Below are 57,671 nucleotides of genomic sequence, written 5' to 3'. Positions count from 1 at the left end.
AGCACATGCGCATCTAGCGGATCCGTCGCCGCGAGAACAGCGAGATCAGGACCGGCAGCGTGATGAGGATGACCACCGGCGCCAGCATCATGCCGGTGACCACGACGATCGCGAGCGGCTTCTGCACCTGCGAGCCGATGCCGGTCGACACCGCGGCCGGCATCAGGCCGATGCCGGCGACGACGCAGGTCATCAGCACCGGCCGAAGCTGCAATTCGCCGGTGCGGATGACCGCCTCGATGCGGTCGACGCCCTCGTCGATCAGCTGGTTGAACTGCGACAGGATGATGATGCCGTCCATCACGGCGATCCCGAACAGCGCGATGAAGCCGATCGCGGCCGACACGCTGAACGGAATGCCCGACAACACGAGGCCGACGACGCCGCCGAAGATCGCCATCGGGATCACGCTCATCGCCAGCAGCGTGTCGACCATCGAGCCGAAATTGAACCACAAGAGCACGCCGATCAGAGCGAGGCTGATCGGCACCACGATCGACAACCGTTTGATTGCGTCCTGCAGATTGCCGAACTCGCCGACCCACTCGACGCGTGAGCCCGGCGGCAACTGCACCTGCTCGGCGACCTTCTGCTGCGCCTCCTGGATCGCACTGCCGAGATCGCGCTCGCGCACCGAGAACTTGATCGGCAGATAGCGCTCCTGCTGCTCGCGATAGATATAGGCCGCGCCCGAGACCAGCTTGATGGTCGCGACCTCGCTCAGCGGAATCTGGGTGATGCCGTTCGGCCCCTGCGCGCCGATGCGCAAATTCTCGATCGCCTCCGCACTCTTGCGATATTCCGGCGCCAGACGGACGATGATCGGGAAATGCCGGTCGCTGCCCGGCTCGTAGAGATCTCCCGCAGTGTCACCGCCGATCGCGACCTTGATGGTGGCGTTGATGTCGCCGGGCGCCAGCCCATAGCGTGCAGCCTTGGCGCGGTCGATGTCGATCTGGACCGTCGGCTGTCCGAGCGAGGTGAACACCGCAAGGTCGGTGACGCCCTGCACGGTGGACAGGACCTGCTTGATCTTGTTGGCGGTGTCCGTCAGCGCCTGCAGATCATTGCCGTAGAGCTTGATCGAGTTCTCGCCCTTCACGCCGGAGACGGCTTCCGAGACGTTGTCCTGCAGATATTGCGAGAAGTTGAACTCGACACCGGGAAAGCGGTCGTCGAGCTGCTTCAGCAGCTCCGCAGTGAGCTGGTCCTTGTCCTTGGTGCCGGGCCAGTCCTTGACCGGCTTCAGCGGCGCGAAGAACTCGGCATTGAAGAAGCCCGCGGCATCGGTGCCGTCGTCGGGACGGCCGTGCTGCGAGACCACCGCATCGACCTCGGGCCGCGCGCGGATGATCTTGCGCATCTCGTTGACGTAGGCGTTACCTTCCTGCAGCGAGATCGTCGGCGGCAGGGTCGCACGGATCCAGAGATTGCCCTCCTCCAGCTTGGGCAGGAATTCCAGGCCCAGCAGTCGGCCAACCACCACCGTCAGCAATACGAGGCCGATCGCGCCGGTCATCACCAGGTTGCGATTGCCGACAGCCCAGCGCAGCACCGGCGAATAGATCGCGTGCAGCAGTCGCATCAGGCGCGTCTCGGTCTCCTCGACATGCGCCGGAAGGATGATCGCACTGAGCGCGGGCGTGACCGTGAAGGTCGCGAGCAGACCGCCGGCGAGCGCATAGGCGTAGGTGCGCGCCATCGGCCCGAAGATGTTGCCCTCGACGCCGCTGAGCGTGAACAGCGGCAGAAACGCGGCGATGATGATGGCTGCGGCAAAGAAGATCGAGCGCGACACGTCCGCCGCGGCCGACAGGATCGCGTGGCTCTTCATGCCCATCATCGTTTCCGGTGAGATGTGGCTCTCCTCGGCTGCCGATAGCGGCGTGGTCTGCGTCAGCCGGCGGAAGATCGCCTCGACCATGATCACGGTGGCATCGACGATCAGGCCGAAATCGATTGCACCGACCGACAGCAGGTTGGCGGACTCGCCGCGCAGCACCAGGATGATGACGGCAAAGAACAGCGCGAACGGAATGGTGGCGCCGACGATCAGCGCGCTGCGCAGATTGCCCAGGAAAATCCACTGCAGCAGCACGATCAGGCCGATGCCGACGACCATGTTGTGCAGCACGGTGTGGGTCGTGGTGTCGATCAGGTCCTTGCGGTCGTAGATGCGCTCGATACGCACGCCCGGCGGCAGGATCGTCGAATTGTTGATCTGATCGACCAGTTGCTCGACGCGGGCGATCGTCGGCGAGCTCTGCTCGCCGCGCCGCATCAGCACGATGCCCTGGACGATGTCGTCATCGTTGTTCAGGCCGGCGATGCCGAGCCGCGGCTTCTCCGCCACCGTGACGTTGGCGACGTCCTTCACCAGCACCGGGTTGCCGCCGCTCTGCGACACCATGGTGTTGGCGAGGTCGTCCATCGAGCGGATCAGGCCGACACCGCGCACGACCGCCGACTGCGTGCCGATCTCGACCGTGTTGCCGCCGACGTTGATGTTGGAGTTGCCGACCGCCTGCAAGAGCTGCGGCAGGGTCAGGCCGTTCGCGACGAGCTTGTTGAAGTCGACCTGGATCTCATAGGTCTTGGTCTTGCCGCCCCAGCCGGTGACGTCGATGACGCCAGGCACCGCGCGGAAGCGGCGCTGTAGCACCCAGTCCTGCAAGGTCTTGAGGTCGAGCACGCTGTAGCCCGGCGGACCGCGCAAGCGATAGCGATAGATTTCGCCGACCGCGCTGAGCGGTGAGATCTGCGGCGTGACGTTGCCCGGCAGCGGCGACAGTTGCGACAGGCGATTCAGCACCTGCTGCAAGGCTTCATCGTAGGTGTAGTCGAACGAGAACTGCAGCTTGACGTCGGACAGGCCATACAGCGAGATCGTGCGGATGTTGCGCAGGTTCTTGATGCCCGCGACCTGGGTCTCGATCGGGATCGTGATGTAGCGCTCGATCTCCTCGGCCGAGAGGCCTGGGCTCTGCGTCACGATGTCGACCATCGGCGGGGTCGGATCTGGATAGGCCTCGATGTTGAGCTGGCGGAATGCGATCAGACCTCCGATCAGGACGGCGACGAACATTCCGACCATCAGGAAGCGCCGCTGAACGGCGATGGCGACGAGACGGTCCATTCAGATCGGCACTTTCAGGAAGACAGGCAGGAGAAGCGCATGTCAGCTGCCCGAGGCTGCGCGATCGATGAACAGGCTGCCCTTGGTGACGATCTGCTCGCCGGCGCTCAGATTGCTTTCGACCGCGACCTGATCGCCATTGATCAAACCGGTCTTGATCTTGCGCAGCTCGATCGACTTGTCGGGGCGGGCGACCCAGACGCGGACTTGGTTGCCTTCGTAGATCAGCGCCTGCCGCGGCACCGCGACCGCGGGCTGTTCGCCTGGCGAATAGATCGTCACGTTGGCGAACATCTCCGGCTTCAGCAGGCCATCCTTGTTGTCGATGGTGGCGCGGACCAGGAGCCGCCGTGTCGCCGGGTCGATCGATGCGGCGACGTAGTTGATGCTGGCCTTGAGCGGCCGGCCGGGCAGCGCCAGCACGTTGACGAGAATCTCCTCGCCGACGTTCACCAGCGCCGCATCGCTCTCGCGGACGAAGGCCGTCAGCCAGACGGTGGAGAGATCACCGATCACGAATACCGGGTCGCTCGCACCGGAATTGACATATTGTCCAGGGCCGACCTTGCGCTGCACGACCGTGCCGGCGATCGGCGAGTAGATGGTGATCTCGCGATCGATCACGCCCTTGCTCTGGAAATCGGTGATCGCGGCCTCGGTGAAGCCGAGGATGCGCAGCTTGTTGCGCGCGGCCTCCAGCGCCGTTTGTGACGACCGCATGTCATTCTGAGCCTGAACGGAGGTCGCCTCCGCCTGCTGGAAATCCTTCAGCGGGATCGCCCGGCCTTCGAACAGGTCCTTGGCGCGCTTGTACTGGATGTCGGCGAGGTCGAGGGCAGACTTCGCCTTGTTCATCGCGGTGATGGCGGCGATGAAATCGTTCTGCGCCTGCACGGTGTCGGCGGCCTCGATCACGAACAGCGGCTGGCCCTGGCGCACGGTTTCGCCGGGACGGGCGAGCAGCTTGGTGACACGGCCGGCATAGGGCGAGAAAACCGGTGTCGAACGATCCTCGTCGACGGCAACCTTGCCCTCGGTAATATGCTCGGCACGAAATATCTTCTCGCACACCGGCTCGATCGTCAGCGTCGACCATTCCGCCGCCGATGGCGTGAAGCTGGTGCCGTTGCGTTTGGACTGGCTGGAGAGCTCGATATTGTCCTTCGCAGCCGTTCCCGACCGGAACTGCATGTAGCCATAGCCGCCCGCGCCGGCCATCGCCAGGGCAGCAAGGCCGATCAGCAGCCGCTTGGTGCTGAGCATCTGCGGAGATGGGTTCATGTCAGACGCCATGGCTGGTCAGATCGGCTCGCTTTATCGGTCGACGATTCCGGCTCTGGCGGTCTCATCGTTGCGCTAATAGTGCGGAACTGGAGCTTTAAACAACCTAAAAATCGCCCAACCCGCCTCTGTTTTGCTTTAAAAATTTGAAAGTTGAACGACAGCCGTTCAGCCTGCATTCAGCTGGTTCCGGGCAATCGCGGTTTCACCGCGACGCACCATGGACGCATCGAGCGCGCGGCGGATCGCCGTGACGGTGTTGCCAGTCTGTAGGCCAACCTCCGCGGGTACGCACCTACTCCAGCCTGACGCCCATGCTCCGGATTTGCGTTCCAGCTCGGACGGGCTCGCAACGTTGCGCGTGTCCGCAAAAATCGGGTCATGGTTTCCATGGCCCTGCGATGGGTGATGGTCCATCGTGCGATCATCCGTTGCAGCTTCGATCCGTTGACTGTGACACGCACATGAAGACGTCGTCTCGCGGCGCGGATGCGCCCGAGTCTTGCCGATCGTTTCACCCTCTCGTGAAGAGGGCGCAGGGAAGGCCAGGCGCCGGCTGACGCCTGCGGCCCGCCTGCGAGAAAAAATGCAGGCGGCAGGTACCACAGGTGCAGCCGAGAACGCCCGGCCTTCCCTGCGCGATGGTTTTCACGTTTACTGCGTACTCTCCCCGGTGTCCGGCTTTTAGCCACCGTCGCCGGCGGGATCATCACCCGCGGACTTGGCGCCAGCATCGGGGCGCCAGGACCATACGCCTTCACGTCCGCAAGCCTGCCGTTCGTCCGCGTGCACAACGCACGCTGCGGCACAAACACAGCCATCGCTCCCCGCCCCGCGTGTCGTGACGATCGCGCGCAACGCCCCTTCTTCGATGGAGCGGGATGGCCGCAATGAAACACATTTTCTGAAAAAAAGAAAGAAAAATCTTTGATGGTCGCGCAACGAGGCCACCACCATCTCGAACATGGACCCCAACATGTTCGACAGGTGCAGCTCATGCGGCTGGCCTCAAGGCCGCGTGCTCAAAGGTGAGATTCGTCCCTGGTTGAGCAGAAGACGAACTGGCGGGCAGGATGGCTTTGGCACCGTCACGACCTCTTGGATGCCTGACCGCCACTCATCAAGAACGATCACGTGCAATTTGCCCTCCACACATGCCGAAGCTCCCAGGGCCTTGATCAGCTGCGGGAGGTCTTCCGGGTGGACGTTCGCGTCCAGCTCGACCGGTACCGGCATTGCACGCAATACATCCTTGGGCGGATTAGCAGCCCAAGCAAACACGACGACAGCGACCGCAATCAGTGGCGTCATCACGTAGGTCATCCGCACCAGTCTGTCGAACAGGAGCCGCCTGAGCTCGGAGTTGGCGGTCAGGCTGATCAAGCGTCGGGATTCTTTCAGCGCACGCCAATCGTTTGGAGAGAGTGCGGAACCGTCGCGGTTGCGGGGCGCGCGCAAATATTCGCACAATTCCTCCAGGCTGTTTACCGACAAACCTTTCAGAAAAGGTCTGGCCCTGAGTTCGATCCTCTCCTTCCAGCTGCTCGGTATGCCCCTGCTGTCGGCGAAGTCCTGCAGCGTGAGACTCGGCGGCGCGATGACCTTGATGGCAAAACCGAACAGGACCCCAAGCCCGATGAAGCCGACCGCGATGGCGGAAACGGCAATCACCAGCCGTACCCCGAAACCGAAAGCCCCCAAGGAAGAGAGCGACGTTCCGACCACGACACCAGCTGCCGCGACGGCGATCCCGCTCACGATCCACTTCGCTGTTTCCCGCAATGAGACGCCCGCTGCATCGACCTGCTTTTCCTGGGCGTCCGCGAGTTCGGCGATGGCCTCGAAACCGATCGGATCCTCCTGCGCTGGCGGCCGACTCGTCATGTGCAGCCCTCAGGTTCAGACGATGTGGATATGGGCGTCGACACCGTGACCGCGGAGAGCGGTCTCGGCATCAGCTTTCAGTGCTGCGTCCTTGTGATCCTTGGCTTCAACCGTAAGCACGAAGTGTGGGGCTGCTTCGCCGAAGCTCTTCATAGTCCGGGACAGCTCGGCAATCTTCGGGACGTGGGCGTGCAGCGTCCCGATGTTATCGAAACTCTTGAAGACTCTCGTCTGAATATCCGGCGACAGGATCTGTTGGAGCATTTCGTCGGTCAGGCGACGCGGGATATAGGATGGCGCAGCAAGTGCGTCGGAGCTCATTGCACCCGAGAATACGAAGGGGGCAATACCGATGCCGGAAGCGGCTGCGACAACGCAGCGATTCGCAAGATCGAGCTTGTATGTCCCACCCTTCGGGACCGTGAACTGATCGTGTTCATCTAATTTGTACCGCTCGTGGGCGGCTGGGTCAGGTACCGGCGACGCGGATCGTTTGGGGGTCTCGGTCATGGTGGGTTGCCTTCTTGCCGGAATGTTCTGGAACGAACTCTCCAACAACTTAAAGTTTTGTTTATTGATTTGGATCAACCGACGAACTGAGATGAGCGCGCGCAGCGCGCCTCGCGAAGAACCGTGGAGCTCTCCGGGAAATTGATAGGCTTGAAGTCGGATGAGATCGTTGTTGCGAATCGCAATGCTTCAGCCGGTTCGACGGACCAATCCAACGACGCTGTCCTCGGAACAGGGCAGCAGCACCGGTGTCACGTGGCCATGGCGGCTGTATTGCATAGCAATGACCTCAATGAAAATCGCGCGAGCGCGGCAGGATGCGGACGTTGCGGGGGTGGCTGACGCGCTGGGAGGGAGTGTCGAGGTGATCGCGGCGGTCGTCGTTGAGCGGCTCGGCGGGCATCGGGCCGTGCGGCACGGCACCGAGACGATCGTTCGACAACAAGGCGAGATCGGCGCTGCGGTCGACCAGGCGCTCGGCGACGAGATGCACGACCTTCTCGGGGCTGCTCTGGATGCGGCCTTCGACCAGCACGAGGCGCGCGCCCATCACCTCCTTGCGGAAGGTCTCCATCACCTTCGGCCACACCACGATGTTGGCGATGCCGGTCTCGTCCTCCAGGGTCATGAACACGACGCCCTTGGCGCTGCCCGGTCGCTGTCGCACCAGCACCACGCCGGCGCAACGGACGCGGCGGCGGTCGTTGGCGTGGTTGACGTCGCGGCAGGCCAGCACGCGCTCGGCGGCGAAGCGCTGGCGCAGGAACTCCATCGGGTGGCCCTTCAACGACAGGCGGATGGTTTGATAGTCCGCGACCACGTGCTCGGGCAGCGGCATCTCCGGCAGCGGCTTGGCGCCCTCGTCCGGCTGCTCGCGGGCGATCGCGGCCTCGAACAGCGGCAGCGGCACATCGTCGGGCAGCCGGCGCACGGCCCAGAGCGCGGCACGACGGTCGAGCCCCAGCGAGCGGAACGCATCGGCATCGGCCAGCAGCAGCAGCGCGCGCTTGGGCAGAGCGGTGTCGCGGGCGAAGTCTTCCAGCGAGGTGAAGGGCCCGCGGGCGCGCGCCTTGATGATGCGGTCGGCCCAGTCGTCGTCCTGGAGAAAGATGCCGGCCTGTCCCTCGCTGTCATTCCTGGGCAACGCGACAGCGTCGAGCGCTCGAAACGTATCAACGGCTTGTGAGTAAAGAACGCCTCCTTCCGCAGCGTCATTCCGGGGCGCCCGGAGGGCGAGCCCGGAATCTCGAGATTCCGGGTTCGATGCCCCGGTCAAAACAGCTTCGCTGTTTTGACTCGTCGCATCGCCCCGGAATGACGGTGGGGAGAGAGCTTGCGCATCATCCTGCAATGACAATGCGGAAGCGACTTGTGCCTCGCTCCGCATCGCCTCCGACAATCGCTTGATCCGCTCCTCGTCGCGGTCGATCCAGCGGAAACCGTCGATCTGGCGGAAGCCAAGGCGGACGGCGCAGTATTTGCTACCCATTTCCTCCAGCGTGTTGTCGGCGAAGCTGTGGGACACGTCGATGTTCCGGATCTCGACGCCATTCTTGCGGGCGTCGCCGACGATCTGCGCCGGCGCGTAGAAGCCCATCGGCTGCGAGTTGAGCAATGCGCAGCAGAACGCGTCGGGATGGAAGCATTTCAGCCAGGACGAGACATAGACGAGCTGGGCGAAGCTCGCGGCATGGCTTTCCGGAAAGCCGTAGGAGCCAAAACCCTTGATCTGGTCGAAGCAGCTCTTGGCAAAGGCCGGATCGTAGCCGCGCGCGATCATGTTGCCGACCATCTTCTCCTCGTAGGAGCCGATGGTGCCGACGTTGCGGAACGTCGCCATCGCGCGGCGCAGGCCGTTGGCTTCCTCCGACGAGAACTTTGCGGCCTCGATCGCGATCCGCATCGCCTGCTCCTGGAACAGCGGCACGCCGAGCGTCTTGTGCAGCACCTTGTAAAGCTCGTCTTTCGGGCCGTTTGCCGGCGATGGATAGCTGACCTTTTCGAGACCGTTCCGGCGCCGCAGATACGGATGGACCATGTCGCCCTGGATTGGTCCGGGCCGGACGATCGCGACCTCGATGACGAGGTCGTAGAAGGTGCGCGGCTTCAGCCGCGGCAACATGTTCATCTGCGCCCGGCTCTCGACCTGGAACACGCCGAGCGACTCGCCCCGCTGCAGCATTTGGTAGACTTCGTTGTCATCCTCCGACCGGATATCGGAAAGCACGTATCGCTGGCCCTTGTGATCGGCGATCAGGTCGAAGCATTTGCGGATGCAGGTCAGCATGCCCAGCGCCAGCACGTCGACCTTCATCATGGACAACGCATCGACGTCGTCCTTGTCCCATTCGATGAAGGTGCGATCGTCCATCGCGGCATTGCCGATCGGCACGTAGCTGTCGAGCCGGTCCTGGGTCAGCACGTAGCCGCCGACATGCTGTGACAGGTGCCGCGGAAAGGTGATCAGCTCCGATGCCAGCTCCACGGCGCGGCGGATCATCGGATTGGTTGGATCGAGCCCGGCCTGGCGCACCTGCATGTCGGAGAGGCCGTCGCCCCAGCTGCCCCACACGGTGTCGGCGAGCACGGCGGTAACGTCCTCGGTCAGTCCGAGCGCCTTGCCGACGTCGCGGATGGCGCTGCGCGGGCGATAATGGATGACGGTGGCGATGATCGCCGCGCGGTGCCGGCCGTAGCGGCGATAGACATATTGCATCACCTCCTCGCGTCGCGAATGCTCGAAATCGACGTCGATGTCGGGCGGCTCCAGCCGCTCCTTGGAGATGAAGCGCTCGAACAGCAGATCGATCTTGGTCGGATCGACCGAGGTGATGCCGAGCACGTAGCACACGGCCGAGTTCGCCGCTGAGCCGCGGCCCTGGCACAGGATGCCCTGGCTGCGGGCGTAGCGGACGATGTCGTGAACCGTGAGGAAATAATGCGCGTAGTTGAGCTCGGCGATCAGCGCCAGCTCCTTGTCGAGGACTGCGCGCAGGCGGTCGTCGAGATCATCACCGAAATAGGTTTTGGCGCCGGCCCAAGTCAGGTCCTGCAGATGCCCCTGCGCGGTCTTGCCCGGCGGCACCGGCTCGTCGGGGTACTGGTATTTGAGCTGGTCGAGCGAGAAGACGATGCGGTCGGTGAAGCGGATGGTCTCGGCAATCGCACCGGGATGATCGCGGAACAGCCGCGCCATCTCGTGTCCCGGCTTGAGGTGGCGCTCGGCATTGACTTGGAGCCTTCGGCCGATGGCCTCGATCGAGGCTTTCTCGCGGATGCAGGTCAGCACGTCCTGCAGCATCCGCTGCTGGGGATGATGATACAGCACGTCATTGGTGGCGATCAGCGGCACCTTGACCGATGCGGCGAGACGCGCCAGCCGCGCCAGCCGGCGGCGGTCGTCGCCACGATAGAGCAGGCTGCCGGCGAGCCACACGCCTTCGGCGCGGCTGTCCTTCAGCCGCGTCAGGACTTCGCTGATGACAGCCTCGTCGAAGCGATGCGGCGGCATCAGCACCAGGAGCTGCCCCTCGATGAAATCAAACAGATCCTCGAAGGTCAGGCGGCAGTCGCCCTTGGCGACCTTGTCGAGATCGCTGCCGCGCTTGCCGCGGGTGAGCAGCTGGCACAGCCGGCCGTAAGCCGCACGGTCGCGCGGATAGACGAGGATATCCGGCGTGCCGCAGGTGAAGACGAGACGTGCACCGTATAATAATTTAGGCTTGTAGCTCAGTCTGTCATTGTTCAGCTCGCTATAGGCGCGCACGATGCCGGCCAGCGTGTTGTGGTCGGCGATGCCGATGGCGGTGAGACCATATTCGGCGGCCTGGTGCACATAGTCCTGCGGATGCGAGCCGCCTTGCAGGAAGGAGAAATTGGTGGTGACGCCGATCTCGGCATAGGGGATGGGAGTCATGGCGCGGCTGCGGAGGCTGCGTTGACGATGCTGCGTTGCCCGCTCCCTGCAGATGATGAGCTCCAACAAGTCGCCTTGCACAAGTGCCCACCCTCCCCTGGAGGGGGAGGGTCGACGCGCGCACAGCGCGCGGCGGGGTGGGGTGAGCCCAACAATCGGTCGTCCTGACGTCGACACGTCAGGGATGTGGGCGTCTCGACTCCGGCGAAAATCGGCACCGTGCACGCTGATGGTCTGTCACCCCACCCCGGCTCGCATGCGCGCATGCGAGCCGACCCTCCCCCTCCAGGGGAGGGTGAGCAGCGAGATCGCCGCGAGAGATGTGCGATCCCGGCCCTCATGCGAACAGGCCGTGCATGTACCAGGCGGGCTGTACGGGCAGGCCCTCCTGCTGATCGAGCTCGCGGTCATACAACCCGTCGCGGTAGAGCCAGAAGCGCAGGCCGTGCTCGTCCTCGACGCGGAAATAGTCGCGCGTCAGCCCCTGCCCGCCCGGCCGCCACCATTCCATGGCGATGCGCTCCGGGCCTTCGGCGCGCACCACCGCATGCGTGGCACGGCGCCAGACGAAGCGCGCGGGCGGGCCGTCCGGCACCCCGGCGATCACTTGGATCGCCTCCGGCTGCGCGAACAGCCGCAACGGGCGCAGCGGCGGCTCGCCTTCGCTGCGCTCCGGCCAATCGGCCACCGTGGCGACGGCGAGATGCTGCTGCGCCTGTAACGGCAGCTCCGCCCGCTCCGGGATGTGGGTGTCGACCGGCAGATGCACGACCACACGCTTGCCGCCGATGCGCGCGGCGATGCGGTCGATCAGCGCCGACAGCTCGTCATTGTCGTGGACATGGGCGTCGAGATCGCGCTGCTGCTGCACCACGATCTCGCTGCGGCTCGCCGACAGCCGGATCATGTCGAAGCCGAAGCCGGGATCGAGCGGATCATTCAAGGCGTCGAGCCGCTCGCGGAACAGACGGTCGATGATTGCGGCCTCGGTGACCGGCTGGCCGGTGTCGACCGCGATGACGCGCACTAGGCCGTCGGTGCGGAAGAAGCAGGCCTCGAGCCGCCGCGCGCCCTTGCCCTGCTGCACCATCGCCCTCACCAGCATCGCGGCGAGGCTGGAGAGGCTGGCCGCGATCACGGTGTCGGTCGCGACCGGCTCGGCAAAACGCTTGTCGACGATGTAGTCCGGCGGGACTTTGCGCGGGCTGATCGGCGCATCGGCCTCGCCCAGCGCCTGGGCCAGCACGCGGGTGAAGGCGACACCGAACCGCGCCGTGATCTCGTTGCGGCCGCGCGACGCGACGTCGCCGATCATCTTCAAGCCGGCGCGGCGCAGGCCGAGCGTGATCGCTTCGCTGCCGCCAAGGGCTGCCACCGGCAGCGGCGCCACCGCGGCCGCCTCCTCGCCGTCAGGCACGATGCGGCCATGCACCTGCCGGTTCAGCGTGCGCGCACACACGGCGTTGGAGGCGATCGCTGCCGACACGGTGAGACCGTGCGCGGTCAGCGCATCGCAGAGCGACCGCATCAGTTTGGCTTCGCCGCCGAAGAGATGCACGCAGCCGGTGATGTCGAGCGAAAGCCCATGCGGCGGATCCAGCGCGACCAGCGGCGTGAAGCGGTCGCACCAGTCGGCGATGCCTTCGAGCATCTTGGCGTCAGCCGCGAGGTCGGCCTCGTGGACGACGAGGTCGGGACAGACCGCGCGGGCGTTCGCCAGCGGCTGGCCGAGGCTGACGCCATGGCACGCCGCCGCCTCGTCCAGCGCATGGATCAAGAGCGCATTGGCGTCCTTGATGACGACGACCTGCGGCAGGTCGTCACGCCGATCGGCGGAGCAGTTTCGCTTGATCCGATCGATGGGCAGGCGCGGCAGCCACAGGCTGAGGATCCGCCGCCGGTTCGCTGAAACGGCACGCATCGGGGGTCCACTCCATGATCCATCGTCCGGTCTGGCCGTGACGATTGCGAATGAGCTCGGCGTCGAGACGCGGCGCGCCCCAGGCCATCCAGGGCGCCGAGGGCAGCGACGGCGCGGTGCGGACGATCCAGCGCGTCTCGGCGGTCGAAGGTTCGGGTGTGGCTGCAATGCGCAACACGAGCGCGGTCACGCCGGACTCCTGCGCGGCCAGGGTCAGCTTGCGGCTGGCGACGAGATCGAGCTTTTGCGTCTCGCCCCACACCTCCAGCATCACCCCGCCCAGCGCATCGCAGGCGAGCGCATCGGCCGCGGTGCGCAAGCCGTGATCGAGATCGGGCGCCCGCACGATCACGATGCGGCGCGGGTCGAGGCCAAGCTCGGCGAGCCCGCTCATCGACAGCGCGCCCATCTCGCGCTCGGCGAAATCCTGCCGGATCCAGATCAGCGGCCGGCGCGCCGCGACGCGCGCCGCGAGCCCGCACAGGAAGCCGGTCGCGGCCGTCGCCTGACGGCCGGTCTCGGCGAACACCTCATGCAGCGCGCCAGTGGCCAGGCCGCCCTGCAGCACGGCGTCGGCCTCGTCATGGCCGAGCGCGACCCGGCGCAGGTCATGTGCGCCATCTCCCGCCTCGAGACGGGCAATGCGGCCGCGCAGACGCGCGAGCGTATCCATGCGTGCGCCGGTCATCCGTCGCCGCTCCTCTTCCATCCATCGTGCGGGCGCTGCCGTTGTTGCAGTTGAACCCACGACGGCCCTCTTTGTTCATGATACGTTCTAATATAAAGCTAACGCCTTCGAGAGAGTCAATCGGGATTGCCCCGGATGTGATTCAGCGAATGGAATCAAAGGGATTCAAAGGTATGGAGCTGCTCCGCAAGCTGGAGATCCTGGCCGATGCCGCCAAGTACGACGCCTCCTGCGCCTCCAGCGGTACCGAGATGCGGGATTCCCGCGACGGCAAGGGTCTCGGCTCGACCGCGCCCGGCATGGGCATCTGCCACTCCTATGCGCCGGACGGCCGCTGCATCTCGCTGCTCAAGGTTCTACTGACCAATGCCTGCAACTACGACTGCCTGTATTGCGTCAACCGCGCCTCCTCCAACGTGCCGCGCGCGCGCTTCACGGTCGACGAGGTGGTGAAGCTCACCATCGATTTCTACCGCCGCAACTACATCGAGGGTCTGTTCCTGTCGTCCGGCATCATCCGCAGCCCGGACTACACCATGGAGCAGGTCGTGAGCGTCGCGCGCAAATTGCGCGAGGAGCATTGCTTCCGCGGCTACATTCATCTGAAGACGATTCCGGAGGCTGACGAGGCGCTGATCGCCGAGGCCGGCCGCTATGCCGACCGGCTCAGCATCAACATCGAGACGCCGCTGGAGACGAGCCTGACGCAGCTCGCGCCGGAGAAGGACCAGCGCGCGATCCGCCGCACCATGGGCCGGCTCCGGCTCAAGCTCGACGAGACCGCGGAAGCCAAGAAGACGGTGCGCCGGGCGAAGCCGCCGCGCTTCGCGCCGGCCGGCCAGAGCACGCAGATGATCGTCGGCGCCGACGAGGCCAACGACCGCGTCATCCTGTCGACCTCGGCCAATCTCTACGGCGCCTACAAGCTCAAGCGCGTCTATTACTCCGCCTTCAGCCCGATCCCCGATGCCAGCCGCGCGCTGCCGCTGCAGGCGCCGCCCTTGGTGCGCGAGCACCGGCTGTACCAGGCCGACTGGCTGATGCGCTTCTACGGCTTCGACGCCGATGAAATCGTCGAGGAGAGCGAGGGCATGCTGCCGCTCGACATCGACCCCAAGCTCGCCTGGGCGCTGCGCCACCGCGACCGCTTTCCGCTCGACATCAACACAGCAAGCCGCGAGGAGCTGTTGCGCGTGCCCGGCTTCGGCACCCGCACGGTGGAGCGCATCCTCGCGACCCGCCGCACCACCACGATCCGCTTTGCGGATCTGGCCCAGCTCAACGTCATCAGGAACAAGGCGCTGCCGTTCATCGTTCTCTCCGACCACCGGCCACAGCCGTCCCTGCTCGACGGCGCCGCGCTGGCGGCCCGGCTGCGGCCCAAACCGCAGCAGCTGGGATTTGGATTCTAACGGAAGCCGTCATCGCGAGCGCAGCGAAGCGATCCAGGGCCGCACGAGAAGTCTGGATTGCGTCGCTGCGCTCGCAATGACGTGAGGAGAGAAATGCACGTCGTAACCCTCGACAGCGACACCGATTTCGATGGCTGGCGCAAGGCGGCGCGGGCGCTGGCGATGAACGACGTCAAGCCGGCCGAGGTGAGCTGGCGCGTCAAGGGCGCGGCGGCCGATCTGTTCGACGATGAAGCCGAGACGACGCTGCCGGAGGTGCCGGAGGGCGCGTTCTCGGTGCCGGCGAGCTTCATGGAGCTCGCGGAGAGCGCGATCCTGCACAGTGACCCCAACCGCTTCACCCTGCTCTATCGGCTGCTGTGGCGTCTCAGGACCAACCACGACCTGATGGAGATCGCGACCGATCCTGATGTCGCGCAGGCCAACGCGCTGGCGCGAGCGGTGCGCCGCGACGTCCACAAGATGCACGCCTTCGTCCGCTTCCGCGAGGTCGGCCGCGAGCGCGAGACGCGCTACGTCGCCTGGTTCGAGCCGGAGCACCACATCGTCGAACGCGCCGCGCCGTTCTTCGCCCGCCGCTTCGCCGACATGCCGTGGTCGATCCTGACGCCCGAACTCTGTGCGCATTGGGACGGCAGCCGCGTCAGCTTCACGCCCGGTGTGAGCAAGGCTGACGCGCCGTCGGAGGACCGGCTCGAAGAGCTGTGGCTGCGCTATTACGCCAGCATTTTCAATCCGGCACGGCTGAAAGTGAAGGCGATGGAAAAGGAGATGCCGAAGAAATATTGGCAGAACCTGCCCGAGGCGAAGCTGATCCAGCCGCTGATCGCGGCCGCTGCCCGGCGCACCACGGAGATGATCGCCGAGCCCGGCACCTCACCGCACAAGCCGCAGAAACGCGTCGAGGAGAGCGAGATGACCCGCAAGCCAACCCCACACGCGCATGCTGCTGAGACCTCACGTGATGTCGAGTCCACCGATCTCGAGACCTTGCGTGAAGAAGCCGCCGGCTGCCGCGCCTGCCCGCTGTGGAAGGACGCCACGCAAACCGTGTTCGGCGAAGGCCCCGCGCATGCGCCGCTGATGCTGGTCGGCGAGCAGCCCGGCGACAAGGAGGACCTCGCCGGCCATCCCTTCGTCGGTCCCGCCGGCCAGATGCTCGACCGCGCACTGGCCGAGGCCGGCATCGACCGAGCCAAGGTCTACGTCACCAATGCGGTGAAGCACTTCAAGTTCGTGCCCCGCGGCAAGATCCGGCTGCACCAGAAGCCGAACACGCCGGAGATCAAGGCCTGCCGGCAATGGTACGAGCGCGAGCTGGCCGCCGTGCGTCCGGCCCTGGTCGTGGCGCTGGGCGCCACCGCGGCGCAGTCCGTGCTCGGCAAGATCACGCCGGTCAACAAGAGCCGCGGCCATGTCGTCGACCTCGCAGACGGCCCCAAGGCGATGGTGACGGTGCACCCGTCCTACCTGCTGCGGCTGCCGGATGCCGACGCCAAGGCGCGGGAGTATGAGCGCTTCGTCGAAGACCTGAAGATCGCCGCCGCCGCGATCAAGCGCGCCGCGCACGCGGCGTGAGGCTGCCCCCAACCGGCCCTTACTTGATCGCCAGGAAGCCCTCGAAGCAGACGTGCTTGTAGATCGTCATCGTGTCCACGAACCCGGCCCGCCGCAGCATGTCGAGATTGCCCTGGGTCGAGAACGGTTCCAGCACGCCCTTGAGGCTGCTGGCCTTGCCCAGCACCTCGTCCGGCGAGTAGCCGTTGTCGAGCTTGTAGTCGATATAGACCGACGTCATGATGTCCTGGAACCGCGCGTCCGGCGCCCTGACCTTCTCGAAGAACAGGAACGCGCCTCCCCAATTGAGCGACCGATAGATCGCATCGATCAGGGTCTGGCGATAGCGCGGCGGCACGAACTGCACGGTGTAGTACGACACGATGAAGTCGCTCGCCTCGTAGCCGACCTCGCAGGCATCGGCCGCCAGGTATTCCACGTTCGCCACATCCCTGCTGTGCGCCCGCGCGTAATCGATCATGGCCCGCTCGGTATCGATGCCGATCCAGCGCGTGCCGTGCGGATGGCGCTTGGCGAGTTGCCGCAGCAACGTCCCCGTCGACGTTCCGATTTCATAGGCGACGGAATCCCGCTTCACGAAGAAATCGCTGATCTGCTCGACCAGCTTGTGGCCGGCTTCGTAGTTCGGAACCGACCTCGCGACGTGGAGATCGAAGTGCTGAGGCGTGTCGCCGCCGAAGCTCCAGCCGGCACGCGCGGCGCGGATGCCGTCACCGGTCGCGTTGTCCCGCTCGAGGGTTGCTTGCCCGGACACAACCATGACGTTTCCTCCCTGGTCGACGACGTGTTGAAACTCCCGATCTAACCGTATTGAAGCGCGCGCTCCGTCACTTTCGGCGACAACGCGTCCTTGACGGCCGGACTGAAGAACAGCGACAGCATCTCATCCTCGAACAGCCGGCCGAGCTCCGAAAGCCGCAGCCCCGCATGGCCGTCGCCGTTGCGATACGCTTCCAGGGCGCCGACGCTGCTCAGCCTGGCAACGAGCTTGTCATAATGGGCGGACAGCTCCCGGTTGTCGGCGCGCATGGCGCGGCGATCGGCATCCTCGACCCGGCCGGTCCGGAGCCCTGTGGCATAGGACGTCGCCAGCAATTCCTGCCGGTCGACGGCGCGCCCCGCCGTGATCGGACTGTTGCCAGCCAGGACGGTTTCGACATAGGCGTGCACGTCGGGAACATTGCGGAAGACGTAGCCGCTCTTCGCGGCCCCGGCACTGACATGCGAATACGCGCCCGCACCGATCCCGAGAAGATCCCGTGATGGCGAGGTCCGGATCGTCTTGAACGGGTCGGCATAGCGGCGCGCGCGCACGAAGCGGTTGCCGTCGGTCAGGTCATATCCGAGCGCCGCCATCTCCTGCCAGATCAGCATGCGTCCGAACAAGGTCGCGAACTCGCTCTCGAAGCTCGCCTGCTTCAGGTCGGATTTGAGCCAGTGTCCCTGGGGGCGATCGGCAAACCGAGCGTGATACCAGGTGAGGTGCGGAGGCTGGATCTCGGCGACCATCGCCAAATTGTTCCAGGTCTCGGATGGCGACCCCTTGTACAACCCTTGGATCAGGTCGAGATTCCAGTTCTCGAAGATGTCGGCGACGATCGAGCACGCGAGAAGTGGAACGTCCCGCTTGTAGCCGCGCGCGGCATATTTGAGCACGGTATCGTCGAACGATTGCACGCCGAAACTGAGGCGCGTGACGCCCTGCTGCTTCAGAGAGCGCAGCTTCTGCTCTCCCTCGGGCGCGGTGATCGTGAGCGGGCTGCCCTCGATGCAGATCTCGGCGCCGGGCCGCACGTCGAACGTATCGCGGATCGTCGCGATCAGATCCGTCAATGCGTCCTCATCGAGAACGAGCGGTGTGCCGCCCCCGATATAGATCGACGACACCACCGTTCCGGATCGGCGCAGCTGCGGCTCCCAGGCCGCCAGCTCGCGCTTGAGCGCATCGAGGTAGCGAACGACCTTGTCGTCGTCCGTGGCGGACTTGCTGTTCCGTCCGGCGTAGTGCTCGACCGTATAGTGACAGAACGTGCAGCGCGTCTCGCAGAACGCGATGTGCACGTAGAGGCTGATCTCGCGGCTCCAGTCGATCCCCCGCTCCAGGCAGGACGGATCGAGCGGCGTCAGCGAGTTGATCGGCGGATAGATGGCCACCGAATGCGAGCCGCCCAGGACCGTCCGGCTGATCCCCACGCCGGCTGCGTGGAGCGCGGGAAGGACGAGCGGAATTCCAAGCCGATGCAACGACGCGCGGGCTCGTTCGAAGGCGGTTTCTTGCGATCGCATCTGAGCACCTCGAGCAATCACCTCAATGAAAACGAACGTCAATTTCGTTGCGCAATGATCGTCAGGTAAACGTCGGCACGCGTATCCGGATTCTCGTCCTGTCTGTACGTCACGTCGAAGGGATTGATCAGCCGCGGCATGTATTGCTTGCGCCACAGCGAGGCGTTCTCGCCCACCAGTGACGGCACGATCTGCCCCCATATGCGCTCGGCCACGATCGTCAGCTCCGGCTGCGCGAAGGCCTCGCGCATCCAGGCATAGATCCTGTCGTACTGCACCCAGGGCTGCGCCAGGGCCGACAGCTGCAGCTGGACCAGCCGATGCGTCGCCGCGATGCGGCCGCCGGGACGGACGACCCTGGCCATTTCCCTGACCATGACCGGTCCCATCCCGAGCTCCCAGATGCCGCCGGTCCACTCGTTGACGGCGGCGTCGGCGGTGGCGTCGGGCAGCGGAATGCGCTGCGCCAGGCCGGGACGAAATTGCAGATTGGTGATGTCCCGTTCGCATGCGAAGCGACGAGCCCGATCACTCAGACAGCGGAACATCTCGATGGAGATGACCAGTCCGTCCCTGCCGACGGCGGGCGAAAGCCGCCTCGCAACACGACCGAGGCCGCCGCACACGTCGACCACGATGCTGCCGGGCTGGAGCTTCAGCAGCTCCGGATGATTGGGCAACAGGTCGTCCCCGGCGCGGACCAGCTTGTCTTCGACTTCGGGCGTCTGGCTCCAGCTATTGTCGTTTTCGCAAGACTTGAGCAGAGGCAGGCGCCAGCGCAGATATGACCGCCGAAAACGATCGGCGAGTTCGAGACCAGGACCGGACGGCAGACTCGTCGCCGTGTTTCCGAGCAGCACCTCATCGCTCGGCAGGTTCTGGATCAGAACATCTCCGAACTCGTTCTCGATGATGCTCAGCGCGTCGAAGACGCGGGCAAAGTCGTCGTCGCCGGCATCGCCATCCGGCCATAGCGTCCGCACGTCCAGAACGAGCCGGAGGCCGGAGATGAACCTGGATGCTGCCCAGCCGAGCATCCGGCTTCGCGCCGCCTCGTCGCAGATCGATTGATCCGGCGCCATCAGCACATGCACGGGAATGCAGGCCCGGACGATCTCGTCGAGCCCTGCGATCGGACGATCGGGGACGGGCCAGGCCACGTCCTCGACAGTCACCGACGCGTCCAGATGCAGCAGCGACTGGCGCAATTGGTGATCGGCGACCAGATCGCACGTCTGCACCACCGTCTGGTGCATCCGCAATGCACCGCCCTGCCGCAACCTTGCCAGTCGATCGAAGCATTTGCGATGGTCCGACAACCTCGAGCAACGCAGCAGAACTTCCGGGGGAAGCGGCTCGGCGCTCAGGCGCTCGGTCAGCTGCTCGATCGATTCCAGAGTATCCAGATCGACGACAATGGACCGGCGCAGCATCGGCTCTCGCATCTGCCATGCCTTGCGCCGAAGAAGCGCGAGCTGTTGCGCCGATGGCGTTTCAGCCGAGGTGACATGCATGAAGCCCTGGCCGTGCAGGGACGCCAGCATCTTGTCGATCATCCCTTGATCGTCATATTGCGCCCGCAGCGCGGCGAGCCTGATCGGCCGCGGCATCAGCGTCGTCACGAAATCGAGCAGACCATCGCCGGGCGGCACGACCATCCCCGCATCGAAATGGCCGTGGCTCAACAAATGATGGCCCGAAACCGTAGCGTCCACCACCTCGACGGCCGGATCCAGCATGACGAAGGTATCGTCTGACAGCCGGCCGGGAAGGCTGTCGGGAGCAGAACGCAAGGGCTTTTCAAGCGGTCTCATGGGATTGGCGCCCATTCGATGCGCGACTGAACTGAACGGTCGGTGCAGCCCTCCATCGTCAGGATGTTTCCCGATGCTAGCCCGTCCGCCCCGCTCGTCAGGACGCCCAATTCCATCAGCGATCCGACCACGGCCTGCACGTCGTCACGCGAGAGATCGCGCATCTCCAGAGCCAATTCGTCAACGGTCCGCGGCGTGCCGAGCAGGTCGAACGCCCGGGCCCCCCGCTCCGACAGTTCGGCATATTCATGCGCTAGCTCGGGCCCCGGGAAATACACCAGCCAATGGCGCGACGAGGCCTCGAGATCGTCGGACGGATCGAACTCGAACGGGTCCTCGATCCAGGGCGTGAGATCGCAGGATGACGAAACCACGACCGCAGCCGGATTGCGACGGACGCGAGCCGCCTCACCCTCCTTGCGCGCCGCCACGCCCGCGTGGCGGGCCGCGTCGACGGGCCACGCCGGCGGCGCCGACCGGCCGAGCCTGCGCGCCAAGGCGATCGTCGCGTCATCAATCGCCATGACGTCCTGATGGGCGCGGGACGCAAATTCCGGAAGCCTGGTCAGATAGGCGACGAAGCCGGCCGCACAGCGCCAGAAATTCGGTCCGTCGTCCGGATAGCCGGTCGATCTGACGAAATCCTCAGCCACAATATCGACGTCGCGACCGCTCATGTTCAGAAGGCGGCGTGTCAGCGGCACCAGATCGAGCGCCCCCAACGCATTCCTGACGAGTCCGCGCCGGTACATGCCGATATTGGCGTTCGTGGCCTCCGGCGTGCCCGCGTAGTCGGTGACGATCGCTCTCTCCTCCACGGAGAGGCCATCCGGATCTGCGGTTCGGGCGTCGGATCGGGTGATCCATGTGACGAGACCATCGTCTCTCAACACGCGACGCCAAGTGCTCCATACCAGCTCGGCATTCATCACGCGGCCTCGCTGCGGGTGGTACGGCGGCTCGCCGGTCCATAGGCGCGATCCCAGGCATTCCGCGCCCGCTCCAGGTCGGAGAGGATCAAGTCAGTGGTGCGGTCCGTATCGACCCGCTCCCCCGCGCAATAGAGGGATTGCGTCTCGTATTCGAGGATGACGGCCCCGGGGCGCGCCCGCGCCAGAACGTCATCGAGAAGGTCCCACACCTCTTCGGTGACCTGCGTGTCGTGAAGATCGTGATATTGGCCACCGATCCAACGCCCGCCTGCGAGGTGGATGGAGATGATGCGCTCGGACGGGATCGTCGCCAGGAAGCGTTGAATGGAGTAGCCGCGTGAGCCGTGGTTCTGCGCATTCGCATACAGATTGTGAAGATCGAGATGCAGATAGGTCCCCGATAGTTCCAGGATTGCCGCGAGGAACTCTTCCTCGGGCATCTCGCTGCCGGGACAGGTCCGATAATAGGCTGCGTTTTCGTGCGCGAGCGGGACGCCATAGAGCGCCTGCAGCGTGCGCGCCCGCTCGGCGAGCCGCACGACCTCCGCGCGAGAAAACTGCAGCGGACTGCTCCACACATCCGCCCAGGACGCATCGCTGTAGAAGCAGTGATTGGCAACCCAGGCCACGCCGAACTTCCTGGCCAGCGGCACGTGTCGGCGCACCGCGGCTGTCGCCGTCAGATCCTCGAAGCCGAAATCTCCGCCATAGTTCGAATGTCCGAGCAGCGGAAACTTGCCTGAGACATCACGGACGAGTTCGATGGCACGGGGAGACAACACCCCCGGGCCATCGAGGGGGCTCATGATCGAGTCGAACAGGATTTCGAGCGCATCAAGCGGCTGGTCGAGGAAGGGAAACCAGCCGATCAGTTCCGGGTTGAATTGGAGTCCCACTCCAAGACGCGGAAAGCTCATAGGTCTCATCTCCGACCAGCCCGACCACGCCGGCTCAGCCAGCGCGCCGGGATTTCTTGCAGGAGATCTGCTTCAGGAGGCAGCACACTTTGCGGCTGTGGCCGCACAGCGCGCCGCAGTTGCTGCGCATCGCGCAGCGGTGGCCGCACACCGTGCCGACGCCGCCTTAGCCTGGGCATGCGCTGCCGTTGCAGCGCACTTGGCCGAGTTTGCCGCGCATTGCGCCGCAGTTGCCGCACACTTGGCCGCGGCCGCAGCCGCTTCCTTCACGGAGAGCTTCTTGACGTCCATGGGGGTTCTCCATCTGTGGAATCGAACTGGTGAACAAGGAAATTTCAGACAGGCAATGAACGCTCGATCACGAGCAGTGAGCAGAAACGCGAATGACTATAACTTACTCGCTTTTGTTGTAAATACCTTAGGTTGTGTCTTTGAAAACACTTGCCTGTTACGACAGTGACGCTGGCGGAAATTTATTTCAGCTCCGCAGACGGGCGCGCGTCGTCAGCTGCGCATCGCGTGACGCGCGCCGATACAGATCATCGTTGCAGCGATGCCTGTCGTTGGGACGTGAGGAGAATTCGTAACAAACAAGCCGCACGATCGATGCAGGCGGATCGAATCAATACGCGCTGCGCCTGTCAGCGCCAGAGGCGGCAAAATAACAAACAGGCGCCCCATCCATAAGACAGGGGCGCCGACTCCGGTCGGCGCCCCTGTCTGGCGGATCAGTTCATCTGAGATGGCTGGGCCGCGGCTCACGCCGCCAGCGTGTTCTCCACCACCTTGATGAAGAACGAGGTGCCGTAGACGATCGCCTCGTCGTTGAAGTTGTAGGCGGGATGATGCAGGCCGGCGCTGTCGCCGTTGCCGACGAAGATGAAGGCGCCGGGACGAGCTTCGAGCATATAGGCGAAGTCCTCGCCGCCCATCATCGGCGGCATCTCGTGCACGTTGGCATCGCCCGCGACCTCCTTGGCGGCGCGGATCGCGATCTCGGTCTGCTCGGCGTGATTGATCACGACGGGATAGCCGCGCGCATAGTTCAGGTCGATCTTGGCGCCGGTCATCTGGGCGACGCCGGTCACGACCTCGCGCACCCGCTTCTCCATCAGCTCGCGCACCTTCGGCGTCAGCGTCCGCACCGTGCCGCGCAGCACCGCGCTCTGCGGAATCACGTTGCGGGCATTGCCGGCGTGGAACTCGCAGATCGACAGCACCGCGGCCTCCAGCGGATCGACGCTGCGCGACACGATCTGCTGCAGCGCCGTGACGAGCTGGGCGCCGACCAGCAGCGAGTCGATGCAATTATGCGGCTTGGCGGCGTGGCCGCCATGGCCCTCGATGGTGATGTCGACCGCGTCGGTCGATGCCATCAGCGCCCCCTGGCGAATGGCGAACGCGCCGACCGGCAGGCCGGGGCCGTTGTGCATGCCGTAGACCTGATCGATCTTGAAGCGGTCGATCAGCCCGTCCTTGATCATCGCGTCCGCACCGCCACCGCCCTCCTCGGCCGGCTGGAAGATCACGGCGACCTCGCCGGCGAAATTGCGCGTCTCGGCGAGATAGCGCGCCGCGCCGAGCAGCATCGCGGTGTGGCCGTCATGGCCGCAGGCATGCATCATGCCCGGGGTCTTCGAGGCATAGGGCAGCCCGGTCGCCTCCTCGATCGGCAGCGCGTCCATGTCGGCGCGTAGTCCGAGCACCCTCACCTCGCCATGGCCGGGCTTCCGGCCCTTGATGACGCCGACCACGCCAGTCTTGCCGAGGCCCGTCACGACCTCGTCACAGCCGAACTCGCGCAGCCGCTCGGCGACGAAGGCCGCCGTCCGATGCACGTCGTAGAGCAGCTCCGGATGCGAATGGATATCCCGCCTCCAGGCCTGGATATCGGGCTGCAGATCGGCGACGCGGTTGACGATGGGCATGGGGAATCTCGTAACTCCTGTGGGCCTTTGCGCCTGTTTAGCATGCAAAAGCCGCACCGCCCAAGATAAGGGCTGCGCCCGTCTCATGGCTCGGTCAACCAGCCATGAACGTGGCGCTTGTCCGGGCCCGTCCGGGCTGACTAAAAGCCTGGCAACGATGGGAAGGGAATGCCGATGCCGAGACAGCTCGAGGGGGATTTCGACTATATCGTGGTGGGCGCCGGCACCGCCGGCTGCATCCTCGCCAACCGGCTGTCGGCGGATCCGAACAGCCGCGTGCTGATTCTCGAGGCCGGCGGCAACGACAATTGGATCTGGTTCCATATTCCGGTCGGCTACCTCTTCGCGATCGGCAATCCACGCTCCGACTGGATGTTTCGCACCGAGGCCGAGCCGGGCCTGAACGGCCGCTCGCTGGCCTACCCCCGCGGCAAGGTGATCGGCGGCTGCTCGGCGATCAACGCCATGATCTCGATGCGCGGCCAGGCCGCTGACTACGACCATTGGCGCCAGCTCGGCCTCTCCGGCTGGTCCTATTCCGACGTGCTGCCGGTGTTCAAACGGCTGGAGGATCATTTTCTCGGCGAGAGCGAGCATCACGGCACAGGCGGCGGCTGGCGCATCGAGGCGCCCCGGCTGTCCTGGGCGGTGCTGGACGCGGTCGGCGACGCCGCCGAGCAGATGGGCATCCGCCGCATCCCCGACTTCAATACCGGCGACAATGAAGGCATCAGCTATTTCCACGTCAACCAGAAGCGCGGCCGGCGCTGGTCCTCCGCGCGGGGCTTCCTCAAGCCGGCGCTGAAGCGGCCTAACCTGCGGCTCGAAACCAACGTCCTCGTCGACCGCCTGATCGTCGAGAACGGCCGTGCCACAGGCGTGCGCTTCCAGCAGAATGGTGAGACCATCGAGGCGCGCACCAAGGGCGAGGTGATCCTCAGCGCCGGCTCGATCGGCTCGGTGCAGGTGCTGCAGCGCTCCGGCATCGGCCCGGCCGAGTGGCTCGGCGAGCTCGGCATCGACGTCGTCCTCGACAAGCCAGGCGTGGGGCGCAATCTGCAGGACCACCTGCAACAGCGCGCGATCTACAAGGTCACGGGCGTGAAGACGCTGAACGAGACCTATTACTCGCTGGTCCGCCGCGGCCTGATGGGGCTCGACTATGCGTTCCGGCGCCGCGGGCCGCTGACCATGGCGCCGTCGCAGCTCGGCATCTTCACGCGCTCGGACCCGAGGCGCGACCGCGCCAACATCCAGTTTCACGTGCAGCCGCTGTCGCTCGACAAGTTCGGCGATCCCCTGCATCGTTTTCCCGCGATCACCGTCAGCGCCTGCAACCTCCGCCCGACCTCGCGCGGCACGGTGCGCATCCGCTCCGCCAGGATCGACGAAGCGCCGTCGATCGCACCGAACTATCTGGCGACCGAGGACGACCGCCAGGTCGCGGCCGATGCCATCCGCGTCACGCGCCGGCTGATGAAGCAGAATGCGCTTGCGGCCTACAGGCCGCAGGAATACCTGCCCGGCCCGTCGGTCGGCGATGACGACGCCGCGCTGGCCAAGGCCGCCGGCGACATCGGCACCACGATCTTCCATCCCGTCGGCACCGCCAGGATGGGCACCGCAGACGATCCGATGGCGGTCGTCGACGAGCGGCTGCGCTTCCGCGGCATCGAACGGCTGCGCGTCGCCGATGCCTCGATCATGCCGACCATCACGTCAGGCAACACCAACACGCCGACGGCGATGATCGCGGAGAAGGCGGCGTCGATGATCTTGGAGGATGGGCGCTAGGCGCTCACGTCCGACTCCTCATTCCCGTCATTGCGAACGCAGCGAAGCAATCCAGGGTCCCGACCCCACTCTGGATTGCTTCTTCGCCTTGGGCTCCTCGCAATGATGCGGGAATCGTAGGGTGGGCAAAGCGGCGCCGAAGGCGGCGCGTGCCCACCGTCGTGCGGCAGACTCGGCGGCACGGCGGCGGGCACGGCGCCACTAATATCTCGGATGTGAGAGAGCACGGCATCGCCTTTGCCCACCTACGCATCGCCGCATGCTGACCTAGATGATCCGCGCCACCAGCGGAACCCGGCGCAACAGTGCTGCTGCGAGCCAGCTCACCGACAGCGTGCCGATCAGCACGGTCGCGAACTTCACGGCGGCCGGCCACGCCGGGTCGTAGACCAGATATTGCAGCCATAGCAGCGGCAGGAAGTGCAGGAGATAGATGCCGTAGGCCGCCGGCTGGATGCGGTCCATCAGCGCCAGCGGCGCCTTTGCCCAGCGCTGAAAGAAGGTCGGCACGGCGAACGCCATCGCAGCACAGAAGCTCGCGACCGCCATGCCATAGGCCGCGCGCCACCATAGCGGCGGTGAATCGAAATCGGCGATCCAGTTGTGATGCGCGTAGGCCAGCAACAGGATCGCGCCGTAGCAGCCGTAGGAAAGACCGAACCAGATGCACCAGCGCCGGACCAGTACGCCATCGGCTGCGAACGGCCCCGCCCGCAGCCCGGCGGCACCGATCGCGATGCCGGCGACGAAGAAGGTCGGGTAGAGCAGCACCCGGCTCGCCTGCAGCGGCAGCGGAAAATGTCCGGGCATGAACCAGAATCCGTCACCGAAGCCGAGATGCGGCGGCAGATAGGCCAGGTTGGCGATGACGAGGAAGATCAGGAAGCCAGTGAGCGGATAGTGCAGCAACGTTCCGGCCCAGCGCCCGAGTGCGCCGATCGCCTGCGGTGCCAGGACGCATACGAGCGCAGCCAGCATATCAAACCCCAGCAGCACGCCGAGAAACCAGGCCGAGCCGGACGGCCACGGCCCCTCGCTGATCATCCGCCACCACACCGCGCTGAACTGATCCTCGGCCACATCGTAACGGTAGTAGGCGATCGGCATGATCACGAAGATCGAAACGATATAGGGCACGCCGAGCCGCAGCGCGCGGCGCCCGACATAGTCCGACGCTCCTCTGCCCGCCAGACTCGCCGGCACGAACAGGCCGGAGATGAAGAACATGCACGACATGAAGTAGCTGTCGTTGAATAGCGCGACCAGATCGAAGCCGAGCCAGTGCATGCGGTCGCCGCCCTGACCGAAATCGGTGTAGTTGATGGCGGAGTGATAGAGCACGACCGAGAGCGTGATGAAGGTCCTGGCGCGGTCGAGCGCCACGATCCGATCGCGCGACGTCTCGGTTCGTTGCAGGGTCGGGGTCACGCGCTCATGCATCGACGTCGCATCCGGTCCATCAGCCGCTCATATATTTCGCGCGGCCCTGCGCCACATCCTGCGTGAACAGGTGAGCCGTCGGCCATTGCCGGCATGATCACGAACACGTCATCGCTTTTGGATCGCGAGAAGCCGGGAATAAACCCGGGCCACCACCGCTCTTCTCACCCGCAAGCTCGATGACGGGCAACGGGAGATGACGATGAGCCTTGGTGATCATGACGAGAACGGCGTCAGCCGCCGCAAGGTGCTGGAGTGCATGACATGGGCGGGCACGGGCGTGCTCTGGACCTTGTCGGGCGGCGTGCCACGTTCGCTCGGCCTGGTCGACGCGGCGCGGGCGGCCGAGCAGCCCGCCTCCGGCCTGACCTTTCTGCAGATCAGCGACAGCCATGTCGGCTTCGACAAGCCGGCCAATCCCAACGCGATCGGGACGTTGGAAGAGGCCGTGAACCGCATCAAGGCGATGCCGGTGAAGCCGGCCTTCATGATCCATACCGGCGACATCTCGCATCTGTCGAAGGCGGCCGAGTTCGACGATGCCGACCGCATCATCTCGCAATCCCGGCTCGACGTGCACTACGTGCCGGGCGAGCACGACTTCCTCGACGAGGACGTCAAGCTCTACAAGGAGCGCTACGGCAAGGGCAGCCGCGGCGCCGGCTGGTATTCGTTCGACGCCAATGGCGTGCACTTCATCGGCCTCGTCAACGTGGTCGATCTCAAGGCCGGCGGGCTCGGCAATCTCGGCGCCGAGCAGCTTGCCTGGCTGGAGCAGGATCTCAAGGGCCGCTCCAGATCCACGCCGATCGTGGTGTTCGCGCACATCCCGCTGTGGACGGTGTATCCGCAATGGGGCTGGGGCACCGAGGACGGCGGCCGCGCGCTCGACACCCTGAAGGGGTTCGGCTCGGTGACGGTGCTGAACGGCCATATCCACCAGGTGATGCAGAAGGTCGAAGGCAACGTCACCTTCCACACCGCGCGCTCGACCGCGTTCCCGCAACCGGCGCCGGGCACGGCGCCCTCGCCCGGCCCGATGAAGGTCGAGGACGCAAGGCTGCGCAGCCTGCTCGGCATCGCCAGCATCGATTTCAAGGTCGGTGACGAGCGCCTCGCCATCATCGATACGCCGCTTGCGGGCTGAGGGACGAAAACGCGATGATCCAGCCTGTTCTTCGCGGTGTCGGCTTGGCCGCCGTACTGCTTGTTTGCGCCACGCCGGCGCGCGCCGAGACCATCAAGGTCACGATCGACAATTTCACCTTCACCCCGGCTGCGCTGACGGTGAAGGTCGGCGACACGGTGACCTGGACCAACCATGACGACATCCCGCACACGGTGGTGTCGGCCGGGAAATACAGGTCGAAGACGCTCGATACCGACGACAGCTTCTCCTTCACCTTCGCAGCCGCCGGCGACTACAAATATTTCTGCTCGCTGCATCCGCACATGACGGGACTGGTCAAGGTTGAGTAGCATCGCGAACCAGGGCATGAGCATCGTCACATGGACCGGTCGGCGGCGCAGCGCCGGCCGCGCCGTGCGACCGCGAACCGAGCCGGAGACCACGCCGGTGACAACAGCCAATGACGATCCCGAGAGGGCGCGACGCTTCCGCGAGGCGGCGCTGCCCTATCTCGACGACGTCTACACCCTGGCGCGCTATCTCCTGCGCAACCCTGCCGACGCCGAGGACGCCGTGCAGGAATGCTACCTGCGTGCGCTGAAGCATTTCGACACTTACCGTGGCCCGGCGATGAAGCCGTGGCTGTTCGCGATCCTGCGCAACGTCTGCCACGCCGAATTCGCGCGCCGCGCCGGCGCGCCGGCCAAGGCGCTCGACGACGCGCCGGAAGCGGCCGAGCAGCCACCGCTGTGGCAGGAGAGCGCCGAGACGCCGGAAGGCGCCGTATTGCGGGAACGTGATGCCTCGGCGATCCGCCGGCTGATCGACACGCTGGCCGAGCCGTTTCGCGAGACCTTCGTCATGCGCGAGGTCAACGATCTGTCCTATCGCGAGATCGCGGCGGCGGCCGGCGTGCCGGTCGGCACCGTGATGTCGCGCCTCGCCCGCGCCCGCGCGATGCTGCGCGCCGCCTGGCTCGCGCGGGAGGAGCCACAACGATGACCTGCGATGAAGCCGAGATCCTGATCCACGCGCTGGCCGATGGCGAGCTCGACGCCGGCCACGCGCGCGAGGTCGAAGCCCATGTTGCGAGCTGCCCGCGCTGCGCCGCGGAGCTTGCTGCAATCCGGCAGATGAAGCAGATGCTCGCCGGCACCGACCTCAGCTACAAGGCGTCCCCTGCCTTGCGCCAGCGGATCGAAGCCACCCTGCCGCCGGCCGATGCGGCCTCCATCACCCCGCTCGCTGCAGTGCCGAGCCGACGTACGCTGCTGCGAGGCTTCGCCCTGGGCTCGGCGGTGTCGGCGCTGGCGGCCACCGGCCTCGTCGCCATCGTGCTGCGCAATGACGACCAGCAGCGGATCGAGGCCGAGATCGTCTCGGCGCATCTGCGCTCGCTGCAGGCCGGCCACCTCACCGACGTCATCTCGACCGATCAGCACACCGTCAAGCCCTGGTTCAACGGCAAGCTCGACGTCGCGCCTCCGGTGATCGACCTCACCGCACAAGGCTTCACGTTGATCGGCGGGCGGCTCGACTATGTCGACGCACGCGCGATCGGCGCCGTGGTCTATCGCCGCCGCCAGCACGTCATCAACCTGTTCGTGGCGCAGACCGCGTCTACCGAGCGCCGCGCCGCACGGATGGACACCGTCCAAGGCTTCAACATTCGCTCTTGGCGCGACCGCGGCCTGAGCTATTGGGCGGTCAGCGATATCGGCGCCGACGAACTCAACGAGTTCGGCGAGCGGTTCGAGCGCGCGATGGGTGCGAACAAGGAGGGATGACGCGCTCTCGCGCTTCAGTCATTGCGAGCGAAGCGTGCCCACGGCCTGTCCGGAGACGAACTGAAACGGTGGGCACGGCGCTACGCGCCTTTGCCCACCCGACGCGAACATCACGCCGATTTGCGGATCGCGTTGTCGACCAGGGTCTTGCCGAGCGACCAGATCGCGCCGGGGACCTTGTGGCTCTGCGCGATGACGTCGTCGAAGGCGCGCTCGATCCAGGCGCAGTCCTCTTCGGTGATGGTCAGCGGCGGCAGCAGCTTGATCGTGTGCAGGCCATGGCCGGCGACCTGGGTCAGGATCTTGTGATCCTTGAACAGCGGCACCGTGATGAGCTGGCAGAACAGGCCCTTGTTGGCGCTCTCCAGCATGGTCCAGGAGGCCTTGAGGCGCAGCGATTTCGGCGGACCGAACTCGACGCCGATCATCAGTCCCTTGCCGCGCACTTCCTTGAGCAGCTCGTAGCCCGGCACCATCCGCGTTAGCGCCAGCCGCAGCTCGGCGCCGCGCTTGGCGGCGGCCTCCACCAGCTTCTCGGCCTTCATCACCTCGAGCGTGGCAATGCCGGCGGCCATCGCGAGGTCGTTCTTGGCGAAGGTCGAGCCGTGCACCACGGCGCGGTCCATGCGGTTGAAGATCTTGTCGAAGATCTGCTTGCGCGTCAGCAGCGCGCCGACCGGGACATGGCCGCCGGACAGCGCCTTCGACAGCAGCACCATGTCGGGCTCGACATTCCAATGTTCCACCGCCAGGAACCGGCCGGTGCGTCCCATGCCGGTCTGGATCTCGTCGGCGATGAAGATGGTGCCATATTTCTTGCAGAGCGCGGCGGCCCCGGGCAGGAACTCGTCAGAGGGCATGTTGACGCCCTTGCCCTGGATCGGCTCGACGATGAAGGCTGCGATCTCGCGCGACGAGAGCGCCTGCTCGAGCGCGGCAAGATCGTTGAAGGGGATGGCCGTGCAGCCCGGCAGCAGCGGCTCGAAGCCGTTGCGGAAGTTCGAATCATCGGTCAGCGATAGCGCGCCGTAGGTGAGGCCGTGATAGGAGTGCCCGCAATAGACGATACCAGGCCGGCCGGTCGCGCCACGCGCGAATTTGATCGCGGCTTCCACGGTCTCGGCGCCGGAATTGGCAAAGAACACCTTGTCCAGATACGGGACATATTCCAGCAGCCGCTCGGCAAGAACACCCGCCAGGGTCGAGACGTCGAGCTGAACGAGATTCGGCAGATCGCTATCGAGGACGCTTTTCAGCGCGGCGCGCAGCGTCGGATGATTGCGGCCGATTGCAAAGACGCCAAAACCGCTGAGCAGGTCAAGATAACGGGCCCCATCACGATCGTAGAGATATTGCCCTTGTCCCTTCTGGAACCCAACATCATATCCAATCGTCTTGAGAACGCGGACAAGCTGCTCGTTCAGATGCCGAGAATGCATCGTGCTGCGCTGCGCTTGGCGCTCCACAAACATCTCGGAAACGTCTAGATTGGGTTTTAGCATCGGCTACATACTTCGGTTGATGGACGTGACGTCAACTGAAAACGCGCAATGCGGCGTTTTGCCCTCATTCGCACCATCAAAGCAAGCACGGGTTTCTGCCAATGTTGCATCGCCTTAGATATCTCATGTCGACGACACTAGCATACTCTGCAGTCGTGTTCGCAGCAGGAATTTCTTCCGCGCTCGCGGCCGACCCCACCGGCGACTGGCGGGTCGCCGACGGCGTCGCGAACATCCGAGTCGCACAATGCAATGGCAGCATGTGGGGCGTCGTGGCCTGGGAGAAGACCCCGGGCGGACGCGACAGCAACAACCCCGATCCGGCCCGCCAGAGCCGTCCGACGCTCGGCATGCCGATCCTGATCGACATGAAGAAGAAGCCCGGCGCAGACGCGTGGGAAGGCCAAGTCTACAACGCCAAGGATGGGCAGCTCTACAGCTCGACCATCACGCCGATCGATCCCGATCACCTGGAGATCAAGGGCTGCGTGCTCGGCTTCCTGTGCGGCGGCGAGACCTGGACGCGTGTCGCTCCGCCGATCCCGTCGAGCCCCGTGAACAGCATGGCTAAAGGTACACAGAAACCAATCGCGCCAGCCCCTGCCCCGGCGGCCAAAACGACGACCGGCGTCGGCAGTGGCGCAACCGCATCGGCCAAGCCGGGACAAAAGCCCGCGGACCAGGTCGGCGATATCTGCCTGCTGCCCGATATCGCGCGCGCCCGTTAGTTGGCGTCCGTCACCCGAACAAAAAAGCGGCCGAGAGATCGGCCGCTTTTTCTATTCCGGGATCACGAGCCCTCTTGCTCCTTGATCTCGCGAGGCTTGCCCATCAGCGCCGGCTGGAACAGCAGCACGGCGGCGAGCGTGGTGACCAGCGACAGCGCCAGCAGCTTGCCCATGCTGGACGTTCCGGGATGGCTCGACAGCCACAGGCTGCCGAACGCGGTCGCCGTCGTCAGCGCGCTGAAGAAGATCGCCCGGGTCAGGCTGGTCTGCAGCAGGTTGGTGCGGCCGCCGCGCCACGCCACCACGTAGTAGATCTTGAACGCGACGCCAATGCCAAGCAGGAGCGGCAGGGCGACGATGTTGGCGAAGTTCAGCGGCAGCTTGATCAGCACGCAGATCTCCAACGTCACGGCGCCTGCGACCAGCAGCGGCACGATCGTCATCAGCACGTCGGTGAAGCGCTTCAAGGTCACCCACAACAGGAGGCTGATCACGACCAGCGAGTAGATGCCGGCGTGGATGAATGCCTTCACGATCGTGTCACCTGACTTCAGGATCGACACCGGCCCGCCGATCGCATTGGGCTCGGCCGCCAGCACCGCGTTGGCAAATCGCCTGAGATTGTCGTTGTCATTCGGATCCCCCTTCGGCTGCGCCTCGACCCGAATCAATCCGTCCTTGCTCTTCCACTGCGACACCAGCTCCGGTGGCAGGTTCGCGAGGCTGACGGGCTGCGCCTGCAACGTGGCGCCAAGCTGCGCCAGCGTGATCTTCCACGGCTCGACGAACACCGCCTGCGCCTTGTTGCGAACCGCCTCGCTCGCGCCGGCGAGCCTGGCAAGCGCGTCGGCAAGCCGCCGCGACGCGACCGCGCCCGGCCCATTGCTCTCGCCCGCGGTGCGCCGGAGATTGTCGACGGTCGAGTTCAGGGCGTCGACATTCTCCTTGTCGCTCGGCGCCGCATCGACCTGATCGGGATTGAGTGCAGGCCCCAGCACCTTCGCGCCCTGCGCGATCAGCTTCAGCTTGGCCGGCTGGTCCTCGGGCACGAAGCTGTCGAGCGACATCACGCGCGCCACCTCGGGCAGCTTCTCGAGCTTGGCCTCGATCGCCTTGGCCTCGGTCTCGGAGCGCGTCAGCACGTCGATCGCGTTGGCGCCCGTGTTCGGATCCTTTCGCAGGTCGAGATAGGTCGCGATCGACTCGGCGCGCGGATTGCGCAGGTTCATCGGGTTGAAGTCGAACTTCATGTAGTAAAGCAGCGGCAGGCCGGCGACGACCAGGCCGAGCGTGCCGACGATGATCGGCACCCGGTGCTTCTCCAGGAAATGATCGACCGGCGCCAGGAAGGCGTAGCCGACCGGCTCCTTCTCGCCGGGCGGATTGAGAATCCTCAGCAGGGCCGGCAGCACCGTGATCGACGACAGGAACGCGATGATCATGCCCGCGCCGGCGATGGCACCGAGCTCGGAGATGCCCTTGTAGTCGGTCGGCAGGAAGCACAGGAAACCGGCAGCCGTCGCCATCGCCGCGAGCGACAGCGGCACGGCGGAGCGGCGCGCTGCTTCCGCCAGCGCCTCAGACAGATTGTCGTTCTTGAAGCGCTCGGAACGGTAGCGCACGCTGAACTGGATGCCGAAATCGACGCCCAGGCCGATGAACAGCACGGCGAACGCGACCGACAACAGATTCAGGGAGCCGACCATCATCAGGCCAACGGCCGTAGTGAGGGCGAGGCCGATGAACAGGTTGATGAACACGGCCGAGATGATCTTGGCCGAATGCAGCGCCAGCCACAGGATGATCAGCACGACGACCACGGTGCCGATGCCGTTGACGACGGCGCCCTCCTGCACGGTGGCGTATTCCTCGTTGGCGATCGGCACCGGCCCGGTCAGCCGCACGCGCGCATGAAAACGGTTCGGGAAATCAAGCTCGACCGCGGCCTGCCGGATCGCATCGGTGGCGGCCTTGCCCGGCTCGAGCGCCTGGTAGTCGAGGATCGGCTTGAATTGGATGAAGGCGCGCTTGTCACTGTCTTCGAGCGGCTTGTCGGAGATCAACTGGCGCCAGGAGAAGGTCGCATCGCCCTTGTCGAGCACGGTCTCGACGGTCTGGGAGATGTAGTCGAACGGCCGCGCGACGTTGTCGAGCTTGACTTGCCCGCGCTTGACGCCGGCAAGGCCGGTCTCCAGCGCACCGGTCAGGCCGCGGATCGAGGGGTCCCCGGCCATGATCTCGACCAGCGGTGCCGCCGCCGCGAACTGGTCCGTCAGTTGCTTGACCTCCTCGGTCGGCAGGAACAGCAGGCCGTTCCTGGCGAAGAACTCGCCGCCGCCGAGCAGCTCGACCGATGAGAAGTTCGCGGTGTCGCCCTTGAGCTTCTTGGCGAGCGCATCGGCCGCCACACCTGTCATCTCGGGCGTCGCCGCTTCGACCACCGCCAGGATCATCCGATCGCGATCGAAGGCCTGCTCGTACTGCTGGTCGCGCTTGCGCCAGTCGAGCTCGGGCGAAATGAGCTTGTTGATGTCGGTATTGATGGAGAAATGACGCGCCGTATAGAAGCCCGCGCCTACGGAGAGCAGCAGGGCCGCAATCAATGTCGGCCAGGCAAACCGGGTGCAGGCCTTGACGATCGAGACGACAAACGTGGTCAGCACTTCGTGACTTTCTAATGTTTAGAGAGCTGGGCGGAAACGTCCGCTTCATGGCGGAGTTCCCCGATCAGGGCGAGCCCCGGACGCACACATCCTGAGCGGCGCCCCGACCCGGCCTGGCCCAACCTTGAAGACGAGGATGGTCCCTCGACGGCGGATCAGGTCGAACGATGCACGGAACCGTCGGGGCGGCTGATATAGCGGCTGTTCTCGGCGGTAAAGTGACGAACGAGTGAGAGCATAACCAACTCAATTAATTGATCTAATTTATAATTACTAAATTACCTGCGGCCTGTCGCGGGCTGTGTGCGACGGGTCACATGCGAGCGACTTGCAGACAGGCTTTCCTCTTCGCTCGATTTTTGACACAAAGCCCTGCGCTTCCATCGGTGTGGCGGGCAATTGGGGCATTCGCTGGTGCGAATATTGCAGCCCCGTCGCACGCACGGAGGTGCCGGGTCGAAAGTGAGGCAACGTGGCTGGACGTCCCATGCAGGTGTATCTCGCGCAGCCGCGCGGTTTTTGTGCTGGAGTCGTGCGTGCGATCGAGATCGTCGAGCGCGCGCTGGAGAAGTATGGCCCGCCGGTCTATGTGCGTCATGAGATCGTCCACAACAAGCACGTGGTGGAGAGCCTGAAGGCCAAGGGCGCCATCTTCGTCGAGGACCTCTCCGAGGTGCCGCCGCGCGCCGTCACCGTGTTCAGCGCCCACGGCGTTGCCCGGACGGTCGAGGAGGAAGCGGCCGCCCGCGGGCTGCCGGTGCTCAATGCCACCTGCCCGCTGGTGACCAAGGTCCACAACCAGGGCAAGCGCTACATGTCCAAGGGCCGTACCCTGGTACTGATCGGCCATGCCGGTCATCCGGAGGTCGAGGGAACCATGGGTCAGGTTCCCGGCCCGGTCCACCTCGTGCAGAACGTGGCCGATGTGGCCACCCTGCCCCTGCCGGTCGATACCCCGCTGGCTTATATTACCCAGACCACGCTCAGCGTGGACGACACCAGGGACATCATTTTAGCCCTTCAAGCCCGCTTTACAGACCTTCAAGGTCCCGATATCCGGGATATCTGCTATGCGACACAGAACCGGCAATCTGCGGTAAGGGACTTAAGCAAGCTGGTGGACGTCATCCTGGTGGTGGGCGCCGCCAACAGCTCCAACTCGAACAGACTGCGCGAGATCGGCACCGAGGCCGGGGTCGCAAGCTATCTGATCGCTGATGGCAGCGAGCTCGATCCGGTTTGGCTGAAGGACGCCAAGGCCGTCGGCATCACCGCCGGCGCCTCGGCCCCCGAAGTCCTCGTCGACGACGTCATCGAAGCCCTACGGCGCATCGGACCAGTCGAGGTCGCGGTGGTCCCGGGGCGGGAAGAAAACATCGAATTCCGCCTGCCGGCCGAGCTGGTCGCGGGCTGATCGGTCCTCGTTTGGTCCAGAAAGAAGAGACGTAATGGCAATCCCCTTCCATAAGGAACTGCGTATCGGGGCCTATCTGATGAAGCAGAAGCTTCTCGGCCGGAAACGCTATCCGCTCGTGCTGATGCTGGAGCCGCTGTTTCGCTGCAACCTGGCGTGTGCCGGCTGTGGCAAGATCGACTATCCCGATGCGATCCTCAACCGCCGCATGAGCGCGCAGGAGTGCTGGGACGCGGCCGACGAATGCGGTGCGCCGATGGTCGCGATCCCCGGCGGCGAGCCGCTGATCCACAAGGAGATCGGCGAGATCGTGCGCGGCCTCGTCGCCCGCAAGAAGTTCGTCTCGCTCTGCACCAACGCGCTGCTGCTGGAGAAGAAGCTCGACCTGTTCGAGCCGTCGCCGTATTTGTTCTTCTCGGTGCATCTCGACGGCCTGCGCGAGCATCACGATAAGGCGGTCTCGCAGAAGGGCGTGTTCGACCGCGCCGTCTCCGCGATCAAGGCCGCCAAGGCGCGCGGCTTCACCGTCAACGTCAACGCCACGGTGTTCGACGGCCATCCCGCCGAGGAGATCGCGAAGTTCCTGGACTTCACGACCGAGCTCGGCGTCGGCGTGACCATGTCGCCCGGCTATGCCTATGAGCGCGCGCCGGACCAGGAGCACTTCCTCAACCGCACCAAGACCAAGCAGCTGTTCCGCGACGTCTTCAAGCTCGGCAAGGGCAAGAAGTGGAATTTCATGCATTCCGGTCTGTTCCTCGACTTCCTGGCCGGCAACCAGGAGTTCGAGTGCACCCCCTGGGGCATGCCTGCGCGCAACATCTTCGGCTGGCAGAAGCCCTGCTATCTGCTCGGCGAAGGCTACACCAAGACCTTCAAGGAGCTGATGGAGACCACCGACTGGGACTCCTACGGCACCGGCAAGTACGAGAAGTGCGCCGACTGCATGGCGCATTGCGGCTACGAGGCGACCGCCGCCAATGCGGCGCTGACCAACCCGATCAAGGCGATGTTCGTGTCGCTGCGCGGCATCAAGACCGAGGGTCCGATGGCGCCGGAGATCGATCTCTCCAAGCAGCGCCCGGCGCAGTACGTGTTCTCGTCGGAGGTGCAAAAGCGCCTCTCCGAGATCCGTCACGACGAGGCGATCGAGGCGCAGCAGAAGGCCTCGACCGCCGCCTGATCTTCACGGCTCTGATCAATCAAAAGGCCGCCGAGTGATCGGCGGCCTTTTTCATTGAACTGATCTCTGGATCGGGATGGACGCTACGCTCCGTGATGAGCAAACGGCTCACGCCTCGGCAGCGGCCAGCGTTTCGGTCTCGAGGAAGTGCTCGGCGGCGAGCATGCCGCTCAGCAGCAGGTCGCGGGCGCCGCGCAGCGAGCGCAGGGCGCGATTGAACTCGATGCCCGTCGACACCAGGCCGCGCAGCACGGCCGGATTGCGGGCGACGCCGCGCAGGATCATCGGCAGGTCGATGTCGCCGTTCGGCTTGATGGCGTCCTTGGCGAGCGACGGGAGGGTGCGATGGGCGGGATCGGAGATCACCCGCAGCGCCGCGAACGGCAGCCCATACTCGGCGGCATAGGCGGCGGCGATGTGGCTCTCCATGTCGACCGCGGCCGCCCCGGTCTTCATGCGCAGCGCCGCCTTGCGGGCCTGGGCCACGACCACCTCTTCGGCCCCGGCCAGCACGCCGCGCACGACGCGGCGCTTCTTCAGGGCGGCGCGAGCGATGTGCTCCTCACGCAGGGAGAGCCCAGACAGCCAACGGGCATCGCCCGCGGTCACCTCGGTGGCGACGACGATGTCGCCGGCCTTGAGGCTGGGATCGAGGCCACCGGCCACGCCAAAGCTGACGACGCCGCGGATCGAGGTCGGATCGAACACGGTGAGCAGCGAGCGCAACTGCCTGGGGTCGCTCGAGCTGCAGATCACCATCATGCCGGGCCCGGCAGCAATCCGGGCCTCCTGCACCAAGCCCGTCACGACCAAGACCGGCCGCGGATCAATCGGGCGATCCGCGGACGTATCGTCCCCCATCCCCAACTTCACAATCCGACCCCTGACACCTTCTCGGACGTCGCGTGATCCGACGTCTCCGTCTCTTGTTCCAAAGCCTCAGCCACGGCGGCGCCAGAGCGGAAAGGCCTTAACAAACCGAGGATTACGCAGAAAAAATCCGCGAGGAAACCCCGTTTGCGCCGCACTGCACCCGTACCCGATGCGTTTTTTGCCTGGTGTTGCCATTTGGCCCCGCCGATCCCTGTTCCGCCCTGGAACAAATTGCGCCGTCGCCACCAGGCGTGGAACTTTAAGCAAGAACTACGCCACGAAAATGTGAGACTCGCGGCGCCGGCGGCATGACGGCGCGGCCAGATTCGGCTGCCCTGCGCCGGTCAGCCGTGCCCGAGCAGGAGATTCGCAGCGCGGTCGCCGGAGCGCACCGAGCCTTCGATGGTTGCCGGCAGGCCGGTATCGGTCCAGTCCCCCGCCAGAGCGAGATTGCCGAACGCCGTCTTCGCTCCCGGTCGGAGCGCGTTCTGCTCGGGCGTCGCCTCGAAGGTGGCGCGACGCTCGCGCACGATCTGCCACGGCGGCAGCTCCGCCTTGATCCCGGCGGCCTTGCAGACGTCGGCCCAGATCGCGGCGGCGAGCTCCTCGCGCGGCATGTCGACCAGCCGATCGCCATTGCTGATGGTGACCGAGAGCCGCTGCGGGAAGGCGAACAGCCATTCGACCAGGCCGCCGACCACCCCGAGCAGAGCTGGTGCATCGCGCGGCGGCGTGATGCGGAAATGGGCATTGACGATGGCGCGATATTTCGTCGGCCCCGTGAGCCCCGGCAGCAGGGCCATCGCCGGCCGCGGCGGCACGGCGAGCACGACGAGGTCGGACGGGCCGAGCGCGACGGTTTCATCGCCGCCGAACCTGAGCCCGGTGACACGACCACCCGCATCGTCGAGGCCGCGCAGCTCGCGGCCGATCCGCACGCTGCCGCCCTTGCCTTCCAGGAATTTCACGGCCGGATCGATCAGCACGCCCGACAGGCCATCGCGCGCGATCAGCGGCCGGCAGGCCTGGCCGCCGGCGAGCAAGGTCTCGCGGACGATGGCGCCGGCAAGCCCCGCCGAGCCTTCCGGCGGATCGCAGTTCAGTGCCGCGAGCAGCAGCGGCTGCACCAGGCGGTCGTACAGCGTGCCCTTGCAGGGAATCGTGCTGCCGATCGTCTTGGACGTACCGGCCCAGATCAGCGGCGACAGCGCGAGGTAGTCGCCGAGCTTGGTATCCGGCACGCGGCGGCCCTCGTCGAACACCCACAGCGGCAGGCGGCCGTTGCCGAGATCGAGCAGCCAGCGCTGGCCGCTCCGGATGTCGACGAAGGCGAACTGCGCCTTCTCCGGCCCGACCAGCCCCGCTTCCGAGCCGATCGCGCGGGCGTAGGACAGCACGTGATGATTGGCCGACAGCAGCAAATGGTTGCCGTTGTCGATCACCAGGTCGGTCGCGGCGTCGTAATAGGACCGGCAGCGGCCGCCGAGCTGCTGCGTGGCCTCGTGGACGTGCACGATGTAGCCCGCATTGGCGAGCCGCACGCCGGCGGAAAGGCCGGACACGCCGGCGCCGATGATGTGAGCGGTCTTTTGCATCAGATGATTGCGTAACGGAGGATGATGCCGATCTTCGTGAGCTTGCTCACGCGGACGGGCTCGCGCGGCAGCGCGAAGCCACGTTCGAGCAGGAGGTCGAACACGGCGCGGTAGTATTTCGACATGATGCGCGGCGCACGCACCGCGCGGCGGCGATTGCGCCGCATGATCTCGTCGGCCTTCTCGAAATGCGTCTTCGCCCTGACGGCAACCGAGTTGCAGACCTTGGGCAGCGCCCGCTCCTGCGTCACCTTGGCCGGATCATCGCCGGTGATTCCGGCGAACAGCAGCGCCTCGCGCGGCAGATAGAGCCGGCCGATGGCCGCGTCCTCGTCGATGTCGCGCAGGATGTTGGTGAGCTGCAGCGCGCGGCCGAGATGGTGGGCCAGCAGGATGCCGTCCTCCTCAGGCATGCCGAAGATGCGCACCGAGAGGCGGCCGACCGCGCTCGCGACCCGGTCGCAATAAAGGTCCAGCGTGGCGAGATCTGGCGCGCGGACATCCTGCGGCACGTCCATCTCCATGCCGTCGATGATGGCGAGGAAATCCTCCCGCTTCAGGCCGAACGTCTTCACCGCGGCGACGTAGTCGCGCAGCCGCGGCGGCGGGTTGCCCTGGTAGAGCGAGTCGATGTCGTCGCGCCATTTCTGCAGCGCCGCCAGTCGCTCGGGCCGCGGCCCGTCGGAATCGGCGATATCGTCGACCTCGCGACAGAAGCTGTAGACCTGGAACATCGCGTCGCGCTGGGCGCGCGGCAGGATGCGCATGGCGGCATAGAACGAGCTGCCGGAGGCCGCCGTGCCGTGATCGATATTGTCTGCGGTCGCCTCGAGGGTCATGCGCCGGCTGCCGATTTGGTGACGGGATGGCGCCCGGCCACGCGGCGGCCGATCTCGCCCATCACCGACGTGAAGGTGAGGCCGAGCATGCCGATGGGCGACAGGTGCACGCGCTCACTCAGCGGATCGCGCACCTTCAGCAGCGCCACGATACGGTCGGCGAAAGCCTGGATCACGGCGATCTCCAGTCCGAAACGAAAATCCTTGACGCCGCTGTTGAGGTCCCTGCCCTCATCGAGCAGCGCCGCGTTACGCACCGCGAGCTTCTGCAGGCAGGCCAGCAGTTGCGGCGGCGATCTGGACTCGCCGAGCATCTCGACGGTGGCGCCGGCTTCCGCCAGCGCATCGCGCGGCAGGTACACGCGATTGAGCGCCTTGTAGTCCTTGCCGCAGTCCTGCAGGTGGTTGTTGATCTGCAGCCCGGCGCAGATCGCATCCGAGGCCGGCCAGGTCGCGGTGGACTCGCCGTGCACATCGAGCATGAAGCGGCCGACCGGCATCGCCGAGTAGCGGCAGTAGTGGATGACCTCGTCCCAGTTCTCGTAGCGCAGCTTGGTCACATCCATCCGGAAGGCAACCAGCAGATCGAGCGCATGCCGGGGCGGCATGCCGCGCTCGGCGAGCGCCCGGCGCAGGCTGACGGCGACATCCTGGGTCTCGCCGGTCCCGGTCAGCTCGGCTTCGAGCAGATCGAGCAGCCGCAGCTTCTCCTCACCCGGCAGGCTCGGATGATCGGCGATGTCGTCGGCGGTTCGCACGAAATTGTAGAAGGCGAGGATCAGCGCCCGGTGCTCTGGACGGATGATCCAGGAGGCCACCGGAAAGTTCTCGTCCCGGTGTGTCTTGCCGGATCGCAAATCGCTCGCGGTGGTCATGGACGAAACAGCTATCAGGTTGAAAGGGCGCTACCGAAAACAATGCCCGCCGCTTCGCTCATGCGAACGGATTGCTCGCCCCCATATAGGCGAAGATCCAGCCAAAACCAATGCAATCGATGTCGGGCAGCCCATAGGATCGAACCGCCGCCCTGCCCTGAGGGGCGGGCCGGCGGTCGTTAACCAAGAGAGTTCGGAAACAACCGTTCCGAACGGCAACCGCTTACTGGTTGTGGGTCTTCAGCACCTGATCGCAGGCCGGGCTGATCTTGGGGCGGTTCTCCTTCAGGCACGCAAGGATGGTGAAGTCACCCTGATCGATGACGGCACGACAGAACTTCTGAACGTCACGCGTGCAGGCCGCCTGCTCTTCGGGCGTGCCGCCGCGGCCTTGCGCGAACGCGCCGGTGGAAACGGACACCGACGACAGCAGGGAAAGTGCCAGGAAAATCTTACGCATCGTGTTCCTTCATTTTGACAGCAGAGGAGACCTCCCGGATCGCCGATGCTGCCCGGGAAACACCTGTTTGGTTTGGCAAGGACCGCAAGCCCCCCAGCGCCGGAGGTACGCTGCCAAATGCGGCCAAATTTGCGCCCTATGATCCCGAGCGGATCAAGCTCGGACATCACAGCTTTGGCACAAACAAGGCGTTGATACTAGGGCGTTATTCTCGGAACACGTTTTTCGCATTTGGCTGTTGCAAGCATGCCGCGCGGACCGTTAGATGCAGCGCCGTCGAGGCGGCTTGCGTGCAGCCGTCTTGCGAGGACGACCATTCGGCGCCGACCCGTCGCACGGTGTCGGCGGGCATCATGGCATCCGGTCGCAGCGCCCGACCGGCCGTCATTTGAACCTAACCTTCGGCGAGAACACCAAGTGTTCGAAGCGGCGGCGTACGCCGACACAGCGGTGTCATTTTGGATGGGAAACTCGATATGAAACTGTTCGGCTCACCTTTCTCTGGGCGCGTCGTCAAGGCCGCCGGTCTCGGAGCGGCATTGTTCGTGGCGGCGACCGCGGTTCAGGCTCAGTCGGGCCCGTTCGCCGGCTTCGACGGGTCGTGGTCGGGCAACGGTACGGTCGCGCTGTCCGACGGCACCACCGAGCGCATCCGCTGCAAGGCCAGCTACAAGGTGGCCGGCGCCAATCTGAAGCAGAGTCTGCAATGCGCCAGCGACAGCTACAAGTTCCTCCTGACCAGTGACGTCACCAGCCAGGGCGATCGCATCTCCGGCAACTGGAGCGAATCCAGCCGCAACGTGAACGGCGAGCTGCAGGGCACCGCCGGCAACGGCCAGATCGACGTGTTCGTGCAGGCCGCCGGCTTCGCCGCCAGCATCACCCTGAGGACCAGCGGCAACAAGCAGGTCGTGCAGATCTCCTCCAAGGGCGAGATCCGCGGCGTCAACATCACGATGTCGAAGACCTGAACGGTCGCGACATCGTCAGCAACGGAATGCGCGAACGGCCCTGACGACGTCAGGGCCGTTTTGTTTTTTGAGACATCAGAGACCATGAGCATTCGGCCCCCCGCTGTCGTCGCCCGGCTCGCCGCCTTCGCTAAAGCTCCGGCGCGCCCTTGAACTCATGGCCGCGTCGAAGCCGAAGGCGCAGACGGGACCGGGCGACCCAGCATCCAGAGGCAGTCGTGACTAAGTCGATAAGCCGCGGCGTACTGGATCGCCCGCGTCGTACGCGGGCGATGACAGTGTTGGATTGGGCTTAGATCACGCCCCTCACACCGGCTTGCGCTTCAGCTTCTGCGACAGGTTGATCAGGAACATCGCGGTCGGGCGGAGGATGAAGAGGTCGGCGAACAGCGCCGCCACCATCGAGAACGCGCTGAGCCAGCCGAACAGCCGCAGCGACGGCAGATCCGAGAATACGGTGACGACGAGGCCGCAGGCCAGCACCACCGTGGTGAGGATCAGCGCCGGTCCGACCAGCACGGTGGCACGCTCCACCGCGACCGCGGCGCTGACGCCGGGCGCACTCTCCATCCGCAGCCGGTTCAGGAAGTGGATGGTGGCCGACAGACCGAGGCCGAAGGAGACCGTGAGCGCCACCACGCTGGCAAATTGCAGCCCCTCCCCCATCGCCCACAACAACGTCCCGGACATCACCACCGGGAAGATGCCGGGCAGGATGCAGGCGAGCATCACCACCCAGGAGCGGAAGGCGAGCCCGATGAACATCGCCACCAGCGCGAACTCGATGGTGAGCCCGTGATTGAGCTTCTGGATCATGCTGGCGGAGTTGCGCGCGGCGATGGCGGCAAGGCCGGTGACCGCGATCTCAAAGCCGGGGTGCTTCTTCCTGACCGTGTCGAGCTCATGATCAAGCTTGTCGACCACCGGCAGCAGCTGGCTGGAATCCAGATCGGGAACGCGGCCGGCGACCACCACCGCATCCTGCTCCTTGTCGATGAAGCGGCGCACCAGATGCTCGGGGATCAGATTGACGTATTCCTGCAGCGTCGCCGTATCGGACGAGCCGGCCTTCTCGGCCAGCCAGCGCCTGAGCGTCTCGACCGACCAGACGTTGCCGACACCGGCAGTCTTCTCGACCGTGGCGTGGACGTCGGCGATGGTCTGCAACGTCTCCGGCGCATAGAGCGAGGCGCCCTTGGGAAACTGGATCAGCACATTGACCGGATTGGCGCCGGTGAGCTTGGCATCGAGCCGGTTGCTCGCCGCCACTGCCTGGCGCTTGTCCGGCACCTGGTCGGCGAGCCGGTAGCGCGGCTCCAGGCTCGCATAGACCACCGCGAGCGAGCCGACGAACACCACCGCGATCAGGCTGAACAGGCCGGGACGACCGACCATGCGCACCGCGATCCAGTAGCAGAAATTGCGCAGCGCCTGCACGCCGGCATCGGCCCCCTGGAATTTGACCGCGAACGTCTTCTCGTTGCGCACCAGCAGCACGCCGAACACCGGCACCAGCGACAGCACCGCGACCAGCGCGATGATGGTGGCGGCAAGCCCCGCCTCGCCGAACTTGCGGATCAGGTCGCTGTCGGAGAACTGCAGGGCGATGAAGGAAATGCCGGCGGTGGCGTGGGTCAGCACACAGGCGGGGCCGACGACCAGCACGGCGTTCTTGAACGCCGTCACCTTGTCCTGCCCTGCGATCAGGCGGTCGCGGGCGGCGAAGGTGAGCTGCATCGAATCGGAGAAGCTGATGACCATGATGAGCGGCGTCATCACGTTCAGGAACATGTTGAGATTGAAATTGGCCCAGCCGAGCGCGCCGAGCGCGAGCATGATCGCGATCAGCGGCGGAAACGCCGCCGCGATCATGAAGGAGACCTTGCGGAAGAAGATGATGGCGATGATGCAGCCGGCGAGAATGCCGAGAATGTTGTAGGTCAGCCCGTCACGTTCCACCGCGTTGCGGATCTCGAGCTGCATGACCGGCACGCCGGAAAGCTGGACATTCAGGCCGGTGTCGGCGAGGTTCTCCGCCATCAGCTTCCGGATGTCGCCCACCACCTTCCCGAGATCGTTCGAGGCCACCACCTTGGGCTCGAGCGACAGCACGATCAGGGCGAGCGTGCCGTCCTCCGACAACAGCTTGCCGCGGATGATCTCGTTGGACTTCACCGTTTCGATGAACTTGTCGTAGGCCTCGCCCTCCGGCAGATCCGACGGAAACAGCGCTGCCGGCAGCTTGCCGGGCGCCGGCGCCTGACGGGCCGAGAACAGCGACACCAGGCCACGGGTGCCCTCGACCAGTTGCAGGTCGGTCACGAAGTCACGCAGCTTCTCGAGGTTCTGGCGGGCCAGCAAGGTCTTGCCCTCGACCACGACGAGGACGTCGAATTCCTCGGCCGGGAACTTCTTCGTCACCTCCTCGTACTGGTGGAATTCCTTGCTGTCGGAGCGAAACAGCTGGCTGAGCGAATCGTCGATCTGGATCCGCTTGATGCCGAACACCGCCGCCACGATCAGGACGAGCAGGACGACGCAGGAGAAGATCGGCGCCTTGACCGCGAGGAGGCCGAGCCGCTCGATGCCGAAAGCGATGCTGTCGGCCGGCCGGTGCTCGACCTTCTCGACATGGACTTCGTTGTCGTGCCTGACTTCCAGCATGCGGTGTCCAGTGGTTGGGGGCGGCCTAATTCGGAAGGCCTGAGCGCATAGGGCAGAAATAAGGCCGCTCAGCGAAGCAGAGATGACCGCATTGTGGCCCGCAGCCGAAGCTAATCCTTGAAAACATGTGACAATTCGTCGAGGCCGGGTCTAGCAGGGTTCGCTCCCCGGCCGCAACCATGCCCGGCCACACAAGACGGCGAGCCGGCATGGCTTCCGATCACGCCACGATTCTGCCGTGCTTGAAAAGAGCGTGGACGGCCCGGACGGGCGCTGGGCTCAAAAACCTGAACGACTCAAGGACCGGTATCCGACCGAGCCGTCCCTTGCCCGGGGCAGGCCGCGGACCGGTGCCGGCGAGCGCCACTCACCGCCCCTGCCCCAGAGAGGACCATCACCCTGCGGGAAGGGCGGCCTCGCGCAGCCGGATCGAGTAGTTCGACGCGTTCTGATTCCCGCGCGAGGCGGCGCGCGCAAACATGATGAGGTGATGCGCGATCAGCGCCACGGCGATGAAATTCTCGATCTCGCCTCGCTTCAGCTGGCTCCAGGCGAAGCGCCAGAACGGCCGCTTGTAGTCGCCGAGCACGCCCACCTTCCAGAAGATCTTGCCCATCATGACCAGGCCGCGCCTGATGTTCGGCCAGCTCTTCATCTCGTCGCTGACCGGCACCTTGATGCGGTTGGCGTAGGTGGTGTCGCATTGGTGCTTGTAGCGTGCGAGCAGCCGCTCCGGCTCATAGGCCACCTCCATGCAGCGCCGCCACGCCGTGACCACCTCGTCATAGGGCATCAGGAATTTCACGTTGGAGTCGCGGCCGTCATCGTGGACCAGCCTGCCCTCGCGCTCGAGGCGATCCCACAGCGGCGTCTTCGGCAGCGCCTGCAGCAGATTGATCGTGAGCAGCGGGATCCGGCTCTCCGCGACGAACTGCAGCAGCGCGTCCGCGGTCTGCGGCGTATCGGTGTCCAGCCCCATGATGATACCGGAGACGACCTCCATGCCATAGCCGTTGATGGTCCTGATCCCCTCCAGGATCGGCACCATCATGTTGTGGTCCTTGTGCATCGCCGTCAGCGCATCCGGGTCGGGCGTCTCGATGCCGCAGAAGATCGTGATGAAATAGGCCTCACGCATCTTCTCCAGGATCTCGGGCCGCTTGGCGATGTTGAGCGTGGCCTCGCAGGCGAGCCGCATCACATAGCCGGTGCGCTTCTGCCATTCGATCAGATGCGGCAGCAGGTCCATCGCCGCCTTGCGGTTGCCGATGAAATTGTCGTCGACGAAATAGACCGAGCCGGTGACGCCGCATTCCCTGAGCTTGTCGAGCTCGGCGACGATCTGCTGCGGCGACTTGATGCGCGGGTTGCGTCCATAGAGGCCGGGGATGTCGCAGAACTCGCACTGATAGGGGCAGCCGCTGGAATACTGGATACTGCCGAGAAAGTACTTCTTCACCTCGGCGAGCTCATAGGCCGGCACCGGGAAATCGGTCATCGCCACCCGCTCGTCGGTCCGCAGCACGACCTGCTGCGCAGGCCGCGACGGATCCCGCGCCAGCCGCGCGATCAGCTCGTCGGTGGCATCGCCGAGCTCGCCGACATGCAGATAGTCGAAGCTCGGATAGTAGTCCGGACAGGCGCTGACGGAGGGGCCGCCCAGCGCGACCGGCAGGTCGAACGCATGCGCCCTCTGGCAGATGTCGTTCATCTGCTGACGCTGGATGTGCATTCCGCTGACGAACACCGCTTCGGCCCAGGAGAAATCCTCGTCCTGCGCCGGGCGGATGTTCTCATCGATGAAGCGCACCTGCCAGGAACTTGGAAGATAGGCCGCGATCAGCAGCAGCCCCTGCGGCGGCATGAAGGCCTGGACGCCGTCGGTGAGCGGATAGGCGTGCTCGAAGGTTCCGAACGACGAGGTGTAGCGCGGAAACACACAGAGAATGCGACGTACCGTTTCGATGCCCTCGAATCTCATCGACTGCCCCTCGCGACAACCCGCTAACTGGTTACCTTACGGCCGAAGATAAGGCTTCGCCACCCCTTCCGGAAAAGTTGAGTGCGATCGAGCCTTCCGCTCCTGTCGCAGGGCGCAACGTCCCCTTCGCATGCCGGATGCTCGCGCCGTCTGGCCTGATCGGACGCGCCCCGACGAGGCGACCTGATCCGATGCATCGCAATGCGGATGGCGGAATGCGAAGGGCGATCTAAAGTTCCAATCAGATGGAGAATTGATCGATCGAGCGCAACGACCGTTCCCGGCCGGTCTCCGATCGGCGAACCAATTGGGGAGCGCGTGCGCGGCCGGCCACCGGTTGCAATGCATTTGCAGGGGAACGAGGGGCCTCGAAATGGCGCATGCCCTCCGTAGTCAACCGGATGCCCCGGCGCCCGCCCCTGCTGCGGAGCACCAACTAATCGATTGAAACGCCAAGCGAAGTACGCGGGGGTTGCATAATACTGACGGCGTCAACTTAACGCTTTCTCCATGAAGGTTTTGCATAACTATTAACAATCAAGCGCCCCCTGCGTCGTAGCAAAAACTCGCGGTATCTCACCTCATGACCTCACGCCCGACGTCAACGAATACGGCCACGCGCCAATCCATCGCAGTCAAGCTCTATGCAATCTTCGCGTTGTTTGCGCTATTGACCGCCGCAATCACCTGGCTGTCCGACTACAACTCGCGGCGGGCCACGGAGCTCATCAAGGCCATCGAGACGGCCAATCTCGCCGCTCACAACGTTCAGCTGGTCAACGGCCTCGTCTATGCCGTCGTCATGGAGTCGCGCGGCGTCTATATGTCGACCGACCCCGCCGTCGTAAAACAATACGGCAACGGCTTGCTCAAGTTCAATGCCGACATCGTGAAGGTCGTCGACAAGTGGCAGGCGATCGTACAGGCCGACGACGCCCAGCAATTCGCAACATTCAAGAAGCGGATCGAGCAATTCGTCGAATTCCGCGCCGAACTGGTCCGCCGCGCCAATGAAATCAGCCCGGCCGCGGGACGCGAGTGGGGCGACAACGACGCCAATCGCTCCGTGCGCAAGGCGCTCAACCAGGATCTCGAGGCGCTCTCCAAAGTCTATGTCGAGCGCGCAGGAAAGATCGCCGAGGAAACGGCGCTGAACAACAAGCTCTCGCTCGTGCTGACCGGCCTTGGCGGCTTGATGTTGGTTCTGGTCGCAGCCGGCGTGGTGATCATCGCTCGCTCGATCGCTCGGCCGCTGTCTCAGATCACCGATACGATCCGCCGGGTCGCCACCGGCGCCGAGAACGTCGAAGTGCCGTATGCCGGGCGCGCCGACGAGGTCGGCGAGCTCGCTCGCGCCATCGGCGTGTTCCAGCAGGCGATGGCCCATAACCGCGACCTCAATGTCCAGGTCTCGCAGGACTCCGAAATCCGCGAAGCCCGGGCCCGCCACATCGAGACCGCGGTCGAGGAATTCCGCACCGCGATCGGCAGCGTGATGCGGACCGTCACCGAGAACGCCGCCGCGATGCGCCAAACCGCCGAGATGATCACGCGGCTGACGGCCGATGCCAACGAGCGCGCGGTCACCGCCGCCGGCGCGACGTCGCAGGCGTCGACCAACGTCTCCGCCGTCGCGAGCGCCGCCGAGGAGTTGTCGACGTCCGTCGAGGAGATCGGCCGGCAGATCCGGCAGTCGGCCGGCGCCGTCGAGCAGACCGGCCAACGCACCGAGAAGTCGGTCACGGAAATCGAGGGCCTTGCCGCCGCCACCCAGCGCATCGACGGCGTGCTGACCCTGATCCAGACCATCGCCGAGCAAACCAATCTCCTCGCTCTGAATGCGACCATCGAGGCCGCCCGCGCCGGCGAGGCCGGCCGTGGTTTTGCCGTGGTCGCTCACGAGGTCAAGGCGCTGGCCGGGCAGACGGCCAAGGCGACCGAGGAGATCAGCCAGAACGTCGGCCTGATCCAGGCCTCGACCAAGACCGCGGTCGACGCGGTCCGCGAGATCGGCCAGGCGGTCCGCGGCATCAACGAGATCACCTCGAACATCTCCAATGCGATCCAGCAGCAGGACCAGGCGACGCGGGAGATCTCGGCCAACGCGCAGTCGACCGCCCAGGGCAACCAGACGCTGGTCATGAACATCGGCTCGCTCCGCGACGCCATCAGTGAGACCTCGACGGCCGCCGCCTCCGTCCTGTCGGCGTCCGGCGACCTCAACGCCACCGCGCAGACGCTCGCCAACGAGGTCGAGAAGTTCTTCCAGAACCTGCGCTCGGGTCCCTCCGCGGAGATGCGGCTGCGCAAGGCGAGCTGACGGCGGCGAGCCATCGGTCGCGGAAATCGCCCCGCAAGACGTGATCCGTTCCGATATCGGAACCGTTTCTTGGTTTTTGGAGAGCCCTCGTGCGCCAGACAGCCAAGAAACTTCCGTTCGCCTGCGACCCGGTCCACGTCACCCAGGATGACGTCGAGGACGCCATCCGCACCATCCTGACCTGGATCGGCGAGGACCCGTCACGCGAGGGTCTCTCCGAGACCCCGGCCCGCGTCGCGCGGGCCTACAAGAGCTATTTTTCCGGCTATGAGCAGAACCCCGAGGAGTATCTGCGCAAGACGTTCGAGGAGACCGCCGGCTACGACGAAATGGTGCTGTTGCGGAACATCCCGTTCCAGAGCCATTGCGAGCACCACATGGCGCCCATCATCGGCCGCGCCTGGGTCGGCTACGTGCCGCGCAACCGCGTGGTCGGGATTTCCAAGCTCGCCCGGGTCGTCGAAGCCTATGCCAGCCGGCTGCAGATCCAGGAGCGCATGACCGCCGAGATCGCCAACATCATCGACGAGGTGCTGCAGCCGCAGGGCGTGGCGGTCGTGATCAAGGCAGCCCATCACTGCATCAGCTCGCGCGGCGTCAAGAAGCACGGGGTCGATCTCACCACCAGCCGCATGCTCGGCTGCTTCCGCACCGACCCGATGAGCCGCCAGGAGTTCCTGGCGATGGTCAATTCCGACCTGAAGGATTGAGGGTCCGGAAAATCCTCGGCCCGCTGTGATCCAGCCGTCCATGATCCACGTTATCCGGGATCAAGCATGCGTGCCGGGGACCATGACCACGCGATGAGAGCGGCTGGATTAGCGCAATGGAACGTGGCATCGTCCCGGCAGAAATTTGCACGGGCGTTCGGTGCCCGTACCAGGGTGAATGTGAGCAGAGGGCCGAAGGCGACTGTGGACTGGGCTGAATTGATCGGACGCGTCGCCGCGCGCGGCGACCGCGAGGCGTTCAAGGCCCTGTTCGCGCATTTTGCGCCCCGCATCAAAGGCTTCCTCATCAAGACCGGCTGCAACGCCGACGACGCTGAGGAAATCGCCCAATCCACCATGGTGGCGGTGTGGACGAAGGCGGGGCAATTCGATCCATCGACGGCCGGCGCGGCCGCCTGGATCTTCACGATCGCGCGAAACCAGCGGATCGACGCCGCGCGCAAGGCCGCCCGCGACAGCCGGCTGAGCAGAGAAGTGGGGCGCGACGAGGAAGCCGATCCGACGCCCGCAGCCGACCAGATCGTCTCGCGTGTCGAAGATGCCACACGGGTGGCGGCCGCGATCGAAAGATTATCGGTGGAGCAATCCACCGTGATCCGCCTGTCGTTCGTTGAAGAACGACCGCATTCGGAAATCGCGGCAGTGCTCGGCCTGCCGCTTGGTACGGTAAAGTCACGAATCAGATTGGCGATGAATCGCCTGAGAGACCTGTTGGACGACGCGACATGACGATCAGCCACCACCCGCCGGAAGACCTGCTGGCCGACTTCGCCACTGGTGTGCTCGACGAGGCCGAGCGGCTGGTCGTCGGTGTCCATGTCGCCGATTGCGGCCGATGCCAGCGCTTCGTCCGCGCCATCGAGCAGCTCGCCGGCGCCTCGCTGGACGCGGCCGAGCCGGTCGCGACGGGCGCAGATGCTTTCGATGCCGTGATGGCACGCATCGATCGACGCCCGCATGCGGCGCCGCAGGTGAGCGAGGTCGCCGAGCACGATCCCGAGCTCGCGGACCTGCCCGAGATGGTCAAGCGCTGCAAGATCGGCAAGCGCCGGCGCGTCGCGCCCGGCATCAGCATGCGCCCGATCCTGCTACCGGGCACAGGTAAATCGCGCGCCTTCCTGCTGCGCTCGGAGCCCGGGGCGCGGATGCTGGAGCATACGCATTCCGGCAATGAGCTGACCTGCGTGCTGAAGGGCAGCTTCAGCCATCTCGGCGGCTATTACGGACCCGGCGACTTCGACTATGGCGACGACGAGGTCGACCATCGTCCGGTGGTCGGTGACGAGGGCCCCTGCCTCTGCCTCGTCGCGATGACCGGCGACCTGCGCATGCACGGCCTGCTCGGCCGCCTCATCAGCCCGTTCGTCCGGCTCTGAATTCCTCCGCCGTCCTTGTGAGCGCAGCGAAGCAATCCAGGGCGACGCGAAGGGCCTGGATTGCTTCGTCGCTTCGCTCCTCGCAATGACGACCGCAAGCATTCGGGTGATCCGCATCTGACTCTGACCCGTTTCCGCTCAGAGAGAGCGCATGGAGGAGAAGGATGCGATCAGCAAGCGCGGATCAGCGGATCAGAAGGATTACGTTGCGCATCTCAGCAGACTTCTGGCCCGTGCCGGACGCAACGATGAGCAAGCTTTTGCCGAGCTCCATGCTGCAACGATCTTGAAGATGCGGAAGACCGTGCGCGCCGCAGCGCGGACGAGATCCGCGCCATCCGCAGCCAGGCCGACGCGATCGCGTCGGCCGTGGTGTAGGACCCGACGCGGTTTCGGTCCCCTGCTTGCTGGCGGACCGCCGATCGGTCATATCTGGGGCGGTTCCACGCTGCCCATGCCGAGATTCATGACCGGAAATCCCCCGCGATGACCGCTGCCATCGTCGCCGTCTTCACGCTCGCCTATGCCGTGGTGGCGCTGGAGCACCCGTTCCGGATCAACAAGGCGGCCACGGCCCTGGTCGGCGCCGGCCTGATGTGGACCGTCTACGCCGTCATGGGCGGGACGGCTCCGGCGGTCGCGACCGAGCTCAACGAGTCCGTGGCCTCGACCGCCCAGATCATCTTCTTCCTGATCGGCGCGATGACGATCGTCGAGGTCATCGACGCCCATAACGGCTTCGAGGTCGTGACCTCGCTGATCGGCACCCGCAACCAGGTCACGCTGGTGTGGCTGGTCGGCTTCGTCACCTTCTTTCTCAGCGCCATGCTCGACAACCTCACCACCGCGATCGTGATGGTGTCGCTGATGAAGAAGCTGTCCGGCCGCGACGAGGACCGCCTGGTCTTCGCATCGATCATCGTCATCGCCGCCAATGCCGGCGGCGCCTGGTCGGCGATCGGCGACGTCACCACCACCATGCTGTGGATCGGCGGCCAGATCACGCCGCTCGCGATCATGAAGTCGGTCTTCATCCCCTCGCTCCTGAACCTGCTGGTCCCGCTTGCCGTCGTCAGCTTCACCCTGCGCGGCAAGCAGCTCGTGCCGCCCGCGAGCGCCGGCCTCGCCTCGATCAGCCCGATCCTGCCGTTCGAGCGCAATCTGATGTTCTTCATGGGCCTTGGCATCCTGGTCGCCGTGCCGGTGTTCAAGGCGGTGACGCACCTGCCGCCGTTCATGGGCATCCTGTTCGGGCTCGGCCTACTCTGGATGGTCGGCGAGATCATCCATCGCGAGAAGGCCTCGGAGCAGAAGCAGCGCCTGACGCTCGTGCATGCGCTGACCCGCATCGACATGCCCTCGATCGTGTTCTTCATCGGCATCCTGCTGGCAGTCGCCGCGCTCGAGCACACCCACATCCTCGAGGCGCTGGCGCAATGGCTCGACCGTACCGTCGGCCGGCTCGATCTGATCGTGATCGTGCTCGGGCTCGCCAGCGCCGTGATCGACAACGTGCCGCTGGTCGCGGCGTCGATGGGCATGTACAGCCTGAGCCAGTTTCCGCCGGACAGTTTTCTATGGGAGTTCGTCGCCTATTGCGCCGGCACCGGCGGCTCGATCCTGATCATCGGCTCGGCGGCCGGCGTCGCCGCGATGGGGCTCGAGAACATCCACTTCTTCTGGTACGTGCGCCGCATCAGCGGCATCGCCCTGCTCGGCTACTTCGCGGGTGCCGCGGCCTACATCGTGCAGTACAATCTGATGCACTGAGCAGATCGGATCGCATGCGCCGGTCGTGGCATGTCCTTGCAGTCGTCGCGACCGTCGTGTTCGGCGCAAGCCAAGGCCGCGCTGACGACGCAACGATCCGCAGCGGCTACGCGTTGAGCTCGGCCAGCTGCGGCGAGGCGCCCCTCGCCTTTCCACGGCTGCGGATCGACATGAAGGCCGGCTTCTGCGCCGGTCTCGTCGCCAGCCGCGACGATGGCCTGAGATTTCCGCGCGGCATCGTGCAGATCCCCGGCCATCGGCTGTTCGTGATCGCGGACATGGGCGGCTGGGGCCATGACGACGGCCGGCTGCTGATCCTCGATCCCGCGGCGCCGGCCGGCCAGCGCCTCCGCGAGGCGATCACGCGGCTGTCCTATCCGTTCGGGCTTGCGGCCGGTCCCGACGGCAAGATCTACGCCGCCACCGATACGTCGATCTTCCGCTTCGATCCGCTTGCGAGCAACCCGAAAGCAACGATCGAGACCATCATCCGCGACCTGCCGGGACGCAGCCTCACGCTGCCCGACGGCACGCGCCTATCGGAAAGTGCGCATCCGCTGAAGGCATTCGCCTTCGACCGCACCGGACGGCTGTTCGTCAACATCGGCTCGCCTAGCGACAACTGCCTGTCGCCGGCGCCGATCACGCAGCCCTGCGCCGCCGGTGAAGGCACCTCGGCGCTCGCCGCGATCTGGCTGTTCACGCCACCGGCCGGCGGCGTCTTTGCGGCGCTGAAATCCGGCGATCCGTCGCCGCCGCACGAGGTCTACGCGCGCGGCCTGCGCAACTCAATGGCGTTGGCCCTGCATCCGCGCTTTCCCGATCCCGGCACCGCCTTGCTGCAGGGCGAGAACGCGCGCGATCTGCAGGACGTGTTCGCACCCAACGAGGAGATCAACGCCATCGAGCAAGGCCGCCACTATGGCTGGCCCTATTGCTACGACCTGACGACGCCGAGCCCGGAATTCAAGCGCGTGCTGCAATCCGGCGCGCTCAAGAACCTCTGCAACACCACCACGCTCTACAAGCAGCCCTGGTCGCTGCTGCCACCGCATGGCGCGCCGCTCGGCATGCTCTACTACACGGGCGATCGCTTCGACGAGCTGAAAGGCAGGCTGCTGGTCGGCCTGCATGGCTACCGGCCGACCGGCAGCCGGCTGCTCGCCTATGAGGTCGATGAGCGTGGCTTCCCGAAAGTGAGCCCGGCGCCGGTGCGCTATCATGTGAGCTGCGCCGCCGAGCCGACCCGCGCTTTCCAGACCGCAGCCGGTCCCGCACCGGCCGCGGCGTTCGACGAGATCATCACGGGGTGGCATCGCGTCAACGGCATCCGGCCGCAAGGCGCGCCGGTCGGCATGACCGTGGCCGACGACGGCGCGATCTGGCTGGTGGAGGACAAGAACCAGACCGTGATCCGGATCGACCGCACGGACGAGGCTGCACCCGAGCCGTTGCCTTGCGACGTCAGGAGCAATGCGCTGATCGATCGGCTGGCGTCCCTGGTGATGGACGACTCTGCCAGCCGCGCGCGGTTGGCGATGGTGCGCAAGAACCTCGTCGAGAAACATTGTCGCGGCTGCCATTCGGATTTCGGCCTCGAGGCCGGGCAATCCGATCGAGACAAGGACCTCGCGGTGCTGCGCTTCATGCTGACCCAGGACGGCTGGATCTATCCCGGCGATCCCGAAGCCGGCCGGCTGCGTCGGCGATTGCGCGGGTTGGGTGCCGAGCGGCAGATGCCGCCCGGGGCCGACCTGATCAAGACGGAACCAGGCTATGCGAAACTGCTTGATGTGGCCGACGACCTCGTCGCGCGCCTGGTTCCAGGCACGCGGATGCGGGTCAAAGCGGGTGGCCCGCCGCACCGCAAGTTCTTCGCCGCGGACGGCCGCGAATGCGGCGACATTCCGTTCGGCAAGATCGTCGTGGTGACCGAGAGGTCTGCCGTCAATAAGCCCGGCTTCAGCCGTTTCTTCCGGCCAGCCGACACCTATCTCAACGGCACCTGCACGGACGACGATGGCTATTACATCCAACAGCAGTTTCTGGTGCCGCTCTGACGGACGCGCCGAGATGATCCCTGGGATGAGCAAAGCAACTGCCACAGGCGCAGTGTGCTCCCCTCCCCCTTGCGGGGAGGGGTCGGGGGTGGGGGTAGTCGCGAGCACCGCTGCCCGCGATGGTGGGTACGGCGCGCCGCACACGGTGTTGGCGCGGAAGCAGGGTCGCATCGCGCCCTTGCCCACCCTACGCATCCCGCGTTTGGCGGAACTCGCAATGCTCGTCCTTGCGACCGTCCCTGCTCTGGCCGCCCCAAAACTGTTCGAGAGCACGCAGCTCACACCGTCAGGCGAATACACCTTCGGCATCGAAGGCCCCGCCGTCGACCGCGACGGCAATCTGTTCGTGGTCAATATCAGCAAACCCGGCACGATCGGCAGGCTGGCGCCGGAAGCGACGGCCTCGGAGAAATTCACCGAGCTGCCCGACGGCAGCATCGGCAATGCGATCCGCATCGACGCTGCCGGCGTCATGTTCGTCGCCGACTACAAGAAGCACAACATCTTCGCCATCGCGCCCGGCACCACCGAGCCCCGCCTCGTCTTCCATGGCGACGACATGAGCCAGCCCAACGACGTCACGCTGTCACGCGACGGCACCATCTATGCGAGCGATCCCAACTGGAAGGCGCGCAGCGGCCGCGTCTGGCGCATTGCGAAGGGCGCTGATGGCGTGATGCAGGGCGCGGCGATGATCGCGCCACGCGCCATGGGCACCGCCAACGGCATCGATCTCAGCCCCGACGGCCGCACACTCTATGTCGGCGAATCCAACAGCGGCGAGATCTGGTCCTATGCGATCGACGGCGACGCGCTGACACGGCCGAAGCTGATCAAGACCTTCGAGCCGAACACGATCGACGGACTGCGCACCGACGCCAGCGGCCGGCTGCTGGTCGCGCGCATCCTCAAGGGCAGCATCGCCATGCTGGCGCCGGATGGGCGCATGATCAGGGAGATCGCGCTGAAAGCCAAGGAGCCGACCAACCTCGCCTTCGGCGGCACCGACGGCAAGACCGTGTATGTGACCCAGCGCCAGGGCGGCTTCATCGAGTCGTTTCGAACTGATGTCGAGGGGCGAGAACATTGTTTGCAGATGCGGAAGTGCTGAGCTTCTCTGCTGGTGCCGGATTCAGCATGCCGCTCGCTGTCTGAACGACAACTAACAGATCGCGCATATCCGCCATGCCCGAATTGCCCGTCGTGCCAGTTTGTCGCACGCTTGCCCACTTGCATCGTCGGGCAAATCAGACCGATGTTTCCGGCCATCCCGGGCTCGTGAGAGGGGCGGATCGCGATCGTCACGAACGTGG

The 57,671-nt window shown here is 65.2% G+C and carries 43 protein-coding genes (1 of these 43 cut by a window edge); 20 read left to right on the top strand and 23 right to left on the bottom strand.

All coding sequences use genetic code 11. The features are described from left to right. Positions 1 to 17 carry the 3' portion of an ABC transporter ATP-binding protein gene (locus tag QX132_RS18225; protein WP_316162237.1) on the top strand. The gene continues 685 nt to the left of window position 1, outside the view, so only the last 17 of its 702 coding nucleotides appear in the window; the start codon falls outside the window, past its left edge; the stop codon is at positions 15 to 17. On the opposite strand, the gene QX132_RS18220 is transcribed toward QX132_RS18225, so the two are convergent. The 7 genes from QX132_RS18220 to QX132_RS18190 form a co-directional block, all read right to left on the bottom strand. After that, complete coding sequence (locus QX132_RS18220) at positions 14 to 3,136, bottom strand: CusA/CzcA family heavy metal efflux RND transporter (RefSeq protein ID WP_316162236.1); 3,123 nt, start codon at positions 3,134 to 3,136, stop codon at positions 14 to 16. The two genes, QX132_RS18225 and QX132_RS18220, sit on opposite strands and share 4 nt — an antisense overlap. Before the next feature lie 42 nt (positions 3,137 to 3,178). Then, on the bottom strand, positions 3,179 to 4,417 hold the full coding sequence (locus tag QX132_RS18215; protein WP_409998885.1) for an efflux RND transporter periplasmic adaptor subunit: 1,239 nt from the start codon (positions 4,415 to 4,417) through the stop codon (positions 3,179 to 3,181). Between the two features lie 1,008 nt (positions 4,418 to 5,425). Further along, the gene (locus tag QX132_RS18210; RefSeq protein WP_315737319.1) at positions 5,426 to 6,301 is read right to left on the bottom strand and encodes a hypothetical protein; all 876 of its coding nucleotides are present in this window, start codon (positions 6,299 to 6,301) and stop codon (positions 5,426 to 5,428) included. 15 nt (positions 6,302 to 6,316) lie between these two features. Beyond that, positions 6,317 to 6,811, bottom strand: coding sequence for a hypothetical protein (locus QX132_RS18205; protein ID WP_315813087.1), 495 nt, complete (start codon positions 6,809 to 6,811; stop codon positions 6,317 to 6,319). Positions 6,812 to 7,100: 289 nt separating this feature from the next. Beyond that, complete coding sequence (locus QX132_RS18200; protein ID WP_315813086.1) at positions 7,101 to 10,727, bottom strand: error-prone DNA polymerase; 3,627 nt, start codon at positions 10,725 to 10,727, stop codon at positions 7,101 to 7,103. Between the two features lie 337 nt (positions 10,728 to 11,064). After that, positions 11,065 to 12,648, bottom strand: a complete 1,584-nt coding sequence (locus QX132_RS18195; RefSeq protein WP_315813085.1) for a DNA polymerase Y family protein — start codon at positions 12,646 to 12,648, stop codon at positions 11,065 to 11,067. Beyond that, on the bottom strand, positions 12,548 to 13,336 hold the full coding sequence (locus QX132_RS18190; protein WP_315813084.1) for a DNA repair protein: 789 nt from the start codon (positions 13,334 to 13,336) through the stop codon (positions 12,548 to 12,550). The genes QX132_RS18195 and QX132_RS18190 overlap by 101 nt, the downstream gene beginning before the upstream one ends. Positions 13,337 to 13,509: 173 nt before the next feature. Between QX132_RS18190 and QX132_RS18185 the strand changes: the two genes are divergently transcribed. Together QX132_RS18185 and QX132_RS18180 are read left to right on the top strand one after the other, a co-directional pair. Then, on the top strand, positions 13,510 to 14,748 hold the full coding sequence (locus QX132_RS18185) for a putative DNA modification/repair radical SAM protein (RefSeq protein WP_315813083.1): 1,239 nt from the start codon (positions 13,510 to 13,512) through the stop codon (positions 14,746 to 14,748). 93 nt (positions 14,749 to 14,841) lie between these two features. Next, on the top strand, positions 14,842 to 16,326 hold the full coding sequence (locus tag QX132_RS18180; RefSeq protein ID WP_316162234.1) for a UdgX family uracil-DNA binding protein: 1,485 nt from the start codon (positions 14,842 to 14,844) through the stop codon (positions 16,324 to 16,326). Between the two features lie 19 nt (positions 16,327 to 16,345). On the opposite strand, the gene QX132_RS18175 is transcribed toward QX132_RS18180, so the two are convergent. The 3 genes from QX132_RS18175 to QX132_RS18165 are packed head-to-tail and all read right to left on the bottom strand — an operon-like array spanning position 16,346 to position 19,787. Next, the gene (locus QX132_RS18175) at positions 16,346 to 17,086 is read right to left on the bottom strand and encodes a methyltransferase domain-containing protein (protein ID WP_315737312.1); all 741 of its coding nucleotides are present in this window, start codon (positions 17,084 to 17,086) and stop codon (positions 16,346 to 16,348) included. A gap of 41 nt (positions 17,087 to 17,127) precedes the next feature. Further along, positions 17,128 to 18,612: a radical SAM protein gene (locus QX132_RS18170; protein WP_316162233.1), complete on the bottom strand. Its 1,485-nt coding sequence runs from the start codon at positions 18,610 to 18,612 to the stop codon at positions 17,128 to 17,130. A gap of 38 nt (positions 18,613 to 18,650) precedes the next feature. Further along, positions 18,651 to 19,787, bottom strand: a complete 1,137-nt coding sequence (locus tag QX132_RS18165; RefSeq protein ID WP_316162230.1) for a methyltransferase domain-containing protein — start codon at positions 19,785 to 19,787, stop codon at positions 18,651 to 18,653. Between the two features lie 12 nt (positions 19,788 to 19,799). Here QX132_RS18165 and QX132_RS18160 point away from each other — a divergent pair, with 12 nt between their 5' ends. Continuing rightward, on the top strand, positions 19,800 to 20,369 hold the full coding sequence (locus QX132_RS18160; RefSeq protein WP_316162229.1) for a hypothetical protein: 570 nt from the start codon (positions 19,800 to 19,802) through the stop codon (positions 20,367 to 20,369). A gap of 53 nt (positions 20,370 to 20,422) precedes the next feature. On the opposite strand, the gene QX132_RS18155 is transcribed toward QX132_RS18160, so the two are convergent. The 3 genes from QX132_RS18155 to QX132_RS18145 form a co-directional block, all read right to left on the bottom strand. Then, positions 20,423 to 21,244, bottom strand: coding sequence for a hypothetical protein (locus QX132_RS18155; RefSeq protein ID WP_316162227.1), 822 nt, complete (start codon positions 21,242 to 21,244; stop codon positions 20,423 to 20,425). Positions 21,245 to 21,354: 110 nt separating this feature from the next. After that, positions 21,355 to 22,275, bottom strand: a complete 921-nt coding sequence (locus tag QX132_RS18150; protein WP_315772530.1) for a DUF692 family multinuclear iron-containing protein — start codon at positions 22,273 to 22,275, stop codon at positions 21,355 to 21,357. A gap of 758 nt (positions 22,276 to 23,033) precedes the next feature. After that, a complete protein-coding gene (locus QX132_RS18145) occupies positions 23,034 to 24,203 on the bottom strand; it encodes a M20 aminoacylase family protein (protein ID WP_315757710.1) in 1,170 nt (389 codons plus the stop codon). Positions 24,204 to 24,377: 174 nt separating this feature from the next. Here QX132_RS18145 and QX132_RS18140 point away from each other — a divergent pair, with 174 nt between their 5' ends. Next, the gene (locus QX132_RS18140) at positions 24,378 to 25,997 is read left to right on the top strand and encodes a GMC family oxidoreductase (RefSeq protein WP_316162226.1); all 1,620 of its coding nucleotides are present in this window, start codon (positions 24,378 to 24,380) and stop codon (positions 25,995 to 25,997) included. A 267-nt stretch (positions 25,998 to 26,264) separates the two neighbouring features. Here the strand turns inward: QX132_RS18140 and QX132_RS18135 are convergent, their stop codons facing one another. Then, on the bottom strand, positions 26,265 to 27,437 hold the full coding sequence (locus QX132_RS18135; RefSeq protein WP_315813075.1) for an acyltransferase: 1,173 nt from the start codon (positions 27,435 to 27,437) through the stop codon (positions 26,265 to 26,267). A 202-nt stretch (positions 27,438 to 27,639) separates the two neighbouring features. Between QX132_RS18135 and QX132_RS18130 the strand changes: the two genes are divergently transcribed. From QX132_RS18130 to QX132_RS18115, 4 genes are all read left to right on the top strand, one after another. Continuing rightward, a complete protein-coding gene (locus QX132_RS18130; protein ID WP_315772526.1) occupies positions 27,640 to 28,584 on the top strand; it encodes a metallophosphoesterase family protein in 945 nt (314 codons plus the stop codon). A 14-nt stretch (positions 28,585 to 28,598) separates the two neighbouring features. Beyond that, a complete protein-coding gene (locus tag QX132_RS18125) occupies positions 28,599 to 28,916 on the top strand; it encodes a cupredoxin family copper-binding protein (protein WP_315779693.1) in 318 nt (105 codons plus the stop codon). 97 nt (positions 28,917 to 29,013) lie between these two features. Further along, positions 29,014 to 29,568: a sigma-70 family RNA polymerase sigma factor gene (locus QX132_RS18120; protein ID WP_315737716.1), complete on the top strand. Its 555-nt coding sequence runs from the start codon at positions 29,014 to 29,016 to the stop codon at positions 29,566 to 29,568. Continuing rightward, a complete protein-coding gene (locus QX132_RS18115; protein WP_315798074.1) occupies positions 29,565 to 30,353 on the top strand; it encodes an anti-sigma factor in 789 nt (262 codons plus the stop codon). The genes QX132_RS18120 and QX132_RS18115 overlap by 4 nt, the downstream gene beginning before the upstream one ends. 110 nt (positions 30,354 to 30,463) lie before the next feature. Here the strand turns inward: QX132_RS18115 and hpnO are convergent, their stop codons facing one another. Continuing rightward, positions 30,464 to 31,855, bottom strand: coding sequence for an aminobacteriohopanetriol synthase HpnO (gene hpnO, locus QX132_RS18110; RefSeq protein WP_315737300.1), 1,392 nt, complete (start codon positions 31,853 to 31,855; stop codon positions 30,464 to 30,466). 101 nt (positions 31,856 to 31,956) lie between these two features. Between hpnO and QX132_RS18105 the strand changes: the two genes are divergently transcribed. After that, positions 31,957 to 32,583: a DUF2147 domain-containing protein gene (locus QX132_RS18105; protein WP_410052080.1), complete on the top strand. Its 627-nt coding sequence runs from the start codon at positions 31,957 to 31,959 to the stop codon at positions 32,581 to 32,583. Positions 32,584 to 32,645: 62 nt separating this feature from the next. Here QX132_RS18105 and QX132_RS18100 read toward each other — a convergent pair whose 3' ends face one another. Continuing rightward, the gene (locus QX132_RS18100; RefSeq protein ID WP_316162222.1) at positions 32,646 to 35,246 is read right to left on the bottom strand and encodes an MMPL family transporter; all 2,601 of its coding nucleotides are present in this window, start codon (positions 35,244 to 35,246) and stop codon (positions 32,646 to 32,648) included. A 487-nt stretch (positions 35,247 to 35,733) separates the two neighbouring features. On the opposite strand from QX132_RS18100, the gene ispH reads away from it, so the two are divergent. Both ispH and hpnH read left to right on the top strand, forming a co-directional pair. Next, positions 35,734 to 36,660 carry a 4-hydroxy-3-methylbut-2-enyl diphosphate reductase gene (gene ispH / locus QX132_RS18095; RefSeq protein WP_315714888.1) on the top strand — a complete coding sequence of 309 codons (927 nt, stop codon included), beginning with the start codon at positions 35,734 to 35,736 and terminating at the stop codon, positions 36,658 to 36,660. Between the two features lie 34 nt (positions 36,661 to 36,694). After that, positions 36,695 to 37,843: an adenosyl-hopene transferase HpnH gene (gene hpnH, locus QX132_RS18090; RefSeq protein WP_315714889.1), complete on the top strand. Its 1,149-nt coding sequence runs from the start codon at positions 36,695 to 36,697 to the stop codon at positions 37,841 to 37,843. 108 nt (positions 37,844 to 37,951) lie between these two features. Here the strand turns inward: hpnH and QX132_RS18085 are convergent, their stop codons facing one another. The 5 genes from QX132_RS18085 to QX132_RS18065 all read right to left on the bottom strand — a co-directional run bounded on the left by QX132_RS18085 (position 37,952) and on the right by QX132_RS18065 (position 42,485). Next, complete coding sequence (locus QX132_RS18085; RefSeq protein WP_409998094.1) at positions 37,952 to 38,716, bottom strand: phosphorylase; 765 nt, start codon at positions 38,714 to 38,716, stop codon at positions 37,952 to 37,954. A 344-nt stretch (positions 38,717 to 39,060) separates the two neighbouring features. Next, positions 39,061 to 40,311 carry a hydroxysqualene dehydroxylase HpnE gene (gene hpnE, locus QX132_RS18080; RefSeq protein ID WP_315779687.1) on the bottom strand — a complete coding sequence of 417 codons (1,251 nt, stop codon included), beginning with the start codon at positions 40,309 to 40,311 and terminating at the stop codon, positions 39,061 to 39,063. Continuing rightward, complete coding sequence (gene hpnD, locus QX132_RS18075; protein ID WP_315779685.1) at positions 40,311 to 41,150, bottom strand: presqualene diphosphate synthase HpnD; 840 nt, start codon at positions 41,148 to 41,150, stop codon at positions 40,311 to 40,313. Before hpnD ends, hpnE begins: the two co-directional genes overlap by 1 nt. Then, a complete protein-coding gene (hpnC, locus tag QX132_RS18070; protein ID WP_315779683.1) occupies positions 41,147 to 42,025 on the bottom strand; it encodes a squalene synthase HpnC in 879 nt (292 codons plus the stop codon). The genes hpnD and hpnC overlap by 4 nt, the downstream gene beginning before the upstream one ends. Before the next feature lie 223 nt (positions 42,026 to 42,248). After that, on the bottom strand, positions 42,249 to 42,485 hold the full coding sequence (locus QX132_RS18065; RefSeq protein WP_315714894.1) for a hypothetical protein: 237 nt from the start codon (positions 42,483 to 42,485) through the stop codon (positions 42,249 to 42,251). Between the two features lie 476 nt (positions 42,486 to 42,961). Here QX132_RS18065 and QX132_RS18060 point away from each other — a divergent pair, with 476 nt between their 5' ends. Continuing rightward, positions 42,962 to 43,456: a hypothetical protein gene (locus tag QX132_RS18060; RefSeq protein WP_315737293.1), complete on the top strand. Its 495-nt coding sequence runs from the start codon at positions 42,962 to 42,964 to the stop codon at positions 43,454 to 43,456. A gap of 306 nt (positions 43,457 to 43,762) precedes the next feature. Here the strand turns inward: QX132_RS18060 and QX132_RS18055 are convergent, their stop codons facing one another. After that, positions 43,763 to 46,120, bottom strand: coding sequence for an efflux RND transporter permease subunit (locus QX132_RS18055; protein WP_315776486.1), 2,358 nt, complete (start codon positions 46,118 to 46,120; stop codon positions 43,763 to 43,765). A gap of 394 nt (positions 46,121 to 46,514) precedes the next feature. Next, positions 46,515 to 48,101, bottom strand: a complete 1,587-nt coding sequence (locus QX132_RS18050; RefSeq protein WP_315813069.1) for a B12-binding domain-containing radical SAM protein — start codon at positions 48,099 to 48,101, stop codon at positions 46,515 to 46,517. A 583-nt stretch (positions 48,102 to 48,684) separates the two neighbouring features. Here QX132_RS18050 and QX132_RS18045 point away from each other — a divergent pair. From QX132_RS18045 to QX132_RS18015, 7 genes are all read left to right on the top strand, one after another. Continuing rightward, positions 48,685 to 50,421: a methyl-accepting chemotaxis protein gene (locus tag QX132_RS18045; protein WP_316162219.1), complete on the top strand. Its 1,737-nt coding sequence runs from the start codon at positions 48,685 to 48,687 to the stop codon at positions 50,419 to 50,421. Between the two features lie 89 nt (positions 50,422 to 50,510). Beyond that, a complete protein-coding gene (gene folE, locus QX132_RS18040) occupies positions 50,511 to 51,131 on the top strand; it encodes a GTP cyclohydrolase I FolE (protein ID WP_316162218.1) in 621 nt (206 codons plus the stop codon). Positions 51,132 to 51,335: 204 nt separating this feature from the next. Next, positions 51,336 to 51,881, top strand: coding sequence for a sigma-70 family RNA polymerase sigma factor (locus tag QX132_RS18035; RefSeq protein WP_315772520.1), 546 nt, complete (start codon positions 51,336 to 51,338; stop codon positions 51,879 to 51,881). Continuing rightward, complete coding sequence (locus QX132_RS18030) at positions 51,878 to 52,528, top strand: ChrR family anti-sigma-E factor (protein WP_316162216.1); 651 nt, start codon at positions 51,878 to 51,880, stop codon at positions 52,526 to 52,528. The genes QX132_RS18035 and QX132_RS18030 overlap by 4 nt, the downstream gene beginning before the upstream one ends. 486 nt (positions 52,529 to 53,014) lie before the next feature. Continuing rightward, positions 53,015 to 54,298 carry a sodium:proton antiporter NhaD gene (gene nhaD / locus QX132_RS18025; protein WP_316162215.1) on the top strand — a complete coding sequence of 428 codons (1,284 nt, stop codon included), beginning with the start codon at positions 53,015 to 53,017 and terminating at the stop codon, positions 54,296 to 54,298. Between the two features lie 14 nt (positions 54,299 to 54,312). Beyond that, the gene (locus tag QX132_RS18020; protein ID WP_316162213.1) at positions 54,313 to 56,358 is read left to right on the top strand and encodes a PQQ-dependent sugar dehydrogenase; all 2,046 of its coding nucleotides are present in this window, start codon (positions 54,313 to 54,315) and stop codon (positions 56,356 to 56,358) included. Positions 56,359 to 56,575: 217 nt separating this feature from the next. Beyond that, entirely contained in the window at positions 56,576 to 57,469 is an 894-nt protein-coding gene (locus QX132_RS18015) for an SMP-30/gluconolactonase/LRE family protein (protein WP_315737285.1), read from the top strand. The last annotated feature ends 202 nt before the right edge of the window (positions 57,470 to 57,671 follow it).

Source organism: Bradyrhizobium sp. SZCCHNRI20481, assembly GCF_032485055.1.
Classification (GTDB): domain Bacteria; phylum Pseudomonadota; class Alphaproteobacteria; order Rhizobiales; family Xanthobacteraceae; genus Bradyrhizobium.
The sequence above is the reverse complement of the archived record's forward strand: the minus strand, read 5'-3'. Positions and strand labels throughout refer to the sequence as shown.

Bases quoted from the DNA above. Each gene is read 5' to 3' on its own strand.
- QX132_RS18220 (WP_316162236.1), bottom strand. From the start codon at position 3,136: ATGGACCGTCTCGTCGCCATCGCCGTTCAGCGGCGCTTCCTGATGGTC.
- QX132_RS18215 (WP_409998885.1), bottom strand. From the start codon at position 4,417: ATGAACCCATCTCCGCAGATGCTCAGCACCAAGCGGCTGCTGATCGGC.
- QX132_RS18210 (WP_315737319.1), bottom strand. From the start codon at position 6,301: ATGACGAGTCGGCCGCCAGCGCAGGAGGATCCGATCGGTTTCGAGGCC.
- QX132_RS18205 (WP_315813087.1), bottom strand. From the start codon at position 6,811: ATGACCGAGACCCCCAAACGATCCGCGTCGCCGGTACCTGACCCAGCC.
- QX132_RS18200 (WP_315813086.1), bottom strand. From the start codon at position 10,727: ATGACTCCCATCCCCTATGCCGAGATCGGCGTCACCACCAATTTCTCC.
- QX132_RS18195 (WP_315813085.1), bottom strand. From the start codon at position 12,648: ATGCGTGCCGTTTCAGCGAACCGGCGGCGGATCCTCAGCCTGTGGCTG.
- QX132_RS18190 (WP_315813084.1), bottom strand. From the start codon at position 13,336: ATGACCGGCGCACGCATGGATACGCTCGCGCGTCTGCGCGGCCGCATT.
- QX132_RS18185 (WP_315813083.1), top strand. From the start codon at position 13,510: ATGGAGCTGCTCCGCAAGCTGGAGATCCTGGCCGATGCCGCCAAGTAC.
- QX132_RS18180 (WP_316162234.1), top strand. From the start codon at position 14,842: ATGCACGTCGTAACCCTCGACAGCGACACCGATTTCGATGGCTGGCGC.
- QX132_RS18175 (WP_315737312.1), bottom strand. From the start codon at position 17,086: ATGGTTGTGTCCGGGCAAGCAACCCTCGAGCGGGACAACGCGACCGGT.
- QX132_RS18170 (WP_316162233.1), bottom strand. From the start codon at position 18,612: ATGCGATCGCAAGAAACCGCCTTCGAACGAGCCCGCGCGTCGTTGCAT.
- QX132_RS18160 (WP_316162229.1), top strand. From the start codon at position 19,800: ATGCAGCAGCGACTGGCGCAATTGGTGATCGGCGACCAGATCGCACGT.
- QX132_RS18150 (WP_315772530.1), bottom strand. From the start codon at position 22,275: ATGAGCTTTCCGCGTCTTGGAGTGGGACTCCAATTCAACCCGGAACTG.
- QX132_RS18145 (WP_315757710.1), bottom strand. From the start codon at position 24,203: ATGCCCATCGTCAACCGCGTCGCCGATCTGCAGCCCGATATCCAGGCC.
- QX132_RS18140 (WP_316162226.1), top strand. From the start codon at position 24,378: ATGCCGAGACAGCTCGAGGGGGATTTCGACTATATCGTGGTGGGCGCC.
- QX132_RS18135 (WP_315813075.1), bottom strand. From the start codon at position 27,437: ATGCATGAGCGCGTGACCCCGACCCTGCAACGAACCGAGACGTCGCGC.
- QX132_RS18130 (WP_315772526.1), top strand. From the start codon at position 27,640: ATGAGCCTTGGTGATCATGACGAGAACGGCGTCAGCCGCCGCAAGGTG.
- QX132_RS18125 (WP_315779693.1), top strand. From the start codon at position 28,599: ATGATCCAGCCTGTTCTTCGCGGTGTCGGCTTGGCCGCCGTACTGCTT.
- QX132_RS18115 (WP_315798074.1), top strand. From the start codon at position 29,565: ATGACCTGCGATGAAGCCGAGATCCTGATCCACGCGCTGGCCGATGGC.
- hpnO (WP_315737300.1), bottom strand. From the start codon at position 31,855: ATGCTAAAACCCAATCTAGACGTTTCCGAGATGTTTGTGGAGCGCCAA.
- QX132_RS18105 (WP_410052080.1), top strand. From the start codon at position 31,957: ATGTTGCATCGCCTTAGATATCTCATGTCGACGACACTAGCATACTCT.
- ispH (WP_315714888.1), top strand. From the start codon at position 35,734: ATGCAGGTGTATCTCGCGCAGCCGCGCGGTTTTTGTGCTGGAGTCGTG.
- hpnH (WP_315714889.1), top strand. From the start codon at position 36,695: ATGGCAATCCCCTTCCATAAGGAACTGCGTATCGGGGCCTATCTGATG.
- hpnE (WP_315779687.1), bottom strand. From the start codon at position 40,311: ATGCAAAAGACCGCTCACATCATCGGCGCCGGCGTGTCCGGCCTTTCC.
- hpnD (WP_315779685.1), bottom strand. From the start codon at position 41,150: ATGACCCTCGAGGCGACCGCAGACAATATCGATCACGGCACGGCGGCC.
- hpnC (WP_315779683.1), bottom strand. From the start codon at position 42,025: ATGACCACCGCGAGCGATTTGCGATCCGGCAAGACACACCGGGACGAG.
- QX132_RS18065 (WP_315714894.1), bottom strand. From the start codon at position 42,485: ATGCGTAAGATTTTCCTGGCACTTTCCCTGCTGTCGTCGGTGTCCGTT.
- QX132_RS18060 (WP_315737293.1), top strand. From the start codon at position 42,962: ATGAAACTGTTCGGCTCACCTTTCTCTGGGCGCGTCGTCAAGGCCGCC.
- QX132_RS18055 (WP_315776486.1), bottom strand. From the start codon at position 46,120: ATGCTGGAAGTCAGGCACGACAACGAAGTCCATGTCGAGAAGGTCGAG.
- QX132_RS18050 (WP_315813069.1), bottom strand. From the start codon at position 48,101: ATGAGATTCGAGGGCATCGAAACGGTACGTCGCATTCTCTGTGTGTTT.
- QX132_RS18045 (WP_316162219.1), top strand. From the start codon at position 48,685: ATGACCTCACGCCCGACGTCAACGAATACGGCCACGCGCCAATCCATC.
- QX132_RS18030 (WP_316162216.1), top strand. From the start codon at position 51,878: ATGACGATCAGCCACCACCCGCCGGAAGACCTGCTGGCCGACTTCGCC.
- nhaD (WP_316162215.1), top strand. From the start codon at position 53,015: ATGACCGCTGCCATCGTCGCCGTCTTCACGCTCGCCTATGCCGTGGTG.
- QX132_RS18020 (WP_316162213.1), top strand. From the start codon at position 54,313: ATGCGCCGGTCGTGGCATGTCCTTGCAGTCGTCGCGACCGTCGTGTTC.
- QX132_RS18015 (WP_315737285.1), top strand. From the start codon at position 56,576: ATGCTCGTCCTTGCGACCGTCCCTGCTCTGGCCGCCCCAAAACTGTTC.